Here is a 54,016-nt window from a genome sequence, read left to right on the forward strand (position 1 = left end):
CCCGGCGGTACTCGACCTGCTCAACCGGCTGGATACACCATCGCCTCCGGCCATATAAAAGTACTTCTCAAATGCTGACTACAGGAATACTCCGCGAAATATTCGCGTTTTAGGCCGGTTTTACCGCGCACGAAGAGGTGCACCCCAAGCGAGAAGTAAGGCGAGAAATCTGTGCCCGGTGCCCCGCCACCAAACGGTACGCTCGGTGCGCGACGGGGCGCATCGGCGGGTTCAGCAGGAGAACCCCGGCGGCACGCAGGCACTTGCCGCGCAGCGTCGCATCCGAGCACGTGCGCAGGGTCAGGGCGATCGCATCCGAACCGTAGATGATCTGCCCGGCATCGTTAATGAACGGCAAAGCGTGGGCGAAACGGCGCGCATCCACGCGGTACTGCACAAGATTTTCGGGCGTTCCAGGCAAAATACGCGCCCTCGGTTCGAGGCGACGCAGCAGATTCGCGCTCGCGGTGCAGAAACCGCAGTCGGGGTCGTACAGAAGAACGCTCATGACCCCATCCTAACCGAGACTACCCGCGCGCGGGCAGATAGCAATTCGTTATCTTTTCGTCGAAATACTATCTGCTCGCAGTAAGAAAAGGCACACCCGAACCCGAACTTCGGTAAACTTATCCTTATGCCCTTGTCAGAACTATCTGTGAGCACCCAGAACTACCTCAAAGCCATCTGGTCACTTGAAGAGTGGACGGAAGCTCCCGCGACCGCATCCGCCCTAGCCGAACGTATGGGGCTGCGGGTTTCCTCGGTCTCAGACGGGCTCAAACGACTTGCGGCGGCCGATCTGATCGATCATCAGCGCTACGGCGCCATCGAACTCACTCCGCTGGGGCGCACCTATGCGGTCGCCATGATCCGCCGCCACCGCCTGATCGAAACTTTCCTGGTGGAAACTCTGGGCTACACCTGGGACCGTGTGCATGACGAAGCCGAGGTGCTCGAACATGCGGTATCTGATTTCATGATTGAGCGTATCGATGCGATTCTGGACCACCCTACGCGTGATCCGCACGGCGACCCTATCCCGGATGCGTCCGGGCGTATCTCATTCCCACACACCGTTCCGCTTACCCAGTGCGAGCCCGGCGAGCGCGTAATTTTGGAGCGGATCACCGATTCCGACCCGAAGCTGCTGCGCTATCTGCAGGATCACGGTTTTGTTCCCGGCGCGCGTTTACTTCTTGAAGAGGGCGCCCCCTTTTCGGAGGCGGTTAATGTGCGGGTTCTCGCGCACGCCAATCATTCTGATGCTCCTGCCGCTCAAAACCCGAATTCGAGCGCTATACCCTTAGGAACCGCCGCAGCGGCTGGGCTTTTCGTCTCTCGCTCGTCATAGCTTTGCCTCGGTAATTTTGCCTTGGGGCTCGGGTGTCGGATGCCTTATAAGGGTCAGTGGGTGGCGGCTTGCGCCCGGGAGAGCCTTGACCGCCGGGTGAACTCATGATCCCGCGCGAATCTGCCGCAAACCTAGGCTTCTGCCTGTTCTGCCGGGCGGCGTGCCGCGCGCATCCGTCCCAGAATTCCGTAGCGCGGGGCGAATATATACACGGTCAAGAAAATAATGCCCTGGGTAACGACCACGGCACCGCCGGGGGAAATATCCAGGTGGTAGCTGCTATAAAGCCCCACGAGTGTGCCCAGCATCGACACTCCGACCGATACCGCGAGCATTGGCGTGAAACGGTCGGTGAGCAGACGCGCGGTCGATCCAGGAATCACAAGCATGGCGACTACGAGCACAACTCCCACGATCTGCAGCGCCACCACGCTCGTGAGCGCCAGCATCACCAGAAGCAGCGCGCCAAGAGCCCTGGGGCGCAGCCCGATAGCGTGCGCGAACCCGCGGTCGAAGGCGTACAGAATAAAATCGCGGCGTTTAATAAGCAGGACACCCGCCACGATGACGGCGAGAATAGCTACCTGCCAGACATCCGGCCAGGATACGCCCAGCACGTTCCCGAAAAGAATATGGTTCAGGTCGGTGCTTGAGGGTGTCACTGAAACCAGTACGAGCCCGAGCGCGAAAAGAGTTGTGAAGACAATGCCGATAGCGGCGTCCTCACGCACGCGCCCGCTGCGCTGGACCGCGCCGATCAGGGTGACGGCAACGAGAGCGGCAATCACCGCTCCCACAGCAAAGGGGATGCCCGCAATATAGGCGAGCACCACGCCGGGCAGTACCGCGTGCGAGATCGCATCGCCCATGAGCGACCAGCCGAGCATCACGAGCCAGCAGGAAAGCAGCGCACAGACCACGGCGGCGATCACGGTAACGACCATGGCGCGCGTCATGAAGGGAAGGGTGAACGGTTCTACCAGGTAATCCAGAATGCTCATGCTATTCTTCCTCCTCACGCCGGGTCTGCTCATCGGATGCGCCGCTATCGACGCCCGCCTGAACCTGCATACCGAACGCCTGCACCAAATTTTCGGGGGCTAACACCGCCTGCGGGGTGTCGTGCATCAAAATCGTTTGACGCAGCAGCAGAGCATCGTCGGCAAAGGCGCGTAAGGACGCCAAATCATGGGTTGAAACCAGCACGGTGGCACCCTCGCTGCGCAACTGCTTCAACACCTGAATGAGCATGGATTCTGACCTTTTATCCACTCCGGCGAAGGGTTCATCAAGCAATAGAAGCCGTGCACCCTGCGCTATCGCCCGCGCCACGAATGCCCGCTTGCGCTGTCCGCCCGAGAGTGCCCCGATTTGACGATGCGCAAGCTCGGTCAGCTCTACGCGCTCTAGGGCGTGCTCGACCGCCTGCTTATCGGTGGCACGCAGCCGACGGGTGATGCCCAGCCCGCGGTACCGCCCCATCGCCACGACCTCACGCACCGAGACGGGAAAGCTCCAGTCTATTTCTTCGCTCTGCGGCACATAGCTGACAATGCCGTTTTTACGAGCAAGGTATGGTTCTTTGCCCGCGATCTCCACGGTTCCGGTATGCGCGGGGATAACGCCCATGATGGCTTTGAAGAGGGTCGATTTTCCCGAACCGTTCATGCCGATCAGTCCGCATATACTCCCGGTACCAAGCTCAAAAGTAGTCTCGTACAGGGCGCGCACGGTTCCATAATGGACGCCCAAATTTTCGACTTTCAGCAGTGTTTCCATAGGTTTTGTATCCGACAAAATTTCGTTCGCGTACTTCTTCTAAGCCCCGCTCGTCATCCGTGACGGTGGGATGCGCCCCTCACCACGAACCGGCAGGGGGGGCGCAGTATGCGGCGGCCTACTCTCCCGCCGCCGACCGGCTAAGATTGCTTGCCCGTCAGCCCCGCGACAATGGTGCGCGCATCGTGACGAATCATATCAAGATAGGTAGGGACTGGACCATTCGCCTCAGAGAGGGAATCGACATAAAGCACGCCGCCGAATTTGGCGCCGGTTGCATCCACGACCTGACGCATGGGATCATCCGAGACGGTAGACTCACAGAACACGGCGGGCACCTGGTTCTCGCGCACAAAATCAATGGTCGAGCTCAGCTGCGAGGGGGTTGCCTGCTGCTCAGAGTTCACCGCCCAAATGTATTTTTCCTTGAGACCGGCATCCGCCGCCAAGTAAGAGAAAGCACCTTCGCAGGTTACGAGCGCCCGCTGATTCTCGGGCAGAACGCTAACATCGCGCACCAGCTCATCCTGAACCTGCTGCAGCTGTTTCTTATAGTTTTCCCCATTGGTGCGGTAATCATCGGCATGGGCGGGGTCAAGCTTACTGAATTCGCGCACCATATTATCCACGTAAATCTGCACGTTCTTGGGGCTCATCCACGAATGTGGATTGGGTTTGCCAGCATAAGCGTCCTCAGCAATATTGATCGGCTGTACCCCCTCGCTCACGGTGGCGTGCGGGGCGTTAGAATCCTGCACGAACTTGGTAAACCAGCTTTCCAGGTTCAGCCCGTTATCGAGCACCAAATCGGCACGATGCGCCTTCTTAATATCGCTGGGAGTGGGTTCGTACTCGTGAATTTCGGTACCGGGTTTGGTCAGCGATTCGACATTCAGGTGATCACCTGCAACGTTTTTAGCGATGTCCGCCAGCACGGTGAAGGTGGTGAGCACAGTCTTCTTTTCTTCTTGCTTCCCCGCCGAAGTGCAGGCGCTGAGCAGAAGCACAAGAATACTAGCCAGGGCTATCCCCAGCATGAGAAAGCGGCGCGGATGTGCGGTACTTACAGTGTTAGTGTTCGCACCGTGACGGTGCGCAGTGAATACGGTTGTCATGATTTCGCTTTCTTATGCTACGGATGCATTACCCTGCTGACCTGTAGGAATCGCCTCCGACTCATTGAGGCTTCGTACCTAAATGTCGATCATCCTCGATAAACCGGCGCGAAACAGGATAATTCAACAATAGTTCGTCATGCCGAACTTTTCAACTGAGGCTACACGTGTTTAACCACACGCCCCGGCGAACCTTATTCGAAGTATGGGGATTCAGGCTATGATTTAGCGAACCAAGATGCGAGTTTGCTGCCTGAACCTACGCGTATAAAAATACCCGCACGATGCGCCCTTGAGCGGGCAATCGTGCGGGTCTACGTGTTCGGGATTCCGCTAAATATGGAACTTCTGGTAGAACCAGCGGCGTATTGGGTTCATCGCCTGAATGCGTTCCAACTCGGCAATACGAGCCTTCATACCTGCAATGGCTTCTTTGGCTTCATTAATCTCACGTTGGTTACGCTGCAAAAAATCTTTGCGCTCCTCGGGAGTAAACGACTTAACGTCGCGGCGCTCACCACGATAAAAAACGGTCGTCAATTTTCTCCCTCAGTACTTTCAGTTTATGAAGAAGAGCGCAGACCTAAACGCCCTAGCAACCTATTCCAGAAACCCTTCTTAGGTTCAGCTTTAAGGCGTTCACGTTCCTTCACCTGACGTTCAATATCTCGATAATTTTGTGCGATATAACCACGAAGAATCTCGTCTTGGTTTTCGACAGGACGTATAACATTCCCGCCGTCAGCCGCTTTACGAATACTTATGGCTGTCATAAGTAACTCCTTACATCCACTGCCCAGTAATATGCTACCTAGCATAAGGGTGTTCTAGCTATTATACCCTTGTTCTGGATCACGCACTTCATCCGATATAGGTGTATTTGGTGAAGTATCGTTATATACACTCGCTGGAATTACAATGCTGTCTTCCGGAACCTCTAGGGTCTTCTGAACAGCTTCCTGCAGGTCAGTAGCTATGGTCCGATCGACTGAAGGAAGCCATTTGGGCGGCTGCTCTCCATACCGATTAATAAGCAGCATCGCAAAAAGTTGCTCATATGGTTTTTCTGCATTACCAACATGTTCTGCCGCCCACTGCATCTGGTCACGAAAATCTGCACTCGCTGCTTCACGCATTCGGGCACGGTTAGTCCAGATTAAAATGCCAGCAGTTACCAATGCGCCTATAAGCGTCAGAAAACCAGCGCTGTCCCGAATAGTTTCTCGAAAGTTTTTCCACCAAGGATCATCTGAAGCCAGCATAACCAACAAGATGATCACGAGAAAAATACTGAGCAGTACCCCAATTACCACAAGAATAGTTCTATACCTGAATACTTGGTTCCTATTGAGCTGATTAATGCGCCACTCCCTCACTAACAGTAACTTCACCATAGCAGGGAGTGGTCGATGCATGTCGACCTCTTCGTCACGGCCTCACAGGGGCATACGGTTCGCCCGTCGAACAGTTTCGGTGCAGAATCCGGGGGAGGGGGAAGAGAGACGGGTTACCCGGCCAGCTCTCCCCGCAGGGCATTTGCCACCAATCCGGGCTGATCTAGCTGGCTGAATGCGTAGCTTTCCGGCACGGGAACCACGTGCGCATCCGGCATGCGGGTGGCTAAACGACGTGCATTCTCGATCGGGAACAGCTTCGTGGTATCGGCCCACAAAAACAGGGTTGGATGCTCAAACCGTTCCAAATCCCGCGCGGACTGCACCGTATATTTCGTAGAAATACCCTTCAGCACTTTCGCCAAATCACGGCGGACTCCAGCATTTTTCAACGGCGCAATAATGCTGTTCCACTCGGCGGCGTCAAGCTCACGTTTCACTAGCCATCCGAAGGCAATCGGCAGGCGGCGCACCCACCCCAGATGCAGGGCTGCTCGGAGTGCCTGCATGGTTCCGGGAATGTACGCCACATACTGCAGATAGCGTAACGGCAGGGGCAAGAAGTTTTTCTCAGTATCGCATGAGAGCAGCACTAGGCGCTTGAGTCCTGCGGGTTCCTGCACCGCCGCCAGCTGAGAAACCACTCCGCCGGTATCGCTGCCAATGAGGGTAAACCCGTGTGGGCATAGCTGTTCTGCCGCTTCGTTCACGGCCTGCGCCAGCTCGGCAACGTTGAGGGCTGCATCTTCTCGGGCGGGAATAGTGTGACTCCCCAAGGGAATATCGAGGGTTATACACCGAAAATCTTGTGAGAGATTCTGTATCACTTCGCCCCAGACATCCGAATTTGTCAGCAGCCCGTGCACAAACAACAGGGTCCTCTCGCCTGCGGCTTCACGGGGACCACCGTATTCACGCCAGCGAAGCTGACCGATTCGGGTTTCTGCGCTGCCCGTCGCCACCAGTTCAGGGGTAAGATTCCGGCTCATACTATCTCCTCACATCACACGCTGAGCTGCTAGTCAGCCAGCTCAATCACCACGGGGGTATGATCGCTCGCGCCGTCCCCCTCGCGCTCTTCCCTATCGATCCAGGCGTTTTCCACGCGGGCGGCGAGCGCCGGGGAGCACAACTGAAAGTCGATGCGCATCCCCTCATTCTTCGAGAACCGCCCGGCCTGGTAGTCCCAGTAGGTGTACTCGCCCTGGGTGTAGGGGCGCACCGGATCGACGAGCCCTTCATCATTGAGCAGGGCATAGAACGCCTCGCGTTCGGGGGCGGAAACGTGGGTGAGGTCGTTCTCACGGAAAAAGTCGATATCCCACACGTCGGTGTCTTCGGGCGCCACATTCCAGTCGCCGACGAGCGCAAACTGTGCGGCGGGGTCGGCGTGCAGCCAGCCGTTGACGTTGGTGCGCAGCTGGCGCATCCACTCCATTTTGTACGCCATATGAGGGTCGGTGAGCCCGCGCCCGTTCGGCACGTATAGACTCCAGATACGCACGCCGTTGCAGGTGGCACCGATGGCTCGCGCCTCCACCTCGGCAGAGTCACCGGGTTTTCCGAAGGCAGGTTGGTTCGGGAAGGCGCGTTCGACGCTGTCGAGCCCCACGCGGGATGCGATTGCTACCCCATTCCACTGGTTCAGCCCGTAATGCGCCACCTCGTACCCCAGGAATTCAAAGAGCTCAAAGGGGAAGGTTTCGTCCTTGGTTTTGGTTTCCTGTAGGGCGAGCACATCGACTTCGGTTTTATCGAGCCAGTCCTCGATGCGGTCGGCGCGGGCGCGAATGGAGTTCACGTTCCAGGTAGCAATCTTCATGTACACCAGCTTACCGTGTGCGCCCTGCCAGGTAACGGTGAAAGTGTCGTCGGTAAATGACTCGGATCTGACGAGCCGCGCACCACCCTTCCGAAGCGGGAGCGGAGAGTACTCTTTACACAGCATATTGGAAGAAACGGCTGTTTCTTCCAATATGCCCCTGTGCAAAGGCCTGTAAATGGAAAAATCCGCTATTTTTTCCATTTACCTCAAATACGCATGACCTAAGGAACGCAGCTTCTTAAAGCATCGACTCTTTCCCCGAGCGAGTAACCGGGGGCAGTTTCTTATGGCTGTTCTACGCTCGCCCGACCGACCACATCCAAGGCGGCGTAGCGGGCGGAGAGCCACGTGCACATCATGAGCTGCACCTGGTGGAACACCATGAGCGGCAGCATCAGCAGCCCGAGCGAGCCCGACCCGAAAATAATGATCGCCATGGGAAGGCCCGCCGCCAGCGACTTTTTCGACCCGCAGAACTGAATCGTGATGCGGTCCGCCCTGTTGAACTTCAGCCGCGCCGCCAGCCAATCGGTCAGCCACAGCATCAGAGCCACCATCAGAATTGTCACCACGATCAGCAGTACGATCTGCCACCAGGCAACGCGAGTCCAAATCCCCTGCACCACGGATGCCGAAAACGCCGAGTACACAATCATCATGACCGAGAACTTATCGAGCCATTTTGTGGTGGGTTTCTTCGCAAACTCGCCCACCCAACGGCGCGTGAGCTGCCCCAGCACGAACGGCAAAAACAGCTGAATCGCAATGTCGAGAAAGACGCTGCCCGAAATTTCGATGTGGTCGCTGTGCATTAGGAACATCGCTAACAGCGGGGTAGCCACCACCCCCACAATGCTTGACAGCGATGCGCTCACAATAGCGCCCGCCACGTTGCCGCCCGCGATAGAGGTAAACGCAATGGACGCCTGCACGGTAGAGGGCACGAGCGTGAGGAAAAGAATCCCCAGGTACAGCCCGTCGCCGAGCACAAACCTTAGGGGGAAAAGCGCCATCCCAAAGAGCGGAAAAATCACGAAAGTACAGGTCAGGATGAGGGCGTGCAGCCGCCAGTGTTTAAGCCCCGCGATCGCTTCGGATGTGGAAAGGCGCGCACCGTAGAGGTAAAACAGAAGCGCAACCGCGAACTTGGTACCGGTGCTAAACCAATCGGCGAAGGTACCACGCGCCGGAATGAGGATCGCAAGAATGACCGCGCAGATAAGCATGACGATCAGCGCGTCGGGTCGTTTTTTCGTGATTTTGGAGAGCACGTTCTTAATTAAAACGCGAGAAGCGGATTTTTGCCGATAAGGTGAGAAAATCCAACCTTTTCGGTGAAAAATCCGCTTCTCGCAGGTGAGAGTCAGAGGCTAGTCAGAGGTGTTATTCCCCTGCTGATCCTGCTGTTTAGACCATTTTTGCTCGGGCTTCTGGTCATCAGCGGGCTTTATCGGATGATTCAGCGCCACGCCAGGCTTCGTGGCGTCCTCGGGAGGCCCGGAATGCGGCTGCTCAGGCTGCGGGGGTTGAGGTTGCCCCTGATTCGCTTGATCAGGTGCGGGCTGGTCAGCATCAAATTGCCCCGAACCGGACTGCCATGGCGCCTGCTGGTTCGGCATCGGCTGCCCGTATCCCGGCTGACCGGGCGCTGGCTGCATCGGATAACCGTACCCTGGCGCATATCCTGGCACACCCTGGCTGGCGGCATACTGTTCCCAACGGGCGGCGTAGGCGGCACGGGCCGCGCGAGCCTGCGCATCCTCCCAACCGGCAAAGAGCGTTCCCTGAATCTTGGGGGCATCCTGCGGGGCCGGATATGTCTTAACGGTGTTAAGGTTGTAGTCCTCCCACGCCGGCTTCTGCTCGTCCATGAACCCGGTTGCCTGAATCGGGTCAGGCCACTGGGCTGGCGGTTCTTGCGAAGGTATCAGGGAAGGAGGCGCACTCGGCGGGTTAAACCGCGGCCGCCAGAACAGACGCCCCGGCTCGTGTCGGTTGCGCAGCGCATGGGCGCGCCAGGTCAGTACCGGGTGGGTTGAGATAAGGTTGATAAGCCAAATCGCGAAGCCCTGGTCGTTCACGGCGCGGTCGGCAAATTCGTCGAAATTCACCTGCTGATTCAGGTATTTACCGGCTGTGAGCACCTTGATCGCGCCGGGTCCGCCTTCGGGGCAGTATCGGTACCCAAAGTTATCGGCGGTGTATTCCTGTGCGCGTGAAAGGGCCTGCCCCACCACGGGAATCCGCATGAAGGTTTGTGTGAAGAGAAGGCGGAAGTACCCCACGTGACCGGCAGCGATATGCCCGACCTCATGCCCAATAATAAAGCGAAGCGCCTGAGGGTCACGGCTCTGACCGCCGACCTCGAAGAGGTCAGAGTTGATGGCAATAAACCGGCGGAAACCATGCCCGGAGGCAAAGGCGTTCAGCACACCATTACCGCTCACCACATAGGCATCGGGAACACGGCGCAAACCCGCCGCATAGGCGGCCTCGGCAACCATGGCGTAAGCCTCAGGAAACTGCGTCGGCGAAATACGAATGCCGCGCACGCGCTGCTGTGCGTAGAAGAGGGCACGGGCGATCAGGATAACCAGGGGTGCCAGAATCAGTAGCGTAATCGCTTGTTCCGCATAGTCGTTAAAGACGCGCTCCGCGTAGCTCATCGTCGAGTATCGAGACGATGACGTCCATTCCAGGTCGTTATATCGGTCACGGCTTACGATCGTCTCAATAAAGAAGATGAGCAGCCCCAAGTACACGGCAAGGGTTACCGCATAGGCCGCCACCAGCCAGGGAATCTCGCCGGGGTGGCGCAGGGCGTTGAGCATCTTATGGGGTATTAACGATTGGTATCCCCAAAATTTCGGTTGGGGAAGCGGGCTCTGCAGGGTCTGCCGCTTATCCTCGGGCAGCCACCCCTGGCTCACGTCATTCGGCAGTGGAGGTTCAGCACCGGGCGTATGCTGACTCATGCGGTCTCCAAATCTCTCTAAGTACGTACTAGTTCAACTCTACCGCGTATGCCCTTTGATGCGGTGAATACACGCATACTAAATCCGGGAGTGGTAAGTTGCAGCGGGAGCGTGTTCCCCGCTCCCGCTGCAAGTTATCGCTCCCGGAATCCTCTGTGGTGTTTATCAAGGGGAATCCAAGCAACTATTTCGTGAGGGTTATTCATTTGGGTGGTTTTGTATCCAGAAAAACAGTGCCCGCACCACCGAGAACACTCTCCGGTACGAGGTGAGGGGTCAGCGGAAGATACTAGAGAGTACCCGCCAACACTTGAAGTGTGCGATCACGCGTTCGATGACGACCCGGTGGTGATTGATGTGCCGGTTCAGGTGTTTCTCGTCGTCGGTGAGTTCTCCGCCGGGTAGTGTCTTCACCGGGGTGATCAGGTCTAGTCCTTGGTAGCCCTTATCGGCCAGAGTATCGTGCGGGTCTAAGAATCTGTCCAATCCGTGCCACCGGTACGCAAACGTGTCGTGGTGTGCCCCGGGTACGGGGTCGGTTTTGGTATTTCACCATCATACGTGGACAAGAGGTTAGGCGGTTGGGGTGTTACACCCCTAATGAATAACCCTCCTTAATCCTCCTTTGACCTATTGGCGTTACGTATAGTCTCGTGCGCTCGTGAGCTATCGGAGTTTTTACTGAAGAGAGCCCAGATAAGCGAAATGAGGCCGATTACTGCGAATACGAGACCGACTTTCGCGGGGTCTACTACACCCCATGAAATATTCTGCATGGTTAGCCAGGCTCCTCCGCCTACGAGAATTGAGATGATGCTCCAGAAAATTTCTTTCGATTTTTCGGTTTTCATGATGCCTACCTTCCTTATGAAAAAGCTTTCATTCCTTAAATATAGGGGTAAGGAAAACATTTGTATATTGTCCGTTTGTAGGAACGTCTACATCCGAACGGAGGAGCTGACCATTCCTATCTCAGAGATAACCTCTTCAACTAGGGGCTGAATTGCGTTTTGCCACTCAACCACGTTTGCTGTAGTGGGCAGGTCTCCCCGTAGTGGATATGAACTAGCATGCCCAGCAACCCACCACTTTTTGAATCCGTTAGCTCGTTTGGTCTGGGGGTCGACTGGAATCTTTTGATCACTACCCTTAACACCGATTGGGCAGGTGAACGGAAGTCCTGGATTTCCGACGAAGGCTCCATGTATGTCTCTCCCCTAGAATTTACACCTCGTATTCCTTACACAAAATCCTGATAATGTTTTCGCTATAAATAATTTACACACCGCAGGCAAAGAAAATATAAATATTACTGCACCTAGCAAGTATTTACCAGTCCACTATTTTTATCATAAAGAAAAAAGGATGCCGCCATGAAAAATCATGACGGCATCCAAACTATACACATAAAACACCCTATACACATGTGTACAGTTCTAGCACGGATTTAGAAGGCACCAATCCCTATAAGATACCTTCGTGTGCAACGAGTCCCTTCAAGAACCTGAAGGCTTACAGAAAGCTCAAACCCCTGTTATTCCGCGGAATTATACTCATGAAACGTACAAGGTTTCATGGGAGGAACATACCGCGAGGGTTTTTCACACCGGAGGCCGCGAACATACATGCCCAAAGTCCTGCGACCCCAATTTTCTGCACCTCGTTGTATATGTCATCTAAGTGAGTGATAGATGTGATATACCTGTGCCAGCTTTGATACAAAGAATGCCAGCATTTCCCCACACAACCACGAATAGAGAATGCACACTATTCTTTGTATCTATTAGTTCATCCGCACAAAGCATTCTGAACTAAAACAACTATAGCAAATTTTATGATTTTAAGTAATTTAAATAATAAATAAAATAATGCGTCAAATATTATTTAGATATAAAGTTCAACATTTCCTCGCCTTACGCTTACTCTTGATGCCCTGCCCCTAGAGTTTTTGTCGCCCAAAGCCGCGTCTGTGCCTTCGTGCCAGCCTTGTGCCCGGCGCCCTCCCGCCCATGCTAAAAGGCTCTTGAGCGTGAATAAAGCACGGAAAATCTCGCTTATTCACAGTCAAGAGCCTTTAGCATCCCCGAAGGGAAGAAACGGAAACTACGGTGCTACGCGACGAGCTCCTCGGTAGCCTCGGCGATCGCCTTCTCCTCGTTGGTGGGGATGACGAACACGGCAATGCTCGAATCCTCGGTCGAGATCAAGCGCGGTTCGGGGGAACGCTTCATATTCTCTTCCTCGTTGTAGCGAATACCCAACGGCGCCAGGCGATCCAACACCAGCTTGCGGAAGTCGCCGGAGTTCTCGCCAATACCCGCAGTGAAAATAAGCGCCTGCGCGCCGCCAACCACCAGGTTGTAGCCGCCGATGTACTTCATCAGGCGGTATGCGGTCATATCCAGCGCCAACTGCGCACGCTCATCACCCGACTTCGCAGACTCCACCACCTTACGCATATCGTTGGAACCCGCCAGCGCCAGCAGACCGGACTCCTTGTTGAGGATGGTATCTAGGCGTTCCGCGTCGATCTCGGGGTCGCGGGTGAGAATCGTGGTCAGCGCAGAGGGGTCAATATCGCCCGAACGGGTACCCATTACCAGACCAGCCAGCGGAGTGTAGCCCATCGACGTATCCACGGACTTTCCGCCCTTCACGGCAGTCACGGATGCGCCATTACCCAAGTGCGCCACCACACCGTTAAATTCCTCGCGGGCAATACCAAGCATATCTGCGGCAACATGAGAGACGTATTCATGACTGGTGCCGTGGAAGCCGTAGCGGCGAATGCTGTACTTATCAGCCAGGTCATAAGGAATAGCGTAGCGCCAGGCATGCTCGGGCATGGTCGAGTGGAATGCGGTATCGAACACAGCAACCTGCGGCAAATCTGGCCACGTGTGGAAGGCAGCACGCATACCCTTCACGTGCGCGGGGTTGTGCAGAGGCGCAAGCGGTGAGAGCGCATCGATCTCGTCGATCACCTGCTCGTTGAGCAGCACGGGGTGGGTAAACTTCTCGGCACCCTGCACCACGCGGTGACCGATAGCCTGCAGCTGACGGCCGTGCAGAACGCCTTCGAGTTTCTCAGCCATCATGTGCAGAGCGACTTCGTGGTCGGGAACGTCAGTGCCGATATTTTCGATAAGCCCTGAGGTAATCATTTGCTCGGATTCAGGCGCAGAGGTGTCGCGCACCTGGTATTTGAGGGATGAGGAACCCGCGTTCACAACGAGGATAAGCATGAACTTCTCTTCTTTCTTGAAACAAACTTTCATATCATTTTCGCACTAAAAAGGTGTTTAAAGCGAGATAACCGGTGAAGACACCACATCAAAGAAGGTTAAGCCACATAAACACAGGCGCTCGGGCAGGTCGAGGTTCTAGGCTGTGAGTGCATCCGGGTGCACATTCACGCTGAGAGCGCTCGGCACGATGCGCGCCTGCAGCCTGATCGCCGAGGGCACTAAATCGCCGTCGACTTCAATAGGCTGTGCGCCCGAAAGCATGTCCAGTGAGACCCGATGCCCCACATAATGGCGCATGACCGGCAGAGAGATACGCGATGAACCGGGCAGGGCGCGGCGAACCACTTTTGCGGTCAGAAGACCCCATTCCAGGATGGTGCGCGGCGATACGATGATCACTTCGAGGTTGCCGTCATTAACCTCGGTAATATCGGTCAGCTGCAGTCCTCCCTGCAGCCGTCCGCAATTGGCGATGAGCACCGAACGCGCACGTGCTTCGAAAGGTTCATCATCGTCGAGCTGTATTCTGACCTTGTGAGAGTGCCCGAAGATATGGTTCAGCCCGCTGTGCACGTAGGCTAACCAGCCGATACGCGCTTTAAGGTCTTCGTTGGCGTCGTTCATGACGAGCGCATCAAACCCCGCACCGCTCATCACGTAGAACATGTGGTTGGTAACGTCGCCTTCCGCAGATTCGGCGCTCATATCGATAGCATCGACCAACTGGTGCGTTCCGTTGAGCGCAATGTTAATGCAGGCGGCTATATCGGTGATAGGCAGGCGCAGGTTACGTGCCAGCAGGTTGCCTGTCCCTAACGGAATAATACCGAGCGTGACATCTTTGCCCCGGCTCCTGGCTTCTTGAATGGCGGCGGCGACCGCGCGCACGGTTCCGTCCCCGCCGACCGCGAGCAGGGTGTCGACGCCCCGGTCGATCAGATCGCGAGCGGCTTGGGTGCCGGGTTCGTCGATGAGGGTGGTACTCGCGAGGGCCGGTTTCCAGCCGTTGGCGACCACGGTACGTTCCAGAATATTAACTACCGCGTGGGTGCTCGACTTGCTGGGGTTATACACAATACCGACGTGCCGCTCTTGAGCGACGGGCAGGGTACTCCAGATTCCGAGGGGCGTAACGATGCGCTGCGCATGCTTGCGAACACGCCGAGCAACCGCCGTGAGGGTCGCTGCCGCGGCGGATGCACCAACAAGGTTCCGAAAAAGGGACATATCTTTAGAGTACCGGGTGCAGCGATATTGGGTTCGCCAACACTGACGAAAAGCTCAGGTTTTAGAGAATCACCCAAATATTTATTGGGTAAAGGTAATACTGCCCTCTTCCCGGGGTACGCCGCAGTACATCCATTTCAGTAAATCCCTGCGGTCGACTCTTGGGGCAGAGGGGAGGTGAGTAGAGCCATGACGTTCTTCGAACTCATGGAAACAGCCCAAGCAATCCTGGTAAGTCTCATCCTTACCGATGGATCAGCTCAGGCTGTTTCATACACCGTTGATGCGCTTAAGGTTATCATCCGTAACCTGAAGTAACATCACCCCACAGAGGGAACCTAGTCGTGACTGCGTCTAGGTTCCCTCACTTTCGTGAGGATCCTCAACTGTGTTTACCATAATGCAGTTACTGATATGCTAGCACACCGGCGTTGCCACCGTGCTTCCGTCGTTAGTGAGCTCCCCGCACGATTGAGAAGGCAGAAGCTAGACCCTGTGCGTATCCTTACTCAAGCACCAGGCTGCACCCGCCACAAAAATCACCAGCCACGCCACCAGGTTCACCAAAGCCCAAGGATCCCATTCCACCCCCACAGGCAAACGAGCCAAAACACCTAACCCGTACGACGGCAGCCAATGCGCAATATCCTGAAGCGCCTGAGGAAAAAAGGACAGCGGAACAAACAACCCACCAAGCATAGAGAACACAGAGATAATAAGATTAATAAGCGTTTGCGCACTATCAGCGGACATAAAATAGCCCACAAAAATACCAAACGCAGCAAAAGCAGAACTGCCAGCAATAATAATGAGCGACGACTGCACCGCCTGCCACGCATCCAAAGGCATACCCGTCACAAACCCCAGAACCATCATCACCACAACAGCGATAGCACCCAGCAACATAGACGAGATCACCTTCGTAATAACGTACCCTAAAGGCCGGAACGGCGTCAGCGCAAGGGCACGAGACCACCCCTGGACACGCTCAATCGGAATAGCAGCACCGGCAGACGAGCTAGAGACAATAGCAGCATAGGCGCTGATCCCGATCATATAGTAGGTCCCAGTATTCACCGACCCTTCCAGGCTGTCGCGCTGCGGGTAGGCGATCATAAAGAAGAACATAACAGGAAGTAAAATGGACAGGAAAAAGACCCGCAAGTTACGGAACTTCCTGCGCAGCTCCAGCAGAACAACAGTGCTATTAATCCACACAGGACGCACTTGAGGAAGACTCGCCGCCTGGGCACTAGTGTTATTTGGCATTCTTGCGCTCTCCTTCAGAATCGGTCTCGGTCAGTAACACAAACGCATCATCTAAGGAAGACGATGTGATCTCCAGGTTCTTAGCGAACCCATCAGCAAGCAGATGCGAAGCAACAGCGTCCGCATCAGCAGCGGATATTTCCAGGCGAATACCGTGCAACGATACTGCACTCACACCATCAAGAGCACGAAGCTCCGCAAGACGCTCCTCAACCTGCTCAGACGTCCACGCATCATTGACCGTCGCACGCAAAGTAGAACCCCGCGCATAAGACCTGATCTCGGCAGGAGTCCCATCAGCTACCACATGCCCCTGATTAATGACCACCACACGATCAGCAAACTCATCAACCTCAGCCAAATAATGAGTCGCAAACAAAACAGCACGCTGATGATCCCCCGACTGAGTCACCGACGCCCAAAAATCACGGCGACCCTGCACATCCATACCAGCCGTGGGCTCATCAAGAATCAAAAATTCCGGATCAGTCAACAACGCAATAGCAAAACGAAGACGCTGCTTCTGCCCACCAGAACATTTCTGCACAAGCGTTTTAGCATTACCCTCAAGCCCGGCCTGAGCCAAAACAGCAGAAACATTCTTAAGCTTGCCGTACAAAGACGCCATATATTGCACGGTTTCTTTAACCGTCAAATCAGGAAGCAAACCACCATCCTGCTGCACAGCAGCCACATGCCCCGCCTTAACAGCACGCTGCGGAGTCGTCCCAAAAACCTCAACCGACCCAGCATACGGTTTAGTCAAACCCAAAATAATATCGACCGCAGTACTTTTCCCCGCACCATTCGGCCCTAAAAGAGCAACAATCTCACCAGGATTAACCGTCAGATCAAGACCATGCAAAACAGTAGTACTACCAAACTTCTGAACAACATCACGCATCACCACCGGAGGCGAAGAATACACCATCAACAGTTCCTTTCAAGAACGATAAAGGCTGAATACATCTGTGTTATCACATATGAATACGCACAAAGGTAGTTACACCCATAAAAGAATAGTTTTATTACTTTTACTGCTGAAGAGGTGAATGAACAGAAATAATGTGTAGAAGTCTCAGGTGCGTACTTAAACACATATCAACAATACACCCAATTCATTTCTATATGAACCCTGTTAAGTGAATGTGTAGACCGTATTTTCGAGCTTCTGCTTATATTTGTTAGGTAAAGGTAATACTGCCCTCTTCCCGGGGTACGCACGCGCCACGCATATCAAAGTGAAATCCCTGCGCGTTGATTCTTGGGGCAGAGAGGTGGTGTGGTTAGGATGTCTTTCTATGAATTCATAGAAACGACCCAGGCAATCCTCATGAGCTTCATCCTCACGGACGGATCATCCTGGGTCGTGTCAGCCATCTATGATTACGTCAAGAACCTACTGGAAATCTTGAAGTAGTCCCCACCTGGGGCTCGGAAGTTCCCGCTTCTGAGCCCCTTCTTCGTGTGCGAAAAGATGACTTTGCATATCAAAGTAATATCATCATGCTATCACACCGCCATAGCTGTTTTATCAGCCTCTAGCGACTCGGCGAAGTACCCGTTTTTACACCACAGGAATAACCTCAGCACCGCCCATATACGGACGCAGCGCCTCAGGAATACGCACCGAACCGCCCGGATGCTGAGGGGACGAAGGGCCGCACCTTCCGAGCGCGCGAGGGAATCAAGGGGCGCCCGGAGTGGAGACCCACTCCAGCACCCCTCAAACTATCTCAAACCTACAACGCGACCGGAATAACCTCAGCACCGCCCATATACGGACGCAGCGCCTCAGGAATACGCACCGAACCGTCGGGCTGCTGGTGTGTCTCCAGAATCGCCACAACCCAACGGGTAGTCGCCAAGGTGCCGTTGAGGGTTGCGACCGCGCGGGTACGACCTTTGCGCACATTGCCCGCATCGTCTACGGTGTCTGCGGTACGTTCGCGTATGTTCAGGCGGCGTGCCTGGTAGGTGGTGCAGTTCGAGGTCGAGGTCAGCTCGCGGTAGGTGCCCTGGGTGGGAACCCACGCCTCACAGTCGAATTTGCGTGCGGCAGAGGTGCCCAGATCCCCTGCGGCGGTATCAATCACGCGATACGCAAGGCCGCATTTTTGCAGCATTTCCTCTTCGAGGGCGCGCATCTGCTCGTGTATTTCTTCCGCCTGCTCCACCTGGCAGTAGACGAACATTTCGGCCTTGTTGAACTGGTGCACGCGAATGATACCGCGGGTGTCTTTACCTGCGGCACCGGCTTCGCGGCGATAGCAGGATGACCAGCCCAGGTATTTTTTGGGTCCGTCGCTAAGGTCGAGTATTTCGTCCATATGGTAGCCCGCAAGCGCCACCTCCGAGGTGCCGACCAGGTACAGGTCATCACGTTCGAGGCGGTATATTTCGTCGTCGTGCTTGACGTTGAACCCGGTTCCGTTCATGATCTCGGGGCGCACGAGGGTGGGGGTTGTCATCATGGTGAAGCCGTTGGCTGTTGCCAGATCGAGTGCCATCCACATGAGCGCCTGCTCCAGGCGGGCAACCTGCCCTTTGAGGAAGTAGAAGCGCGAACCGGAGACCTTGGCGCCGCGCGCCATATCGATGCCGCCGATGAGTTCGCCTATTTCCAGGTGGTCGCGCGGTTCAAAACCTTCTGCAGCGAAATCGCGGGGGGTGCCGACTTCTTTGAGCACCACGAAGTCGTCTTCGCCGCCGGTGGGTACGCCGTCGATAATCAGGTTTTCGATGGAGCTTAGCAGCTCTTCATATTCGGCGGTTTTCGCCTCAGATGCCGCTTTCGCATTTGCCACGTGGGCGGCGAGTTCTTTCGCCTGCGCTACGAGAGCGGGTTTCTCTTCCTTGGGTGCCTTCGCCACCTGTTTACCGAAGGCGTTCTGTTCGGCACGCAGGTTCTCGTAGGTGCCGATCGAAGCACGGCGTGCGGCATCCGCCTCAAGAATACGGTCTACGTGGGCTTCGTCTTTGCCGCGTGCTCGCTGGGAGGCGCGGAAAATCTCGGGGTTTTCGCGGAGGAGGTTAATATCAATCACATATCAATAGTACCCAGTCGCCCCCAGCCGTAAAAAGAGCCTTTATGCGAATAAAGCCGGATTCTCAACGCTTTATTCGCATAAAGGCTCTTTTTATACGGTCGCGGGGGGCGGTTTAGCGTTTCAGATGCGCCGGTCGCCCACCCGGGAAGAGCGATTCCACCCATGCGTGGGCAGCATCGAACGAATTCTCGGAGTGGATGCGCGGCGCAACGGTGGGCTGCCGGTCGGCGCGCGGGTACGATCCCAGGTATTTAATGCCGGGCGCTATGCGGTGCAAGCCGCGCAGGGCATCGCGCATTCGAGCCTCATAAATATGCCCGTCTGCGTCCACGCTGAACATATAGGATCCCATCTGCCTGCCGGTGGGGCGCGATTCGATGCGTGAGAGGTTCACGCCGCGCGAGGCGAACTGTTCGAGCAGTTCCAGGAGCGCACCCGAACGGTTTTCGGGAGTGCCCTCTCGATTTTCGGGCAGAGGGATCGTGAGCGTCGTCTTATCGGCACCGGTAGGCTCTGGAATATCCGCGGTGCTGCTGATGAGCACAAACCGGGTGACGGCGTTTTTGTTATCACCAATGTCTTCGGCGAGCACATGCAGGTCGGGGTGGGTTGCCAAAAGCGCTGGTGAACAGATCGCGGCATCATACGCACAGGAAGGGTCAAGCAGACCCACGGCTGCTGCCGCGGTGGAGAAACCGGGGAGGTACTCGGCGGTGGGGATGGCCGCATCCGCCCATTGCCGCACCTGGGCCCAGGCGTGCGAGTGGGTTGAAACGGTTTTAATATCTTCCAAAGTGAGCGGACGCGCCGCGACCAGCACGAACCTGATGGGCACCAGAACCTCGCGGATAATGCGCATTCCCTCGGAAGCCGCGATCGCATCAAGAGTAGCGCTCACCCCGCCTTCGACCGAGTTCTCAATGGGCACCATGGCGGCATCCACATCACCACTGCGAAGACGTTCGAGCGCATTAGGCACGCTGGTGGCGGGAATGCGTTCGGCACCGACCGCGCCGGGCACGGAAAGCAACGCGGATTCGGTAAAGGTGCCTGAGGGTCCAAGGTAGGTGTATCGCATGGGTTCAATCTTAGCGCGAGGTGGGTTCGGCACCGCCACAAGCTCGCAGGATGAGACGTTATTTAACACAAGGTTGAGCTCTATGACGCATATCGTCTTCGTGCGCTGAGTGGTGTTCATGTCGTGCCATACTTGAGGATATGTCACCCAACTTCACGCTTCTTGATCAGCTTTATACCCAGGAAAGGCTGCTTAATTCCGGGTATACCCGCACCACGATGCGGCGTAAACTACGCACAAAAGAGCTGGTCAGCGTGCTTCAAGGGGTGTATATTGCCGCATCGGCCTGGGATTCTTTTACGCCTTCTCTTCAGGTTTTGGCGCGCCACACCGCGCTGGCGCTGCGTGACTCTACATGCGTGTTTTGCCTGTCTTCGGCGGCGTTTTTATACGGTCTGCCGCTTCTGCATGTGCCGCAGAATTTGCATGTGCTTGCCGGATATTCGGTGCGAGGGGCGGCGTCGGACGGCATTCTGGAGCATACAAGCAATGAAGCCTCAGTACAGGTGACGGTTTTACGCCCGAATTTTCGGGTTACTGAGCTCTCGCAGACCCTCCTGGATTGTGCCCGCACACTTCCCGTTCTTGAAGGATGCGCCCTTGTCGATGCCGCGCTGCATCGCCAAATGCTTGCCCCGGAAGAGATTTTGCCGCGTTTGCAGGCGAGCCAAAATTCGGCGGCCACCCATATTGCCACGCATGCGGATGCGCGCAGCGGCTCGCTCTTAGAAAGCGTGGCGCGTCTGCAGCTGGTTGAGATGGGTCTTCCCGCGCCCGTGCATCGGCTGGATTTTGAGGCATATCTGTTGGGGACTTCGGATGCGCATGCCCCGAACCGAGCCTCGGACTATGCGGGTGTGTACCGCATGTTACGCACCCGGCAGGCGAGTTTCGTGTGGCTCGAACAGCGGGTGGGTCTTGCAATGGTGGCTTCCGACGCCGCGCTTCCTCACGCGGATGTACCCACCCCCGCAGGTTGGCATATGGTTCAGGTTCGGTGGGAAGATTTTTATCCTTCTTCGCGGGTGCTTCGCGAGAAACTGCATCCTTATTTTCCGCAGCTTGGGTAAGTGCTTTTTGGGTACATAAAATATATTCCGATATAGGAATATAAGGTATTTAACTAGTATAAATAAAAATTTTTGCCGATATATGCCATATTCCCGATCAGGCATATAGCGGGTTAGGGGTAGGTAAAAACGGTTTATGCACCCTTCCTGGCAAAGACCCGAACCTTCTCAGTATCCCAATACTGGGCAGGTACTCCCCCACCCATAAGAACGCGGGAAATAGATGCCGCCTCGGCACTTCCGAGCTGCGGAAGCGGAACATGCGAACCCGCCAGAATAATATTTCCACGCCGCCTTCCTTTGAGCATTGCGGAATCGGCCACAATGCTCACGTATTCAAACACCTCAAGCAAGGCGGCTGCTTCGGCACGGGCGGCATTAAGCGTGCGGTCATCACCGCAGTTGAGAATATACACCCCACCGGGCGCCAGAGAGTGATCAACCGTCCGCACGAAATCCACGCCCGTAAGTTCCGCCGGAGTTTTATCTACCGCGAATACATCGCGAATAACCACATCGCGCGATGCCGGTGCAAACGAGCGAGTGATGGTACCCGCATCACCCACCCGAATTTTTACGCGCGGCGACTTAGGAATATCAAACCAGTCACGCACATGTTCGGCCAGCTTGGCATCAAGCTCCACAACGGTATTGCGTGAATTTGGGTATACGTCCGCGCAATAGCGCGCTAGAGAACACGCCCCGCCACCCAGATGGGTGATACGCAGTTTTTCGGGATTAAGATGAGTCTGAATATGCGAGTCGAGAACCGCAACAATCCAGCGCATGTACTCAAAATCGAGCATGCGCGGCTGCCCCACTATTACATGCGAAGACTGCACACCGTTGATGAGCAGAAGCCAACCATCAGAGTGGTAACCATCGGGCACAAGCTCAGCCTCACCGGTCGAAATGGGGTACACACCGGCAACCGCACCTGTTTTGTTCGGATGCTCGGCGCGGCGCGAGGCAGCGTTGCGGTTTTTCTTTTTCGCCATGCACATAAGCCTACGCTAGGTTCGGGCAGCAGGCAGGAATTCGAGCCTTAAACCGCGAACCTGCCTGTCGCTGCCCGAGCTACCAGGTCAGCCGTATATGCCTAATCTGGAATACAGTTGAGTTTTCCTGCGGCACACGCATTTCAACGGCTAGAAGTACCTTCACAAGGACTGTAAGCACCACCCGTTACGCACGCATAGAGCATCGCCACGATAGCCGTTAATTCTATATGCCGCATACAACATATAGCCTTGTCAAGCCAGTATTCCGAGCTTATTTACCAGATTCCATCTGATCTATAGCCGCATTGAGACGCTGCACCTTACCCTCAATTTCGCCATGATCGTGACCGGGGCGAATATCGGCCTTGACCACCAGTGAGACGCGCGGGGCACGTTTCGTCACCGCCTCGGTAGCGCGTTTAATAACATCCATGCACTCGTCCCAGTCGCCCTCAATCGTGGTGAACATGGGCCCGGTTTGATGCGGCAGACCGGAAGAACGAACGATAGATACGGCCTCGGCAACCGCATCGTGAACAGAACCGTCGGCGGAACCCCCGCCCGTAGGAGCTACAGAAAATGCAAACAACATATTTCAATCGTAGGTTCTCACACGAAAAATCTACAGAGGGCCGATACACTCCCTGGGGACTTTCGCTGAAAGTACAAGAATTTTGCATGATCCTGCATGAAAGCGACGTTTGATAGGGCGAGATATTTGATTGTGTGTTTAGTGCATGAAAGCTTGCTTTTCGCCACAAAATATTTCTCAAACCCCACCTAAAACCATATTAATCGCGAAAATACGCACTAAAAACACACCATAGTGCAGTTTTCAATCCCCCTCACACCGCGACAAAAGGTTTGCCCGACTCTCAACCCCGATAAGATAGAAAGGACAAGACAAACTCGACGAGAGTCGCCGCATCCGGCGCATCCAACGTACGTACCGGATTGTTAGCGCGCCCCCGCCGAACGTTCAACGCCAAAGGAGCACTATGACCACCGGCATTTATCTCTCGGCGATGACTCAGGACTCAGGCAAATCCCTGATCGCCCTGGGCCTCGCAGATTCCCTTGTGAAGCGCGCCGATCGAGTAGGCTTTTTCCGACCCATTTTCAAGGGCGAAACTGCCAGCGATGACCCCATGATTCGCCTGATGAAAGAGCACTTTAACCTCTCTGATGAGCAGGTGGGTGGCGCAGTATCGCTCACCGAGGCACTAGAGTTCATTGCGGAGGGCAACACCGAAGAAATTTCGGCCCGCGCGGTTTCCGCCTATGAAGAAATTGCCGCCCACAGCGATGTTGTGATCGTGGACGGCATATACCTGACCGCCCAGAACGCACTCGCCGTCGAGTTCGATCTCAACGCCCAGGTGTCCCGCGATTTAGGTCTGCCCGTGATCGCTATCGTGGGTGCGAACGAGGCATCCCTCGAAGAGGCAACCAACGCCGTAGAGGTTGCACGTTCTGAGCTTAAGGCAGCCAAGGTTGATCTGTTCTCGATTATCGTCAACCGTGCCGACCCCGAGCTGCGTGAGAGCATTGAGAAGAACGTTAAGCTGGGCGAACATAAGTTCCCCGTCTACGTTCTGCCCGAAATCGCAGACCTGGGTAAGCCCACTATCGCGGAGGTCGTCGCCGCCCTCAAGCTCGACGGTTCGCACCTGTCGCAGGAAGATCTTGGCCGTGACATTAACGAGATCAAGATTGCCGCAATGACCGTCTCAAACTTCCTCAACCAGTTTGCCGACGGCGACTTTGTGATCGTTCCCGGCGACCGCGCCGATGTTGTGGCCGCGACCCTCGCATCCGCGCTTTCGCCCACGTTTCCGGCGCCTTCGGGTATGCTGCTCACCGGCGGGCTCAACAACCTGCCCGGCAATAACACCGCCGTGGGCAGCCTGCTTGAAAGCGCGCCTTTCCCAGTACTATCGACTGACCGTGACACCTTCAAGTCGGCGCGCGCTGTTTCCCGCGTGCACGGCAGCGTGATCAACGGTCAGGCCCGCAAGCTTGCGAGCGCATTCGGCGGCTGGGATGAATACGTGAACCAGGAAGAGCTGCTTTCACGTCTTGAGCTTGAGCGCCCGGCTTCGATGACTCCGCTGCGATTCCTGCACAACCTGATTGAGACCGCTCGTGCGAACCGCCGTTCCGTGGTTCTGCCTGAGGGCTATGATGTGCGTATTCTGCGTGCAGCCGAGATGATTGCGCGCCGCGATTTTTGTGACCTGATTCTGCTGGGCAACCCGGATAAGATCTCGGAAATCTGCCAGGCTGAGGGTATTAACCTGCCTGCCTCGATTCGTATTATCGACATTGCGAATAACGAATACAGTGAGGATTTTGCGGCGACTTATGCTGAGCTGCGCGCGCACAAGGGCATGACTATTGAGGGTGCGCGTGAACGCATGAGCGATCCCTCATATTTCGGTACGATGCTGGTTTACAAGGGTCTTGCGGATGGCATGGTCTCGGGCGCTATCAATACGACCGCGAACACGATTCGCCCCTCGCTGGAGTTCATTAAGACCCGCCCGGGCACCAAGATTGTGTCTTCGGTGTTCCTGATGCTCATGGAAGACCGCGTGCTGGTGTACGGCGACTGTGCCGTGAACCCGAACCCGAATGCCGAGCAGCTGGCGGATATTGCGAAGGCTTCCGCCGAGACTGCGCGCCAGTTCGGGGTTGACCCGAAGGTGGCTATGCTCTCGTACTCGACCGGTACCTCCGGCTCTGGTGCGGATGTGGATGTGGTGCGCGAGGCAACCGAGATTGTGCGCGCCTCTAACCCGGATTTCGCGGTGGAGGGTCCGATTCAGTACGATGCGGCCTCGAACATGTCGATTGCTTCAACCAAGATGCCCGACAGCCAGGTGGCGGGCCAGGCGACCGTGTTCATTTTCCCCGACCTGAACACCGGCAACAACACCTACAAGGCTGTGCAGCAGTCTTCGGGTGCACCCGCCGTTGGCCCCGTGCTGCAGGGTCTGCGCAAGCCCGTGAATGACCTTTCACGCGGTACCACCGTTGAGGACATCATCAACACGGTGGCGATCACCGCCATCCAGGCGCAGGGGATGTAAGCCGCGGTTAAACACCACGAACGCTTCAGCAAAAACCAGATAAAACCCCGGAGTGCAGCAGTGTTTCTGCGCCCCGGGGTTTTTCTGTTTCAGCCTACGACGGGTTACAGGTCGGGAAGAGATGATGCCTGCAAAGTCTCCAACTCTTGCATCACACCTGATAGGTGCTGTGAAGCTATGCGCCACACAATATTGAGGTCGATATCGCCGTAACCATGAGAGATAACATTACGCAATCCGATCAGGCGGTGCCAGCTCTCACTATGGTGAGCCTGGTAATAATCAGGAAACTGCTGACGAATTTTAGACAGATTCTCGCCCATTTCCTGCAGCCGCATACAAATAGCATCTTGTATAAGCTCTGATTCAAAAAATGCTTCTGCAGACTCTGGGGTGTAACGCTGCACGCGTCTGCCTGCATCAAGCGCCATGATGATGTAAGGGTCTGGAACTTTCACAACGGCAGCTCCATCAAGTCGGGTTCGATGTAAGGGCGAAAAACAGGCTTAATAGAGGTCAGTACGTCGACCGGGTACCCTGTAATCTGCTCAAGCTCCTCAGATAACCGCAACAATACGCCGTAATCTGGGGAGTCTTTCATCTCTATCAAAAAATCAAGATCACTGGCGGGGGTAAGCTCGCCGCGTGCCGCGCTGCCGAATAGGTGCGCTTTAACCACCCCATACTTCCGCAGGGTATTGAGCACCGTTTGCTCGTGCGGAAGCGTATAGACCGATTGAGGGTGTGGTGCACGCATAAAGCCAATATATCAAATCACTTTCACCACCTCTTGAGATATACCCCTCTAGGGTATACACTGGATCTATGACAAAGCGTGATTCCTCAGCACAGCCACACGGGTATACACCAAACAAGGAGGCGCATTTGAAGCGCCTGCGCCGCATCGAAGGGCAAGTGCGCGGTATCGCCCGCATGGTAGAGGAAGACAAGTACTGTATTGACGTGCTTACTCAGGTCGCGGCGGTTTCCAAAGCACTCCACGCGGTCTCTCTCAACCTACTCGAAGAACATATGGGGCATTGCGTCACCAACGCCGCGATTGAATCCGAACGCACAGGTGATGCGACGATCGTTGAGGAGAAAATCAAAGAGGCAACCGCCGCAATATCCCGCATGATGCGCAGCTAACACGCGGGCGGCACATCCACAAGTTTTGTAATTCCAAAAAATCGGAAGGAACATCATGGCAACCACCACCGTCAAAGCAACCGGCCTCACCTGCAACCACTGCGCCATGAGCGTGAGTGAAGAAGTCGGCGAAGTTCCGGGCGTCACCGGCGTGAACGTAGACGTGGTCAAAGACGGCGTTTCGACCGTCACCATCGAGCACGAAGGCACCCTCAACGCACAAGCCGTAGCGGATGCCATCGTTGAAGCTGGCTTCACTCCCGCTGTCTAATCATGGCGTATTCTCCGCAGTATCAGGCAATGGCGGTCGGGGCGGTGCGCGCACTGATGGGCACCGAGAACATTCACCTGACCGAGGCGATTTCCCGCGTGGCACGGCAGATGGGGCTCGACCCTGATCTGCTGGATGCGTGGGTACGCGACTCCACCCCCTATACGGCGCGCGAAGATCAGCGCGGGCTGAAACGGCGGGGCGCATCGCGTATACATTCCTCACAGGATCATGCGGCGAATACCCCCGCTGACGGCACCGGCGATAAGCCGCATCCCGGTGTGCACGGCACCGCATACGACGCCCTCGCTCAACGCCGCACATTCAGGCGTGCTGCCGTCACGCGGGTTCGCGGGGTGAACGATCGAGGCTCGAAACTAACTGGGCAGCGACCGCGCAGCAACCGTGCCGATGGACTGCCGGACGAAGGCGAAGTATAGATCAGGGCGGCCTGCGGCAGGCGCATCCGCAGCAGGCAAAACCCGAAGACAGCACAGCATCGTGAGCATTGAGAACAGAGGCGAAGAACATGGGTAACTCAACTCAAACAGCATCCACCACAGCTGAGAACGAGCGTTCTCTTTTCGATTCCTCGGCTAATGGCGGGCAGACGCGCATTATCCACCTGGATGTTCAGGGCATGACGTGCGCATCCTGCGTGGGCCGCGTGGAACGTAAACTCCGCAAAATTCCGGGGGTTGATCCCGCCGTGAACCTGCCGCTGGAGTCTGCGCGCGTGATCGTTCCCGCCGATATTACCGATGAACAGATCATTGAAACGGTCAATAACGCCGGGTATACGGCATCGCTCAAAACCGAGGTTCGCGATGCAGAGTCCGAAGAGACGACCAACGCGCGCAGTGGGGGCTTGGGGTGGCGCATCGTTGTGGCGTTATTGCTGGGTGTGCCGATTTTCTTGATTTCGATGTTCCCCACGTTCCAGTTCCCGCACTGGGGCTGGGTGCTTGCGCTTATCACGCTGCCGGTTGCGGTCTATAGCGCCGAGCCGTTTCACCGCGCCGCTCTCACGAACGCACGCCACTTCAGCAGCACGATGGACACGCTGGTTTCTCTCGGGGTGATTGTCGCCTACCTGTATTCACTCGCGCAGCTGTTCATGAACCCCGGGCTGACCGAGCATGTTCACCCCATGCAGGGGGGCATTCTCGGCATGTTCTTGAGCGGTAACCATGCGCCACTGTATTTTGATTCGGCGTCGATGGTGACTTTATTCCTGCTGATCGGGCGGGCAGTTGAGCACCGCACACGAACCCGCTCTTCTGAGGCTCTGCGCACCCTGCTGAGCTTGGGAGCACGCACCGCGACCCTGCTTCGTACCGACAAGCGGGGAACCACGCGCGAGGTGCAGATTCCGGTCGAGGATCTCCTTCCGGGAGACGAATTTCTGGTGCGCCCGGGTGAAAAAATCGCCACCGACGGCACGGTTATTGCAGGGTCTTCCGCCGTGGACGCCTCCCTGCTGACCGGCGAATCGGTGCCTGTCGAGGTTTCGGCGGGCGATGCGGTCACCGGCGCAACCCTGAACACCTCCGGGTCGCTGACGGTGCGCGCAACCCGCGTGGGCTCTGAGACGACGCTCGCGAAAATGGGCGAGCTGGTTGCCGCCGCTCAGGAAACGAAGGCACCCATCGCGCGCCTTGCCGACCGTGTTTCTGCGATTTTCGTGCCAATAATTCTGGTGATTTCGCTCCTGACCCTTATCGGGTGGCTGGTTGTATCGCACGATGTGCCGCGTGCGTTCAATGCGGCGGTTTCGGTGCTGGTGATCGCCTGTCCGTGCGCACTCGGTCTGGCGACCCCCACGGCGCTGCTGGCGGGCACCGGGCGCGGCTCGCAGCTGGGCATACTGATTCGCAACGCGCAGGTGCTGGAAACTACGCATACAGTGAACCGCATCGTGCTGGATAAAACCGGGACCGTCACCGAAGGCACAATGCGCGTGGCACGCTTTGGGACCTTCGACGATTTCACCGACATCACGGCCGAAAACGCCTCTTTAAAGAGCGAACGTTCTGTATCTATTCTGAGCGATGCCGCAGCCGTGGAGGCGCTGAGCGAGCATCCAATAGCCCGCGCTATTGCGCGTTTTGCAACAGAAAACTATGGGGCGTTTCTCGGTACCGTCGAGGGGTTTGAGGGCGTGCCTGGAGGTGTGCGCGGTGAGCTTGTGCCCGCCGGGACCGACGGGGAGTCCCGCCGCCTGGTGCTGGTGGGCACCCCCGAATACCTGCTGCAGACAGGCGTTGCACTCACCGAGAAGCAGCATCAGATGCTCGCGCAGGCGCGCTCGGAAGGGCTGACCACTGTGGCTGTGGCTCGCGCGATCGGCACGAAGGCCCCGCAACCTGTGGGGCTCATCGCACTGGCGGACTCCCCCAAGCCCGAGTCGGCGCAGGCTATTGCCGAGCTTCACGAACTGGGCTTAGAGCCCGTACTGCTGACCGGTGATGCCCCCGAGGTTGCCCAGGCTATCGCATCCAGCGTGGGGATTAAGCCGGAGAATGTCTTCGCGGGGGTCACACCCGAACGTAAATCTGAGGTTATCGCGCAGCTTCAGGATGAAGGCTACCGGGTGGCGATGGTTGGCGACGGCGTGAACGATGCGCCCGCCCTGGCTCGCGCGGACCTGGGCGTGGCGATGGGCTCGGGTACGGATGTTGCGGTGCAGGCGGCGGATATTGTGCTGATGCGTTCGGATATGCGCGCGATCCCCACGTCGCTGCGGCTTTCGCGGGCGACTTTGCACACCATCAAGTCGAACCTGTTCTGGGCGTTCGCATACAACACCATCGCGGTGCCGGTCGCGGCTGCGGGGCTGCTGAACCCGATGATTGCGGGCGCAGCCATGGCGTTCAGTTCGGTGTTTGTGGTGCTCAATTCGATGCGCCTCACCCAATTTGAGCGGTAGCCCAGTTTGCGGCGGCGAGCTTCGGCTTTTGTGCGTCTTCACGCAAATCCCTTGTACTCCCCTGCTGACGCTGGCATGATAAGAAGAATCATATGGCCGCACTGTATTTCAGGGGTACACCTCTGAATTTTGTGGTGCAGGTAATACGCGCCGAAGCATCCGGGAGATTCACATGCCCAAACTAACCCCGCAAATGTTCACATTCCTCAACGACCCACCGGTCGAAGACACACTCTATGACCTCTACGACGCCACGCTCAAGCAGGGCAAGCGCATGTTCATACATTTTCTGCCGAAAATCCACCAGATTTTAGGCAGGGGGATTGATTGGGAGACCGAGAACGAAGATTTTTATACCGATAAATACATCCCCATAACCCCGCAGCAGGGCGAGTTTCTGTATATGCAGGCGCTGGCGAGCGGCGCGCGGAATATCGTTGAGTTTGGTACATCCTACGGTATCTCGACGCTGTATCTTGCCGCCGCCGCAAAACGCAATGACGGCCGTGTGATCACCTGCGAATATGTGCCTCATAAGGCTGAGGCCGCGCGGAAAAATTTTGAGCGGGCGGGGCTTGCGGACTATATCGAGCTACGCGAAGGCGATGCGCTGAAGACCCTACAAGACCTGGATTTCAGCCCCGATTTTGTGCTTCTTGACGGGTGGCCTGACCTGGTGCTTCCCGTCTTTCAGCTGTTGGAACCGCATCTTGCCGACCGCGCCGTGATTGCCGTAGACGATGTTGAGGGATTTGGTCCGTCTATGGAGGATTACCTCGACTATGTGCGCACCCCCGCCAACGGATACGTCTCAGTGACCATGCACCCGAGCAAGGCCCTGGAATACACCGTAAAAGTGGCGTAAACACTGGCGTGCCCACGCCCCATCTCATCACAACCGAATAGATTATAGTTTCAAAAGGAAAGGTAGTCCCTGATGAAAACTTTACCTATTATCTGGCAGCACCTTGTCAATACCGAAAAACAAACCTGCTCACGGTGCGGTACAACGGGTGAGGAGCTGCGCAAGGCTTTACAGGTATTGGAAGCTGAGCTCTTGCCTCAGGGTATTCAGCCTCATCTGGAAATCCGTACAATGAGTGAAGAAGAATTCTTGACTCATCCTGAGGAATCCAATCGTATCTGGATTATGGGTGTACCCCTGGAAGATCTAGTGGGTGGGATACAGGGAAGCAGCACCTGCGACGATGTGTGCCACGGTGAACAGTGCCGAACCGTCGAGTCCCAGGGGAAAACATATGATGCAGTTCCAGCCTCTCTGATTGTGCAGGCCGCTCACCAGGCTCTTTCACCCGAAAAACTAGTTGAAAATCAGCGGCGGTTTGTCCAAACGATATGTTGTTAACCGTGAGAGCTCATCGAAAGCATTTGCTGGGCAACGCAGTCAATCACGCTGTGCGAAAAAACCGGCGGGAGGCGCATCCCTGCTCGATATACTAAATTCCGTCATAGAAACCCAGCACAGAAAAGGAAAACCATGATTCTCACTCGTGAACAAGCACTCGAAATTTTCAAGCGCCGCGTTTCTACCCGCTCCTACGACCCTGCCCGTACAATCAGCGATGAAGACTTCAACACAATCCTTGAGTTTGGGCGCCTCTCCCCCAGCTCGGTTGGTTCCGAGCCGTGGAAATTCCTGGTGATACAGAATAAAGAGCTGCGCGAGAAGCTCAAGCCTATCGCCTGGGGTATGGCAAACACGCTCGATGACGCCAGCCACGTGGTGATTATTGTGGCGAAGAAGAACGCCCGCTACGATTCCGATTTCCTGCTGCAGGCGCTCGCGAAGCGTAATCTTCCCGAAGACCAGATGCAGATGGCGCTGGACAGGTACAAAAAGTTCCAGGTACACGATATGAAGATCGCCGACGACGAGCGTGCCCTTTTCGAGTGGACCCGGAAGAATACCTATATTGCGCTGGCGAATATGCTTACGGGCGCAGCGATGCTCGGCATCGATTCCTGCCCCGTTGAAGGCATAGACTACGATGCGGTCACCCAGCTCCTTATCGAGGAAGGGCTTCTCGACCCTGAGGATTACGGCGTATCCGTTGCCGCGACCTTCGGCTACCGCTCGCGCGAGATCGACCCGAAGCCGCGCAAACCGCTCGATGAGCTCGTTGTGTGGGCCAAGTAGTCTGCTCTCTTTGAGTTCCCGCGCGGGGCTCTTATCTGGGGGCTGGGTATCAGGTACTTAGTAGCCTGCCCGGCCCCCTAATTTACCCGGTTTCTGCACTCACTGGGCGCACCTATGCGCTGGAGCTTCACCCGTGGAACGAATCGGTACTGCGTTCCGTGCCGCTGGTGCATGAACACGGAATTTCCCCGCTAACCCCGCTCCTGGGACAGGTTTTCGATGCGCACACGGTCAGCGAAAACTGGTTCGCCGGGTAGCTTCCCGCCCGGGTCTCTTCGTACCGGCCAGCTATTCTTCGCGGTGTTCCCGGTATTTATCGTATGCCGTGCGACCAAGTTTCTTACCGGTTTTTGTGGCGATTTTGCGTTCCGCCTTATGGGCGGCGCGCTGGGAGGTATCGCCCGAATCCCGCATAATACCCTTGAGAATAACGGCACCGATAGCCACGAACGCGATAACAACAACTGCAAGCACAACGGGGAGTATCCAGCCGGGCGCATCAGCCTGTTCGTTGAGGGTATCGTGGGCAAGAATGTTCAGAAGTATCACAGAGCCTCCTCGTTCTTATACTGCGCTTGCTTCTTTCCACTATAAAACCTGTGCTCACAAGGCGCTTTATACGGCATCGCGTTCGCTCAAATATCCAAAATTATGCGTGAATTTCGCGCCCGCGAACGATACCCTTCCCCACCTCCCTGTCCCACGGCACCAGGAGGCAAGAGGCGAACAGAAGGACTTAAGAGCTCCCTTCACGCTAAGGGTGATGTAAAACACTTATAGAACGCGTGAGGATTTGCGCGCTCATGGCGTCTTCATATCAGCGCCGTAGGCTTGAGAGACGACGGCAGGCGATAACAGCCCCGTCGAATCACGCAATATGTGACAGTAAAGGCAGCTGAAACCCCGGCTGCTTCTGAACTTTCAGGCGGAACCTCACCGATCTGCGCACTTAAGACCCCATATCATCATCCGTTCAGGCGCGCCCGCGCTATGACGGATACTCACAAAGGAAGAACCATTATGCTTGGACTCATCGGAATGATCATTGCCGGCGCTATCATCGGCGCTCTGGCCCGCCTCATCATGCGAGGTCACCAGAACATCTCGGCACTGTGGACCGTTATCTTGGGTGCTGTTGGCGCATTCGTTGGCGGAGGGATCGCGAGCTTCTTCGGCGTTGCAGATACCGCTGGTATCGACTGGATTCGCTGGATCCTCTCCATTATCGCCGCCATTGTCGCAATCTCCATATACCTAAGCGTAACCGGCAAAAAGAACTAATAGTCCATATTCTTGCGTCGCTTCAGCATCGCAGAAATAAAGCAAAAGCGGGTTATGCAGAAGCTATTCCCAGCTTCCGCATAGCCCGCTTTGGCGTATATGAGGACTACCCGCACGATAGGCAGCTGAGCCGAGCAAACATAGGCAACAATCGTGTTTGTACACGCTCATCAACACAAAGTGGTATATATCACCATTTTGATTCGTGAGGAATTCAGTGCCTCAAGCGTCTTTATAGTAGCGTCACCATCGACCGCAACAACGGATAAAGGGCGTGGGTAGCGCCCGAACTCCCCAACCGTCGATGCGTGCCGCAAATATCAAACATCATAATCCGCGTAGCGGAGAAAACACACGAAATGAGGCTCTCATGAGCGATAACTCCATTCCCCAAACCGGTCAGCAGCGCGAGCGCGAAAACAACAAGGAAACCCAGCAGGACAAGACTCCTCGTGGTCCCCTACAGACTTCGCACGGTGTAACCACCATTGAAGAGAACGTTGTTGCCAAAATCGCTGGCATGGCAACCCGCGAAGTTCCCGGTGTGTACGATATGGGCAATGCCGTACGCCGCGCCTTCAGCGCCGTGACCGACCGCATCCCCAACGCCCAGACCAATGTTGCTGGCGGTATTAGCGTCCAGAAGGGCGAGACCCAGGCGGCCGTAGATGTCACCGTCGTGGTCGAATATGGAGTCTCCATTGTGGAAGTAGCCAATGCTATCCGCCGCAACATTATCGAGCAGATTGAGGGGACCACGGGGCTAGAGGTAGTAGAGGTCAATATCGACGTCACCGACGTTCACCTGCCCGACGACGATTCCGACTCCGCTGACTCTGCCGATCTCAAGTAATCTACTCCGACGTCCCCGATCTGAGGATCTTTTATGAAGACAACACACCTGGCCCTTTTGGTGGGCCTATTCCTGGGAACAATTCTTGCTTTCGGTTCCTTCGCCGACTTCATCCTGGTGGCGCTATGCGGCCTGGTTGGAACGGTGGTGGGTCTTTACCTGGAGGGCCGGGTCGATGTCCAAAGCATCCTTAATCGATGGAGGAAGTAATGACGGAGACCAATACACAGCCCGCTGCTGTCAGTGCCGAGGGCTCTCTGTCTGAGGTCCCTCGGCAGGAGCAGCGCGGCGTCACCGTCATTCCCGCCCAGGTTGTTGCGCAGATCGCGGCTCAGGCTGCCTACGAGAGCGCAAATGTGGGCTCGAACGCCGGAGGGCTGCTCGGGATCGGGGCACGTCGAAATTTCCATTCACGCCCCGAGGCAAAGTGTGATCTCTACGGTCAGGTTGCTGTCCTTCACCTAGATCTCGGCCTTACCTTCCCTACAGCACTGGTTTCAACTCTGCAACAGGTGCGTGAGCATGTGAGCCAGCGCGTCGAGCACTTCACCGGGCTGAGGGTTGAGAAGATCAACATTGAGATCTCCTGGCTCAATCCGAACAACCAGGTAAGGAGGGCTCTGCGATGAAAACCCCCGTACAAAATCTCATCCGGCGCCCATCGCGGAGTTTGCCCGTCATTATCCTGGCGTTACTGCTCCTCATCGTAGGAGGGCTGGGAATCTGGGCGCTGGGAAACCGGCTTCTAAACGGGGCGTGGCCGAATGGAACATCCTCAGCAGTCAGCGGGCTCGGCTCCACGATTATAGGGTCGCCAGCGGTACTCGCGGCAGCCTGCTTTGTGATCGTATGCAGTCTGTTCATGTTTCTCCTGGCTCTGTGGCCGGGGGCTTTTGAACGCACTGAGGTTCTTGCAGATAACGTACCCGGTCAGACAGCCATTTCACGCCGTGACCTAGCAAGGCTGGTACAAGCCCATGTCGAGCGGGTCGATGGTGTTCACAGCGCTAGGGTTCGAGTCCGTCGAACGCGCGTGAATGTGACAGTGTTCAGCGTTCTGGATGACCTCGAACCTGTGCGTCAGGCCGCACAGAAGGCAGCTGAGCAGGCTATACAGACTTTGAAACCCGTCGGAGCCGCACACAGCCGAGTGCGTATCCAGCACACGAGCTGAAAGAGAGAAAACCATGCGTTCGGTATCTGGAATTCTCAATAGGATAGTCCTTGCGGTAAGCGGTTTGCTCATCGCGGCGATAGCCCTCTGGCTTATGGCTTCCGGCATGGGTGTGGGTCAGTCATGGCCCGCGCTTAGCTCGGTCCTCGCCAAAGCTGATACCCGGGTCGATACCTGGGTCGGACCTCAGGCACACTGGCTGTTGCCAGCCGCCGTCCTCGGGTCGATTCTTCTCGTCGCGTTTGGCTTGGTTCTGCTCATTAAGCAGGTACCCCGTAAGGCTGCCGCGTCCCCCTTGCGCCTGACGGGATCCGACGGCACACTTCTGGCCACACTCAGCCCCGATGTCATAGCCCAAGCGCTGTCTGAGCGAGCCGAAGACGTTCCTGGGGTTCAGCGGTGCTCAGTATGGGTCACCGGCTCACCCAGCAACCTGTGGGTACAGGCAACCGTCACCGTAGCAGAGAACAGCGAGGTTGCATGGACCGTGAGCGAGCTCAGGAACCGACTTGACCAAGACGTTAGTTCCTCTCTGGGAAAGCATGCTCGTCAGATCGACGTACTGCTGCGCCTAGAACAAGCCACCAAACCCCAGAGTGCAACCCACACTGTGACAGGAAAACACTCATTAGAGAGCGGCGGTTCTAATTAACCATGACCGATGAAAAGCGCAGTAATGCGGGGCAGTCCACCGGTCCGCCCACCGAGCATGTGCCTCATCCCAGCGCTGCGTCTCAGGGTAAAGACAGGTACTTGGTGCTGCGAGCCCAGGACGGTGACATCGACGCCTTCGGAAAGCTCGTCGAACGTTATCAGGGGCGTCTGTTTCGCACCGCCTACATGATCGTGCGTAACCGCCATGACAGTGAGGACATCGTCCAAGAAACCCTTGTTCAGGCGTGGCGGAGTCTTCATCTGCTTCGGGATCCTAATGCCTTCCGAGGCTGGCTCATGCGCATCTGCACTAATAAGGCCACCAGCACTATTCGTCAACTTCAGCGCCGAGCCACTGACCCTTACGATTCAGAGGGTCTTGAGAGCGCGAGCGCCTTACCTAACACAACGTCGACAGCGACCGAGGATCCGGCGCAGTCCAGTGAGGTAAACGCCCAGATAGAAGCATTAGCCAAGCTTTTGGCATCCGCTCCTGAAGAGCTGCGTATCGTCTGGGTGCTTCGAGAGGTTGATGACATGTCCTACGAGGAGATATCCCAAACCCTAAACCTAACCGAATCCACAGTCCGGGGGAGGCTGGCACGCGCCCGTTCCCTCGTCATGCGCCACATGAAGGAGTGGGAATGAGTTCCACCACCCGCATCCCACACGCAGAACCGCGGCACGCGCAGTCGGCTCAGTCTTATGAGCTTGACGAAGCCTCCACACGGGAGTACCTGCGTCTAATCGCTTCACTCCACAAAACCTGGGACACATTGGAAGCACAGTCGAGCGCATCGGTGATGCCTCAGCGCCATATAATGGATGCGGTAATCGCCGAAACGCGCCACGGTGCCCAGGTAGAGATGCCGCCGACCGACTTAGGGCCATATAGTATGTCCGAGTTCTCCCTACGCGCCCTAGTGCGACGCAGTGTAGACTCCGTACCCGGAGCTCGCGCACTCAAGTCTTCCTTCAAACATGCCCCACCCCCCGAAGGTCAGCGAGAGCTGGGGATACCGGACACGATCTTCTGCCGTATCTCTGCACACGTCACAACCAGTAGCCTCCCCCAACTTGCTCAACAGGTTCGTGATGCGGTGCGCCAGGCGTGTTATGAGAACCTAGAATTGTCCCCAACCGTCAATATTCATATTGAGGATCTGCACGATGACGATTAACCTCTCAGCAGCCGAATTGACTCATGTAGTCACGGCCGTTCCCGGAGTGCGCGGCATTGAACCGGGGATCGGCTCCACGCTGAAAGCCATCGGCAGCCGTATGAGCGGCGACCCTGCGGCCGCCCGATTCGGGGTTATCATCGAGTCGGGCGGGCAGAAGGTCATTATCGAGATTGGAATCGACGGCTCCCGTGCGGTCAAAGAAATTGTCCGCGATGTTCAAGAGGCGGTTCTGCGCTCACTGTCGCAAGCAAGTCGAGAGGGCGGCGCTTCGGAATCAGGCTCCAAGCCCCAGCCTCAGGTGAGGGTGCGAGTACAGTCCCTTCTCTGAACGCTGCGTATCGCATAACCGTCTCCGTTTCAGGGAGCACACATACCGCCAAGGGTATAGTCCGTTCGCACATAGATGCCATGGGGTCACCAGTCGATGCCTCAACGCGATGCGTAAGCTAGAAGACCGTGAAAAAACTCGTCTTCAACACCTAAATTCCGCGTACCCCCCCGGAAAAACTATGCTTTAATCCACACATCCGAGGCGGCGCGGCGGCCGAAGATGAATGCACGCACGCCCTGGTACCACAGGATGTACGCCGCCCACAGCCCCAGGTACCCCACCGTGGCACTCAGCAGACCGCCGGAAACCGCCCAGTAGATCCCGAAAATGACGGGCGCATAAACAACCAGCATCACAAATGAGCCAATCGCCAGATATTTCACGTCCTGAGCACCCATGAGGATACCATCAAGAACGAATACATATGCGGCTATTGGCTGCCCCACGCCAATCACGAGGGTAGCCCACGCGAAGAGGGTGGCGACGGGCGCATCCTGCGTGAAAATCCAGTTCCCAAAGAAACCGATCACGGGTGCAACAACGCCGGTAACAACCCCGTACACCAGGCTCATACGCACCAGGCGATTCTTGAGCTCACGCACTTTCGCACGCCCGGATTCAGCCGTCAGATCGCGTTCCCCAAGTTCCTTACCCAGCAGCGCCTGCGCCGCAATTGCAAGGGAATCCAGGGCGAAGAGCAGCAGGTTAAACACGCTCATGCCTAGCTGATATGCCGCCGTCTGTTCGTCGCCCAGGCGAGCCACCACAAATACGGTAGACAGCAGTGCCAGGCGCATCGAGAGGGTGCGCAGCATCAGCCAGGAACCGAGGGATAGCACGCCGCGCATCCCCGCAATATCGGGACGCCACGTCACGCCCTGCGGGCGCATCTTAAGATGAATAAATATACCGAGTGCAAGTGCCATGCCCCACTGCGTGAGCGATGTGCCCGTCGCCGAACCGGCCACGCCCCAGCCGACCGGGTATATCAGCACCCAGTTCAGCGCCACATTCACCACGGTGCCCACACCCGCGACTTTGAGCGGGGTCACGGTGTCTTGCAGCCCGCGCAGGGTACCCATGAGCGCCAAAATCATCATCATGGGCGGAATGCCCCACAGCGAATGGTGCAGGTAGTCGCGCGCATAGCCGATGGTTGCGTCGTTCGCGCCCATGCCGCGCAGCGCAGGGTCGGCAAAGATATAACCCACACCCATAATGAGCAGGCCGAGTCCAAGCGCAACCCACACGCCGTCCACGCCGATGCGGTAGGCGTGCGCCAGCCGATGCGCCCCGAACGCGCGCGCAACCGCCGGGGTCACCGAGTATGCGAGGAAGTTCATGAGCCCCACCACGGTTGTGATGAGGGTTGCCGCAATGCTCATGCCCGCCAGGGTTTCGGTGCCCAGCTGCCCCACGAGTGCGGAATCGGCGAGCACGAACAGCGGCTCGGCAATCAGCGCGCCGAAGGCGGGTACAGCGAGCGCCAGAATCCGCCTGTTGAGCGATTTTTCGGGTTGAGTTTTCCCAGAGTCCGCGCCGCCTTCCCCCAGGTGAAGGGGGATGCTGCCGGTGCGCGGGGTCGCATCCAGCAGGTTTTGGGGTTCGTGCGTGCTGGCGGTGCCGTCGGCTGTGTTCGCGGCGCCTGATGTGTTGGGTTCTGAGGCCTTGTTGCTCATAGGTACAGCCTACTCCCGCAAAGATGGCACGTCAGCGATGCGTTTATCTGTCTCACGCTATGACCGCTTCTTATTCCGCGAGCAGGTGGTTTTTGGTTCGAGCAGGTAGGAAAATCTTACCTGTTCGGCCAAATCCTACCTGCTCGCGGGTCTTAACGACGCTCGCCGGGTGAGAGAAAGCGGAACTGGGTTAGCCTTTTCGCCCCCGCAGTTCGTCTAGGGCACGGCGTTCTTTCTTGGTGGGTCGCCCGGTTCCGCGTTCACGTTTGGCGACCGGCGGCATCGACAGGTGCGCGGGGCGCGGCCCCGAGAGGTCTTCGTAACAGGTGACGGCGATCGGCGCGCCCACCCGTTTGGTGATGAGTTTTTCGACCTTAAACACGCGCTCCCAGCCGGGGTAGCGCACCCGCACGATGTCGCCCCGTTTGAGTTTTTGCGAGGGTTTTGCGGATGCATCGTTCACGCGCACGTGCCCGCCTTTGCATTCGTCGGCTGCGAGCGCGCGGGTTTTGAAGATGCGCACCGACCACAGCCAGACGTCGATGCGGGCGCTGGTGATCTCTTCGCTCATACTTCCCATTCTAGGAACCTCCCCCATGCGGCGCGAGCAGATAGTATTTTGAAAATACTATCTGCTCGCGGATCTACTTGGGGGCGAGGTCGCTATATATTTGCCGCTTTCCAGGGAATCTCCACGTTATCCGGCACATCCGCATTCTGCTCGGTCTTCGTCTCGGTTTTCGCACCGACGCTCGCGGTATCATCCTCTGCGCTCATGTGAGTTGCTCGGCGTTCCTTCCACGCCCAGCCGATCGCCCCAGCGAGAAGGCCGAACCCTGCCCAGCCCAACAGCACAGCCCATTGCAGGGAGTTTGAAGCATCCGGGAAATAGGCGATATTCCGCAGCAACGTGTTGGATGCACCCGGCACCATCAGCTGCCCGAGGGCGCCCCAGGGTGCGGGGATAAACTGCCACGGCATGCTTGCCCCGGAGAGCGGGTTACCCACGAACATGGAGAGCACGGCGCCAAGGCCGATACCGGCGGCATCAACAAATAGCACGGACATTCCGATCATGAAGGAGGCCGTCGCGAAAACGGTCACGCCGAAGGTCGCCCAAAGCGCCCCGAAATCGCCGGGAACAAACCCGAACCAGGTGCCCAGAATAAGGGTCATGAAGAGTCCGCCGATAACCCCGTAGAGTCCTGCAGTCGCGAAGCGTCGCACGGTTCCTTTGACAAGAGAGATACTGAGAACCCCGCCAAGCATACCGCCCATAACAAGCGGGAATGCGGCAACCGCCAGGCCCATACCGTTGGGATCGCCCTCGCCGAGCGGCACAACTGCGGTGGTTTTAACCTGCGCCTGCTGCAGTTTTTCCTGTTCGGTTTTCAGCTGTTCGAGCTGCTGGGCAGCGATGGCTCCTTGTTCACCGCCTGCCTGTACGGCTTTCTGCAGCGCCTGGGTTTTGGCTGCGGTGGCTTTCTGCTGTACCTGAGCGTTCATCTGCTGGGCTACGCCGGTGAGCATCTGGTTTGCGGATGCGTTTGCGGCGGGCGCGGTCATGACTTCGGGTGCTGCGCCTTCGGTGAAGACGATCGCGCCGTAGGTTTCGCGTTCTTTGATCTGCCGTTCGGCGTCTTCGCGCGAGGATGCCTGTTTGAACTCGAAGGTTTCGATTCCTCGATCTTTGAGTCCTTGTTCGAATTGGCTGACGGCTGCTTCCGGTCCCGCGATGGAGACGGGCAGGTTTTTCGCCTCCATGGCTTTAGTAGGCCAGGTGAAGGCAAGAATCACGATGCTGACAATGACGGATGTCAGCGTGGCGATGGCGATAACCTTGCGCCAGGATGAGGGCGTGATCGCCTCGGTTGTGCGTGCCATGAAACTCTCCAAACAAAATATATGTTTTGTTTATCAACACGTAAGACTCTACTCTGAATAAAGACCGGATGCAAACACAATAATCATTTTGTTTATAATGTCACAACAGAGAATATTCATTCTATTTTTATCTAGCGCAAACTCTTCGAAAAGGTATAGTCTTAAGGCATGCCACGTCTGACCGAAGCCACTAAACAGGCACGTCGACGCCAAATTATCGACGCCGCCTTCACGTGTTTTACCGCCAAGGGGTACACCCACACCTCTATGACGGACATCATCAGAGAATCCGGACTTTCTTCGGGTTCCATTTACTCGCACTTCAGCGGCAAAGGCGACATTCTTTACGCCACTGTTCAACAGCGTATCGATATGATCGCTGCAGCTTACGGTGAACTCAAAGACCCCTCCCCGCGCGATATTATGCGCATGATCTTCACCACCTCAACCGTCGAAGCGAACTTCACCTCGATGCTGCGCATCCGTCTGGAATCGTTTACCGTTCCCGAGGTGCAAGAATCCACCAACACGCTTTTTACCACCCTGCACGATATCGTCGCTCAATCACTCACCCCCTGGGGTCAGCGGTATCTTGAGGCAGAGAATAAACGCAAACCTTCTGCCGACGAACTTCAAGCCTTCGTCAACGACACAGCGGATGCGCTCATCCTCACTTTCCAGGGGTTCATGGTGCGCTCAACCCTGTCACCCTCGACCAACCGTGAGCACCTCTTCCAGATTGCACTGAGCCTGCTGCCCGAATAACCTCCCCGCGAGCACCAGTAGAAAAAGACAAAACATAGGGGCGCATCCCGTATAACATACAGGATGCGCCCCTCAACTCACGCGCGACTCCTCCGGCGGACCGCACGCACGGTTTTATAGCTTACGGAATCTCGTAGACCTCAACGTTATCGAGGCGCGGGCGGGTATCGTAGCTACCGTTCCAGGTCACCTTAATGCCGTAGCGTTCCAGCGTGGGGATCACGGTGTCAAGCATCAGTGCGAGTGATAGTTCCTCATGTTTGCGGGTGACGGCCGCGCGCTGTTCATCGCTGAGTTTCTTCCATGCCTCTTCATCGGAGGGGTACGCCTCAAACGAGCCGAAGCCAATGTAGGTGCTCCCGCTTTCCGCCAGATTCTCGGCATCCTGCTGGTGATAGTAGATATAGCCCTTCCATCGGTCAGAGCCCTCACGCTCATCCCAGATGTCGGCGCTGGCGCAGGTTCCGCAGCACGAAAATTTACCGCGCGCAAGCACGCCGTGCGCCTCCAAATCAGCGAAAGCCGCAGCCAAGTTGCCAGAATCACCCGTAACACCCAAACGCTCGGCGAGCGCACGGCGCTCCCTCACGACTTTCTGCGCGTATTGTTCAATATCGTGGTAGAAGTCGCCTTTGACCTGCGATTCGCCTAGAAATTCTTCTAGGCAGTCGTTGAGGTAATCCGCATATTCGCTGGCGTCCTCGCCGGTGAGGAGCAGGAGCATGATTGCATCTTCAAAGTCTTCTCGTGCTTCTTCGGGCAGTTCCCAGGACGTGGGAACGGGTGGAGTGAGTTGCCATTTAAACCATGCGTCCCGAGCTTCGGGGCTCACAGTCGTTACAGCTTTTTTATCGGTGAATGAAGTTGTCATGCCCCTAGAGTAGCACCTAGATCAGCATCGCCTTAACCCCGCCCGAATTGCTACGGTAACCTGTACCTGACGTCAAACAGTTTTTGTGCACTGCCCAACTTATTCTTGGCGAACCCGCGGCGGCTTATCCATCTAATTTTCCGGGTGAATAAGCCGCCCAGGCAGCCTGATTCAAAGGCTTATACCCAAGACTCACGGGCAAGTGCGCGGGTGAGCACGAGCGGACCGCCGGTTGCGTTGCCGTGGTAGCGGCCGAAATGCACGTAGGGGCCGCGGTAGGCGGCATCATGAATCTGCGCGGAATACTGGCCGTTAATCACAAAGTAGAAGTACTTGCCCTTCACCACAATTTTGCCTTCGATGCTCTCGTTGGGCTTGATAGGCTTTTTCAAGTTCATGGTGTGCAGAACCTTACCTTCGCGAGACGCACCCGGCCCGCCGTCAAGACGAATCAGCTGTGCAAGATCGCCCGTCCGGTATTTGCCGTGCTCGTCCCGAACCTTCGCGCCGGGGCGAAGAGCGAGCACATAGCAGCCGTCCTCGGATGCACCCCGGAACTTCCCGGCGATACCGAGCGGACCGTCGTGGCTGCGACCGAACGCCATGTACCCGTAATTCCAGGTGGTTGTGGGCAGTTTCTTATCCCAGTGCATAGCGAATTCGAGGGTGTACTGTTCCCTGTCAGTGGCAGCAGCGAGCGGCCCCAGCAGCAAGGATTCGTCGTAATTCTGCCGGTGCACGATTGCCCCGCGGGTGAAGTCGGGATAATCCTGGGCGTTGGTGATGCTAGAGGGCAGCATACCGTGCTCCCGACGGCCGTTCTCAACGTTGATCGTGGCCTGTTTTTTCCACCCGCACACCCATGACGGGTCGGGGCTCATAAACCCGCGCACGCCCAGGCTCTTGTAGTGTTCGTAGGTGCTTCGGCGGTGCACCTCCCAAACAATCACGGGCTTGCCGAAGCCGACAATGGCACGCACCTTATCATCCGCCATGGAACCGTACCCGGGACCGCGCACGGATTCAAAGTAGGGCACGCCGAGCGCATCCACGTTGTTGGATCCCGCCAGCTGACGGATTCCTTCAAGGCTGTCGTTGGCGTCGAAGTAGCACCAGGTCTGGCAGCCCGCGGCTTTCGCTTGGGCCAGATACTTTGAGTTGGGGTTGAAACCGCCGTGACCGTCGCGGTACATCTTGATCACTACACGATGCGCCAGCCCGCGTTCTTTGATAGCTTTCAACAGATGACCCTGTGCGCGCCAGTCTTTCGCTTCGATGAAGAGGGGAAGGCGCTTGCCGGTGGGGGCGTTGTTGATCGCATCCACGGCCTCTTCAAATGTGGGAATCTGCTCCAGCGGTGTACCTTCACCGAGAGTCTTGCGCATATTGACGTAAACGCCACGCAGTTTTTGCAGGGTAAGATCACGTACTTTGCGATTAAGTCCGGTAACGCGCATCAGCGATTCATCATGAATGCAAACGGGAATATTATCAGCCGTGGTTCGCAAAGAAATTTCGATAGCATCGGCATTTCTTGCAGTTTGAGTATATGCGTATGCGGTGTGTTCGGGATTAATATCGCCCGAACCACGATGTGCTACAAAGAATTCTTTTTGTCTAAGAAAGGTCCAGGCCGCATGTTCCGGGTCAAATTCAATATCTTCATCGAGGATAGGCTGCTGTTCATCATTGACAGGCTGTTCCTTCTCGCCGGGAAGACTTCCTTGAATTCTCGCCTCTGCTGCGGATGCGCCCACCACGGGCATCATAGCGGCGGCAGCGCCAAGCGTGGTGGCGCCAAGAACGGTACGTCGGTTGAGTTTCTGCGAAGAAAGGCTCATGGGTATGAACTCCCAAATACTATATGTTGCTGAGTGAATGAATAGGCGGATGCGTTAAAAAACATTTTCTTGACGCGTCACATAAATAGCATAACTATTTTTTACCTGTAAATCACTTTTGCTTGAGCGAGAAAATTTATCTTTGTCAAATATTTTCCCACGCCTATTTCTTCGAGACAATATCTTTTGCCCGTTAAAAAGTTTTTGTTAAAAAAATATGGTTCCACCGAAAATCGGTGAAACCATATGAGAAAACCTCTTTCGTGAGGTCTGCTCGTCGGCAGCTGCGGCACAAGACCTCACGTAAAGCGAGGCTGCGTAAAGCCGGAGCATCGTGCCAGACAGAGCGAGAAAACCGGCGCCTTCCGCCCTGTCGAAGCATCACAAGGCTCTACGCGTCTTCTACTTCTTGGTCGCTTCCGCCACGTGATCGCCCGCGTTGACGGTACGGCGCTCCTCGGAGTCCTTCACAATATTGAATTTGGGGGTGTTGGTAACCATCACCATCGTCTCCTTGGAGGGAATACGATCCTTAATGGCCTCCCAATCAACCTCAATAATGGGGGCGCCCGCCTCAACCTTATCGCCCACCTTAGCGTGCGAGGTAAAGCCTTCGCCATTGAGATCTACAGTATCGATACCGATATGCACCAGCACCTCGCCGCCGTTATCGGTACGCAGCATAAAGGCATGCATGGTGTCTTGAATCAAGGCGATCGTACCTGCCGCAGGGGCAACGATCATATTCGATGTAGGGTTAACGGCGTAGCCATCCCCCATGACACCCTGCGAAAATACGGGGTCAGAAACTTCAGACAGCGGAAGGTACTCTCCCGTCACCGGTGCCACATAAATATCAGCGGTTGCGGTCGATTCCGTCGGTGCCGCTGCTTTTTTCTTCCCGAAACCAAACATAAGATCTCCTTTGATGTAGTAAACACCCGAAAGATGTCGTTTGTGTAACGACACAGGCAAATACATGTATTTTCCCTTTAGAATACCGTACTCGTCAGGTTTTTGTTACTGTGTCCACCACAGGTCGAGGGATTTTGAAAAAATATTCCCAGCCTGCATAATATGCCGAATTTCCAGAGTATATTTCATGATGCAGCCGCTCAATCAGGCGGCAGACACAGCACTAGAGCTCCGGAGGATTTCGCCGATCGCTCAGTATTTTTGTAAGCCCTCCCTGCATCAGGTAAACACGAGTACACTTAGAGCATATTGAAGGCTTGAACCCTAACAACGAGAAAGTGTTCCCGCATGAGTGAGCAAACCGAAGAACTAGCCGGTACCATCCTTGAGGTTTTCATTCCAGGTCCGGGCGAGAACCCTGAGGACCCTAACGATATGGAACGAACCCTCTTTTTGGGCGCCGCACAGGAAGCACTCGATTCGGGGGTAGATATTGAGGTTTACTCAACCGATAGTTACCCGTCAGCATTCGAAGAATGCGAGCCCGTCGCCGAGCAAATTGCGATGAGCGGTGCCGACGTTCTGCCGATTATGCTCGTCAATGGCGAGGTCAAGGTCTCGTTTATGTACCCGACCGCCGAGCAGATTACGCGCTTCTCGAAAGCCCACAAGGTCAAAAAGCCGAAGGCGAATGCGGCTGCAGCGGCATGCGGCCCGAGCGGTTCCTCAGGCTTCACTCCCATTCCCGATTTGGCACCCGGTGCTCTGCGCGAACCCGCCGGTTTCGCGGCTACCCTCGCCGGTAAAAAGCCCCAGGTGGTAGGTGGTCCCGATATTGGTAACCGCGTGAACCTCATGGGCGGCGACACCGGAGATGGCATTCCCTCTGAGGGTTCAGTCGCCACCAAATCCGGCGGATGCGGATGTGGTGGCTGCGGGTGCGGCGGCTAAAGCGCGCATCCCCGCACGAGTAGTTCCCGCCCCGAGTGTTTATATGCGAGTGCCCCGGATTCCTTGAAGGCATCCGGGGCACTCATGTATTTCACAACTTGCAGAGTATCGGCTACATTAGAGGATCCGGCGGATTCTGAGGCTGTGCATACTGAGATTGTGCGGTTTGCGCTTGTGCTCCCTGAGTCCAAACCGTACTATTCGTCCGGCGGCGTGAATATTCTTGACTCACCATGACGATAAAGACGATGCAGAGAGCTATATCTATAAAATATAGGACCCAGTAGAGGTACGCCAAGCCATTGGCGTACTGGAAGAAGTCATCCATATGGGTGATCACGTCAATTAGCGTTGCTATTTCTAGAGCTTGAAGGATCAGACCAATAATATTGATGCTCAGAATAAATCCCAGCGCTTTAGACCTGAGATAGAAGATACCGGCGAATATCTGAAGGCCATAATATGCCAGAAATGCACATGTCAACGCTAAGTGCAGAAAATCTTCTGCATCCCAATACTCGAATCCATACTTAGCCATAAACTCCACATAGTTATATAGACCCCACACAGACGTCCCCAGGCTCACCAGCATGAACGCGATACGTACCCCGTACAGCCAACGGAACGGGAATTTAGGGTATGCCGTCGTCACGGCTATGGACGCCTCCGTTTGGTTCGCAGCTCCCGGGTGCGCATACTGCCCCGGTACCGTCGAAGCCTGATCGTCGGAAGGCTGCGACGCCGCCCAAGGTTTTACCGCATCCTGCGGGTTCTGTTCGGCAGAGTTTTTTCTCGATGATTGCTCACTCATAAATTCAAAACTATCACGCATATCGTTCACATCCCACTATTTTTCTGCCTCTTCGTCACTGAGACTGTTGTTTGAACTTTCCTTACTATCGAGGTTTGCGATATTTAGGGGCCGGGCAGCAGGTTTAGTTTTTGTCGTCCCTGAACCCATCATTTTCACGAAAACAATGCTCACCCCAAGGTCAAAAAGAACCATTAGACACCCAAAGGGGTTATCGTATGCGACGGTAATCATGGTCATCACGAAAGAGAATACAAGACCATAGTTATTCACCTTTTTAACCCAGGGATAGTCTTTGCGCCGTATAAATTTTGCGCAGGCGCGGGTCTGTACAGCCGTAATATATACTGCATAAGAAATCATCAGAAACCCAAGAATTGCTATATGGGATAATGGCCGTTCAACCGATAACAGATTTACAGAAGTTTCTTCGCGATATGAAGTTGAATACCGCGCCATAGAGTTTATCCACGAATAAGCTATAACTACTATCGGAATATACGCCAGAGCTATACGAAGAACATAGAATATCTTGAGATTCTCAAGCCCTAGGGGTTTTGCCGCAGAGACTTCCACTGAATCGTGCGCCTTCTCTGGCGATTTTGTGGGACTTCCTGAACTTGTGGGATTTTCCGGCTTTTCGGCATCATTTTCCGGCTCTCCACTAGGGCGGATCACGATTTCCTCATCTCCCAGCTGGCCGTAAAGTGCCGTATACGCAGGAAGTTCATAACCTGCCGAGGTGCTATCGACCATACCCGACCAAGGAACCTTGCGGCTGCTTTGAGCGGCAGGCGCATCGTGAGCAGAATTTTGGGGTGAAAAATCATGATCTGTACTCATATTTTTACCCTATGATTACACCCTGGATATTCTATGAAAACCCCCTGAACATTCTCAATGAATATATTCCTTACATATTTCCTCATACTAAAAGGCTCTTTATTCCAATAAAGTATTAGAAAATCTGCCCGACATAAGTAAGTGCGGCAGCTAAAGCGCGCATTTCCACACGGTAGATTCCGTTCCCCAATGTATATATGCGAGTGCCCCGGACTCCTTGAAGGAGTCCGGGGCACTCATGTATTTCACAACTTGAAGAATATCGAGACTACATTAAGGGCTGCTCCGGCGGATTCTGAGGCTGTGCTGTCGGTGCCTGTGCTGGCGCTTCAGGGTTGTGCGGCATGACGGTCGGCGGTACAGAAGTATGTGGAGCCGCCGCGTAAACAGGCTGAGTCTGAGCCGTCTTCATTCTCTGGCGGCGAGAATATTCGCGAATTGTAATGACAATAAAGAATATGCACAGGGCTACGTCAATAATGTACAGTCCCCAGTCTAAGTACGTTGAAGCTTTAGCATATTCAAAGAAAATATCCAAGCGCAGAAGATTCTCAATAAGTTTAGGTAGCGAGGGCAGCTGGACGATTAAACCGAGGATATTCACGCCCAGAATATAGCCAAGCCCTTTGGACCGCAGGTATAGTATTGCCGCGATAATCTGCATGATTTCATAGACCGGATATCCAATAACCTGCGGTGCTTCGATAATTTCTGTGAGGGCGAGCGACACATAACCATCAAGAATCGTGGTAACAAGATTGTAGAGAACCCGCACGCTGAGCCATAAACTCACCGCAGTGACCACGATACGCACCCCATACAGCCAACGGAACGGGAATTTAGGGTCTGCCGTCGTCACGGCTATGGACGCCTCCGTTTGGTTCGCAGCTCCCGGGTACGTATACTGTCTCGGTACCGTCGAAGCCTGATCGTCGGAAGGCTGCGACGCCGTCCCAGGTTTTACCGCATCCTGTGGATTCTGTTCGACAAAGTTTTCTCTCGATGATTGCTCACTCATAAATTTAAAACTACCATGTACACCGTTCACGACGGCGACTATTTTCGCCGGATTCGCCCGGCAGACCTCTCACACACATACTAAAAAGGCTCTTTATTCCAATAAAGCGGTGGAAAACCCGCTTTATTGGAATAAAGAGCCTTCTGATGCCGGGGCAAACCGGCTAAGCATTACCTACTTGTTCAGCGAGGTGCCTGCCGAGCCGAGCTGCTGGCAAGCCTCAACCACGCGAGCTGCCATGCCCTCTTCAGCCTTAGCGCCCCACACGCGGGGGTCGTATGCCTTCTTGTTGCCGACCTCGCCGTCAACCTTGAGCACGCCGTCATAGTTGGTGAACATGTGACCGGCGACCGGGCGAGTGAAAGCGTACTGGGTATCGGTATCAATGTTCATCTTGATCACGCCATAGGAAACCGCATCCGCAATCTCCTGAGCGGTCGAACCGGAACCACCGTGGAACACGAGCGAGAACGGCTTCTCCTTACCGTACTTAGCGCCGATCTCGTCCTGAATCTGCTTGAGCAGTTCGGGTCGCAGGTGCACGTTACCGGGTTTGTACACGCCGTGCACGTTACCGAAGGTCAGCGCCGCAATGTAGCGCCCCTTCTCGCCCAGACCCAGAGCCTCAACGGTCTTCACCGCGTCATCAACGGTGGTGTACAGGGTGTCATCAATAGCGCCTTCAACGCCGTCTTCCTCGCCACCGACGGCACCGATCTCAACCTCAAGCACGATCTTTGCCTTGTTGGTGCGCTCCAGAAGCTCAGCCGCGATCTTGAGGTTCTCGTCAAGATCGATAGCGGAACCATCCCACATATGGGAGTTAAAGATGGGGTCTTCGCCGCGCGCCACAGCCTTTTCAGACTCGGCGAGCAGGGGAAGAACAAAGCCATCCAGCTTGTCCTTGGGGCAGTGGTCAGTGTGCAGTGCGATGTTCACGTCGTACTGTTTGGCGATCTCACGAGCGTATGCCGCGAATGCCAGGGAACCAGCGACCATATCTTTCTTCGATGCTCCCGACCAGTACGCTGCGCCACCAGTGGATGCCTGAACAATACCGTCAGAACCAGCCTCAGCGAAACCGCGAAGAGCGGCGTTGAGGGTCTGCGAGGAGGTGACGTTTACTGCCGGGTAGGCGAAGCCTTTTGCTTTCGCGTTCTCCAGCATCTCTGCGTAGACTTCGGGGGTTGCAATAGCCATGCTGACTCCTTGACTAGGGTGCGGGAAAACGTAAATTCCCGTGGTTTTGTCGGCGTGTCTGAACGCCATCTACAGAGACTATTTTACCAAGGGGGTTAGGGTTTTCTGTAGACTGAAAGCGCCGGTTTTTCGGCTTATTTCGGGCTTTGATGAGGCATTTTAGCCCGTATTTGAGAGTCATTGTCATCATAATGAGGGGAACGCCGAATGGGTGAAAATAACCCTAAGAACGCACAGCTGGCACGCCTGCAAGAACGCCGCGCAGCGATTCAAGCCCGCATGGATGCGCACATCATTGGAGGCGGACCCGTCGCCAAATCCCTCGCCCTTATTGAGCGGATGCGCGCCGAAGGTGCCACCGACCTTGAGATCGATACCGCTCTCGCCAAGAAGAAGCTCCCCTCCGTCATCGAGGTGGGGCGCAAATCTGCACTTCACGTGCCCGGCTGGTGGCTGCTGACCCGCCGCAAGAAGCGCCTCGACCGAAAGATTCACGCACTGGGCGGCAGCTAAACCCACGAAAAGCGAGCGCCGTCTCCTCATATCCTGCACACCCTACCTGTATAAATACACACATATTTTTCTGTGAGCCAGGGATAATTTTATGTTCCCTGCTATAGCAAGGAATAAACTGTATTTATTAAATTTCAATAACAATTTTCGGAATATTCCCGGCATCACAGTAGTACGTGCATTATGCATTGACACGCATATTATCGGGGTGTGCTCCCCGTAACATTCTTATACTTGGTCTGCTATAGTCTTAAAAAACTCCATGCGGCTTCCGGAATTTACTATATATCCGCGTGGAACAACACCGTATTGTGGCGCTCTAAGAAGGTACACCATCGTTCCCACTGGGCGCTGCAGGTCATAAGGAAAAATATGAGTCTCGATTCACCTAAAAAACCTATGACGCGACCAGACCACGAAGATGCCTTCGCTCATGAGCAGGAAGGTCTGCACAAGGGGCTAGGCGCTCGACAACTTCAAATGATTGCGATCGGTTCCGCTATCGGTACCGGTCTATTCTTGGGGACAGGCGGGCGCCTCGAAAAGGCCGGCCCTATGCTTGCGATCATTTTCGCCGTCTGCGGGTTCTTCGGCTACCTGATCCTGCGCGCACTGGGCGAGCTGATCCTGCACCGCCCCTCCTCTGGCTCGTTCGTTTCGTATACTCGCGAATTCTACGGCGAAAAGGCGGCGTTCGTCTCCGGCTGGCTGTACTGGCTCAACTGGGCTATGACGGCGGTAGCGGATGCGACCGCAATTGCTATCTACATCTCCTGGTTTGGGCGATATAACCAATTCTTTGCCGACCTACCGCAATGGCTCACCGCCTTCATCGTGGTGATTGTGACCGTGTCCCTGAACCTGGTCTCGGTTAAGCTCTTCGGCGAGCTGGAGTTCTGGTTTGCGCTCATCAAGATTCTGGCGCTGCTGACCTTCATGGCGGTTGGTATTTGGTACCTCATCTTCGGACAGCCCATCAACGGCGTGCAACCCGGTATTCCGCTGATTATGTCACATGAGGGGCTCTTCCCGCAGGGTGTTCTTCCGGCATTAATCGTCGTGCAGGGCGTTGTGTTCGCATACGCCGGTATCGAACTGGTGGGCACCACCTCCGGCGAAACAAAGGACGTCAAGAAGATTATTCCGCGCGCTATCAACGCTGTGGTGTGGCGCATTGCTATCTTCTACGTGGGCGCCGTAGTGCTGCTGTGCCTGCTCATGCCGTACACCGTCTACAGCGATGACGAGTCGCCCTTCGTGACCTTCTTCGACAATATTGGCGTGACCGCGAGCGCCCCGATCATGCAGCTGGTCGTGATTACCGCCGCCGCATCGTCGCTGAACGCGGGGCTGTATTCGACCGGTCGTATTCTGCATTCGATGGGTGTTGCCGGGTCTGCGCCGAAGTTCGCGACCAAAGTTTCTAAGTCGGGCGTTCCGGTGGCGGGTATTCTGCTGACCGGCGTGGTGGGGCTTTTCGGTGTGGTTCTGAATTTCATTGTTCCCGAACAGGCGTTTGAGGTCGTACTCAATATTGCGGCCTTCGGTACGATGGCATCCTGGGTTGCTATTTCGCTCTCGCACCAGAAGTTCCTCAAGCTGGCCAAGGAAGGAAAGTACACACGCCCCGAATACCGTGCTCCCGGCGGGCGCTTTGCCGACTGGTCGGTTCTGACCTTCATGGCTATTGTTATTGTGCTGATGGCGCTCGACTACCCCGTGGGCACATGGACTCTTATCTCGCTTCTTTTCGTGATTCCGCTGCTCATTATTGGTTGGTTTGTGGTGCGCGATCGCGTGAATGAGGTTGCGCGTGTTCGTGAGGGCTTCACGGGTGCTGTTCCGGTGATTGCGGCTCCTCCGATGGCGCGTAAGCTCTCGAATGAGGGCGTGTACAAGAATTACTTCACGGAGCTTGCCGAACACGACGATGATTCGGATGAGGATCGGAAGTAGCTTTTTACACACATTATTTTCCGGATATTGCACACACTACGCTGACATAATGTCATGCATATTGTCAGCGTATTCCGGGGAATATTATATACATCACAGTAATAATCTATACATTTGACTGCTGATATACTGATTCAGTATTTCATGTCAGCCTCTCACGACTAAGGAGATTATCGTGACCGACCACAGGGTTGAATTTGTTGATGTTGCATCCATGGCACAGTGGATTCAGCGTGACGGCGTTGGGAATATTATTGCCGGTATGGTGAATTTCTTGGAAGAAGATTTCAAGAAATGGCAGAGCTTCGATAAGATTCCGCGCGTGGCATCCCACACCCCCTTCGGCGTGATTGAGTTAATGCCGACCTCAGATAACATCATCTATTCCTTCAAGTATGTGAACGGGCATCCCTCGAACCCTGCACGTGGATACCAGACCGTGACCGCGTTCGGTCTGCTGGCTGATGTGGATAACGGCTACCCCGTCTTCCTCGCGGAGATGACCCTGCTGACCGCCCTTCGTACTGCCGCTGTTTCTGCCATGGTGGCTAAGCATCTGGCACGCAAGGATTCGCGGAAGATAGCGATGATCGGCGCCGGTTCACAGTCTGAATTCCAGGCTCTTGGGATGCGCGCCGTCCTCGGCATCGAAGACCTTGTGGTGTACGATGTTGATCCCGCCGCTATCGAGAAGTTCCGCCGTAATCTGGAGCCGCTGGGGTTCAGGATTCATGCCGCATCCAGCGTGGACGAGGCCGTTGCAGATGCCGATATTATTACCACCTGCACCGCCGATAAGCAGCAGGCAAAGGTGCTTCTAAATTCGCAGGTGAAGCCCGGCGTGCATCTGAATGCTATTGGAGGCGACTGCCCCGGCAAAACCGAGCTGGAGAGCGAGATTTTGGATCGTTCGACCGTGTTCGTGGAGTTCCCGCCGCAGACCCGCATCGAGGGTGAAATTCAGCAGAAGGATCCGGACTTCCCCGTGGTGGAGTTCTGGAAGGTTCTGACCGGCGAGGAGCCCGGGCGTACCTCGGATGAGCAGATTACTCTCTTCGATTCGGTGGGCTTTGCAATCGCCGACTTCTCGGCGCTGCGCTATGCACGCGAGGCAACCCGGGGCACCGATCTGCAGCAGTTCATTGACCTGGTGGCAAATCCGGACGATCCGAAGGATCTTTTCTCGCTCGTGAACGTGAACGTTCCGGTGGGCTAGGGGTTCACTCCCCTACACAACACCGCGAGCAGGTGGTTTTTGGTCCGAGCAGGTAGGATTTTCCTACCTTTTCGGCAAAATCCTACCTGCTCGCG

Annotated in this window: 58 protein-coding genes and 1 pseudogene; 25 read left to right on the forward strand and 34 right to left on the reverse strand. The window is 55.7% G+C overall.

Annotated features, from left to right (window positions below):
• Window positions 1-109: 109 nt before the first annotated feature.
• Window positions 110-508, reverse strand: a complete 399-nt coding sequence (locus HMPREF2804_RS00675; protein ID WP_070450620.1) for a thiol-disulfide oxidoreductase DCC family protein — start codon at window positions 506-508, stop codon at window positions 110-112.
• A 126-nt stretch (window positions 509-634) separates the two neighbouring features.
• Between HMPREF2804_RS00675 and HMPREF2804_RS00680 the strand changes: the two genes are divergently transcribed.
• Window positions 635-1,351: a metal-dependent transcriptional regulator gene (locus tag HMPREF2804_RS00680; RefSeq protein ID WP_048753287.1), complete on the forward strand. Its 717-nt coding sequence runs from the start codon at window positions 635-637 to the stop codon at window positions 1,349-1,351.
• A 131-nt stretch (window positions 1,352-1,482) separates the two neighbouring features.
• On the opposite strand, the gene HMPREF2804_RS00685 is transcribed toward HMPREF2804_RS00680, so the two are convergent.
• The 14 genes and pseudogenes from HMPREF2804_RS00685 to HMPREF2804_RS00745 all read right to left on the reverse strand — a co-directional run bounded on the left by HMPREF2804_RS00685 (window position 1,483) and on the right by HMPREF2804_RS00745 (window position 14,914).
• Complete coding sequence (locus HMPREF2804_RS00685) at window positions 1,483-2,352, reverse strand: metal ABC transporter permease (RefSeq protein ID WP_070626909.1); 870 nt, start codon at window positions 2,350-2,352, stop codon at window positions 1,483-1,485.
• Between the two features lies 1 nt (window position 2,353).
• The gene (locus tag HMPREF2804_RS00690; protein ID WP_070626910.1) at window positions 2,354-3,130 is read right to left on the reverse strand and encodes a metal ABC transporter ATP-binding protein; all 777 of its coding nucleotides are present in this window, start codon (window positions 3,128-3,130) and stop codon (window positions 2,354-2,356) included.
• Window positions 3,131-3,270: 140 nt separating this feature from the next.
• Entirely contained in the window at window positions 3,271-4,167 is an 897-nt protein-coding gene (locus HMPREF2804_RS00695; RefSeq protein WP_070450707.1) for a metal ABC transporter substrate-binding protein, read from the reverse strand.
• Window positions 4,168-4,578: 411 nt separating this feature from the next.
• Window positions 4,579-4,785 (reverse strand): hypothetical protein, encoded by a 207-nt coding sequence (locus HMPREF2804_RS00700; protein ID WP_048755328.1) that lies wholly within the window; start codon window positions 4,783-4,785, stop codon window positions 4,579-4,581.
• Window positions 4,786-4,808: 23 nt separating this feature from the next.
• Window positions 4,809-5,018: a hypothetical protein gene (locus HMPREF2804_RS00705; protein WP_070626912.1), complete on the reverse strand. Its 210-nt coding sequence runs from the start codon at window positions 5,016-5,018 to the stop codon at window positions 4,809-4,811.
• Window positions 5,019-5,072: 54 nt separating this feature from the next.
• Window positions 5,073-5,558, reverse strand: coding sequence for a hypothetical protein (locus HMPREF2804_RS00710; RefSeq protein WP_070626914.1), 486 nt, complete (start codon window positions 5,556-5,558; stop codon window positions 5,073-5,075).
• Window positions 5,559-5,752: 194 nt separating this feature from the next.
• The gene (locus HMPREF2804_RS00715; protein WP_070626916.1) at window positions 5,753-6,628 is read right to left on the reverse strand and encodes an alpha/beta fold hydrolase; all 876 of its coding nucleotides are present in this window, start codon (window positions 6,626-6,628) and stop codon (window positions 5,753-5,755) included.
• 29 nt (window positions 6,629-6,657) lie between these two features.
• The gene (locus HMPREF2804_RS00720) at window positions 6,658-7,461 is read right to left on the reverse strand and encodes an exodeoxyribonuclease III (protein ID WP_070626986.1); all 804 of its coding nucleotides are present in this window, start codon (window positions 7,459-7,461) and stop codon (window positions 6,658-6,660) included.
• 287 nt (window positions 7,462-7,748) lie between these two features.
• Complete coding sequence (locus HMPREF2804_RS00725; protein WP_070626918.1) at window positions 7,749-8,735, reverse strand: bile acid:sodium symporter family protein; 987 nt, start codon at window positions 8,733-8,735, stop codon at window positions 7,749-7,751.
• Between the two features lie 99 nt (window positions 8,736-8,834).
• A complete protein-coding gene (locus tag HMPREF2804_RS00730; protein WP_141750921.1) occupies window positions 8,835-10,439 on the reverse strand; it encodes a M48 family metallopeptidase in 1,605 nt (534 codons plus the stop codon).
• 276 nt (window positions 10,440-10,715) lie between these two features.
• A pseudogene (locus HMPREF2804_RS10655) lies at window positions 10,716-10,961 on the reverse strand (transposase family protein); the annotation flags it as partial.
• A 92-nt stretch (window positions 10,962-11,053) separates the two neighbouring features.
• Window positions 11,054-11,290 carry a hypothetical protein gene (locus HMPREF2804_RS00735; protein WP_037236103.1) on the reverse strand — a complete coding sequence of 79 codons (237 nt, stop codon included), beginning with the start codon at window positions 11,288-11,290 and terminating at the stop codon, window positions 11,054-11,056.
• 1,260 nt (window positions 11,291-12,550) lie between these two features.
• A complete protein-coding gene (locus tag HMPREF2804_RS00740; RefSeq protein ID WP_070626987.1) occupies window positions 12,551-13,684 on the reverse strand; it encodes an acetate/propionate family kinase in 1,134 nt (377 codons plus the stop codon).
• 138 nt (window positions 13,685-13,822) lie between these two features.
• Window positions 13,823-14,914, reverse strand: a complete 1,092-nt coding sequence (locus tag HMPREF2804_RS00745; RefSeq protein ID WP_070626921.1) for a diacylglycerol/lipid kinase family protein — start codon at window positions 14,912-14,914, stop codon at window positions 13,823-13,825.
• A 189-nt stretch (window positions 14,915-15,103) separates the two neighbouring features.
• On the opposite strand from HMPREF2804_RS00745, the gene HMPREF2804_RS10660 reads away from it, so the two are divergent.
• Window positions 15,104-15,232 carry a cell division protein FtsL gene (locus HMPREF2804_RS10660; protein ID WP_083308320.1) on the forward strand — a complete coding sequence of 43 codons (129 nt, stop codon included), beginning with the start codon at window positions 15,104-15,106 and terminating at the stop codon, window positions 15,230-15,232.
• Window positions 15,233-15,400: 168 nt separating this feature from the next.
• Here the strand turns inward: HMPREF2804_RS10660 and HMPREF2804_RS00750 are convergent, their stop codons facing one another.
• From HMPREF2804_RS00750 to pheA, 4 genes are all read right to left on the reverse strand, one after another.
• Window positions 15,401-16,183, reverse strand: coding sequence for an ABC transporter permease (locus HMPREF2804_RS00750; protein ID WP_070618272.1), 783 nt, complete (start codon window positions 16,181-16,183; stop codon window positions 15,401-15,403).
• A complete protein-coding gene (locus tag HMPREF2804_RS00755; protein WP_070626923.1) occupies window positions 16,173-17,114 on the reverse strand; it encodes an ABC transporter ATP-binding protein in 942 nt (313 codons plus the stop codon). The genes HMPREF2804_RS00750 and HMPREF2804_RS00755 overlap by 11 nt, the downstream gene beginning before the upstream one ends.
• Before the next feature lie 811 nt (window positions 17,115-17,925).
• The gene (gene serS, locus HMPREF2804_RS00760; protein WP_070450636.1) at window positions 17,926-19,230 is read right to left on the reverse strand and encodes a serine--tRNA ligase; all 1,305 of its coding nucleotides are present in this window, start codon (window positions 19,228-19,230) and stop codon (window positions 17,926-17,928) included.
• Window positions 19,231-19,345: 115 nt separating this feature from the next.
• The gene (pheA, locus tag HMPREF2804_RS00765) at window positions 19,346-20,311 is read right to left on the reverse strand and encodes a prephenate dehydratase (protein WP_070626988.1); all 966 of its coding nucleotides are present in this window, start codon (window positions 20,309-20,311) and stop codon (window positions 19,346-19,348) included.
• A 140-nt stretch (window positions 20,312-20,451) separates the two neighbouring features.
• Here pheA and HMPREF2804_RS00770 point away from each other — a divergent pair, with 140 nt between their 5' ends.
• Window positions 20,452-21,381 (forward strand): hypothetical protein, encoded by a 930-nt coding sequence (locus tag HMPREF2804_RS00770; protein ID WP_070626924.1) that lies wholly within the window; start codon window positions 20,452-20,454, stop codon window positions 21,379-21,381.
• Window positions 21,382-21,515: 134 nt separating this feature from the next.
• On the opposite strand, the gene HMPREF2804_RS00775 is transcribed toward HMPREF2804_RS00770, so the two are convergent.
• Together HMPREF2804_RS00775 and HMPREF2804_RS00780 are read right to left on the reverse strand one after the other, a co-directional pair.
• The gene (locus HMPREF2804_RS00775) at window positions 21,516-22,379 is read right to left on the reverse strand and encodes a spermidine synthase (RefSeq protein WP_070626926.1); all 864 of its coding nucleotides are present in this window, start codon (window positions 22,377-22,379) and stop codon (window positions 21,516-21,518) included.
• A gap of 274 nt (window positions 22,380-22,653) precedes the next feature.
• Window positions 22,654-22,974 carry a thiamine-binding protein gene (locus HMPREF2804_RS00780; protein WP_013398021.1) on the reverse strand — a complete coding sequence of 107 codons (321 nt, stop codon included), beginning with the start codon at window positions 22,972-22,974 and terminating at the stop codon, window positions 22,654-22,656.
• Window positions 22,975-23,380: 406 nt separating this feature from the next.
• Between HMPREF2804_RS00780 and pta the strand changes: the two genes are divergently transcribed.
• Window positions 23,381-25,474, forward strand: coding sequence for a phosphate acetyltransferase (gene pta, locus HMPREF2804_RS00785; protein WP_048755339.1), 2,094 nt, complete (start codon window positions 23,381-23,383; stop codon window positions 25,472-25,474).
• A 104-nt stretch (window positions 25,475-25,578) separates the two neighbouring features.
• Here the strand turns inward: pta and HMPREF2804_RS00790 are convergent, their stop codons facing one another.
• Both HMPREF2804_RS00790 and HMPREF2804_RS00795 read right to left on the reverse strand, forming a co-directional pair.
• Window positions 25,579-25,932, reverse strand: coding sequence for a HepT-like ribonuclease domain-containing protein (locus HMPREF2804_RS00790; protein ID WP_013398022.1), 354 nt, complete (start codon window positions 25,930-25,932; stop codon window positions 25,579-25,581).
• Window positions 25,929-26,231 carry a nucleotidyltransferase family protein gene (locus HMPREF2804_RS00795; RefSeq protein ID WP_048755342.1) on the reverse strand — a complete coding sequence of 101 codons (303 nt, stop codon included), beginning with the start codon at window positions 26,229-26,231 and terminating at the stop codon, window positions 25,929-25,931. Before HMPREF2804_RS00795 ends, HMPREF2804_RS00790 begins: the two co-directional genes overlap by 4 nt.
• A 68-nt stretch (window positions 26,232-26,299) precedes the next feature.
• On the opposite strand from HMPREF2804_RS00795, the gene HMPREF2804_RS00800 reads away from it, so the two are divergent.
• From HMPREF2804_RS00800 to HMPREF2804_RS00830, 7 genes are all read left to right on the forward strand, one after another.
• Complete coding sequence (locus HMPREF2804_RS00800; protein WP_141750922.1) at window positions 26,300-26,623, forward strand: metal-sensitive transcriptional regulator; 324 nt, start codon at window positions 26,300-26,302, stop codon at window positions 26,621-26,623.
• A 55-nt stretch (window positions 26,624-26,678) separates the two neighbouring features.
• Window positions 26,679-26,894, forward strand: a complete 216-nt coding sequence (locus HMPREF2804_RS00805) for a heavy-metal-associated domain-containing protein (RefSeq protein ID WP_070626928.1) — start codon at window positions 26,679-26,681, stop codon at window positions 26,892-26,894.
• A gap of 2 nt (window positions 26,895-26,896) precedes the next feature.
• Window positions 26,897-27,334, forward strand: coding sequence for a hypothetical protein (locus HMPREF2804_RS00810; protein WP_070626929.1), 438 nt, complete (start codon window positions 26,897-26,899; stop codon window positions 27,332-27,334).
• Between the two features lie 89 nt (window positions 27,335-27,423).
• Complete coding sequence (locus HMPREF2804_RS00815) at window positions 27,424-29,823, forward strand: heavy metal translocating P-type ATPase (RefSeq protein WP_070626930.1); 2,400 nt, start codon at window positions 27,424-27,426, stop codon at window positions 29,821-29,823.
• Between the two features lie 172 nt (window positions 29,824-29,995).
• Window positions 29,996-30,688 carry an O-methyltransferase gene (locus HMPREF2804_RS00820; RefSeq protein WP_048753603.1) on the forward strand — a complete coding sequence of 231 codons (693 nt, stop codon included), beginning with the start codon at window positions 29,996-29,998 and terminating at the stop codon, window positions 30,686-30,688.
• Window positions 30,689-30,760: 72 nt separating this feature from the next.
• On the forward strand, window positions 30,761-31,189 hold the full coding sequence (locus HMPREF2804_RS00825; protein WP_070626931.1) for a DUF2703 domain-containing protein: 429 nt from the start codon (window positions 30,761-30,763) through the stop codon (window positions 31,187-31,189).
• Window positions 31,190-31,321: 132 nt separating this feature from the next.
• Complete coding sequence (locus tag HMPREF2804_RS00830; RefSeq protein ID WP_070626932.1) at window positions 31,322-31,981, forward strand: NAD(P)H-dependent oxidoreductase; 660 nt, start codon at window positions 31,322-31,324, stop codon at window positions 31,979-31,981.
• A gap of 288 nt (window positions 31,982-32,269) precedes the next feature.
• Here the strand turns inward: HMPREF2804_RS00830 and HMPREF2804_RS00835 are convergent, their stop codons facing one another.
• Window positions 32,270-32,530 carry a hypothetical protein gene (locus HMPREF2804_RS00835; RefSeq protein ID WP_070626933.1) on the reverse strand — a complete coding sequence of 87 codons (261 nt, stop codon included), beginning with the start codon at window positions 32,528-32,530 and terminating at the stop codon, window positions 32,270-32,272.
• 471 nt (window positions 32,531-33,001) lie between these two features.
• On the opposite strand from HMPREF2804_RS00835, the gene HMPREF2804_RS00840 reads away from it, so the two are divergent.
• The 9 genes from HMPREF2804_RS00840 to HMPREF2804_RS00875 all read left to right on the forward strand — a co-directional run bounded on the left by HMPREF2804_RS00840 (window position 33,002) and on the right by HMPREF2804_RS00875 (window position 37,455).
• The gene (locus tag HMPREF2804_RS00840; RefSeq protein WP_037231409.1) at window positions 33,002-33,262 is read left to right on the forward strand and encodes a GlsB/YeaQ/YmgE family stress response membrane protein; all 261 of its coding nucleotides are present in this window, start codon (window positions 33,002-33,004) and stop codon (window positions 33,260-33,262) included.
• Between the two features lie 370 nt (window positions 33,263-33,632).
• Window positions 33,633-34,115 (forward strand): Asp23/Gls24 family envelope stress response protein, encoded by a 483-nt coding sequence (locus tag HMPREF2804_RS00845; protein WP_070534802.1) that lies wholly within the window; start codon window positions 33,633-33,635, stop codon window positions 34,113-34,115.
• A 33-nt stretch (window positions 34,116-34,148) separates the two neighbouring features.
• On the forward strand, window positions 34,149-34,325 hold the full coding sequence (locus HMPREF2804_RS11035) for a hypothetical protein (RefSeq protein WP_004005823.1): 177 nt from the start codon (window positions 34,149-34,151) through the stop codon (window positions 34,323-34,325).
• Window positions 34,325-34,744, forward strand: a complete 420-nt coding sequence (locus HMPREF2804_RS00850) for an Asp23/Gls24 family envelope stress response protein (RefSeq protein WP_048755351.1) — start codon at window positions 34,325-34,327, stop codon at window positions 34,742-34,744. Before HMPREF2804_RS11035 ends, HMPREF2804_RS00850 begins: the two co-directional genes overlap by 1 nt.
• A complete protein-coding gene (locus tag HMPREF2804_RS00855; RefSeq protein WP_048755352.1) occupies window positions 34,741-35,289 on the forward strand; it encodes a DUF6286 domain-containing protein in 549 nt (182 codons plus the stop codon). The genes HMPREF2804_RS00850 and HMPREF2804_RS00855 overlap by 4 nt, the downstream gene beginning before the upstream one ends.
• Before the next feature lie 13 nt (window positions 35,290-35,302).
• Window positions 35,303-35,941 (forward strand): Asp23/Gls24 family envelope stress response protein, encoded by a 639-nt coding sequence (locus HMPREF2804_RS00860; RefSeq protein WP_070626934.1) that lies wholly within the window; start codon window positions 35,303-35,305, stop codon window positions 35,939-35,941.
• 2 nt (window positions 35,942-35,943) lie between these two features.
• Entirely contained in the window at window positions 35,944-36,591 is a 648-nt protein-coding gene (locus tag HMPREF2804_RS00865; RefSeq protein ID WP_070626935.1) for an RNA polymerase sigma factor, read from the forward strand.
• The gene (locus tag HMPREF2804_RS00870; protein WP_070626936.1) at window positions 36,588-37,124 is read left to right on the forward strand and encodes an Asp23/Gls24 family envelope stress response protein; all 537 of its coding nucleotides are present in this window, start codon (window positions 36,588-36,590) and stop codon (window positions 37,122-37,124) included. The genes HMPREF2804_RS00865 and HMPREF2804_RS00870 overlap by 4 nt, the downstream gene beginning before the upstream one ends.
• Window positions 37,114-37,455 carry a transcriptional regulator gene (locus tag HMPREF2804_RS00875; protein ID WP_070450653.1) on the forward strand — a complete coding sequence of 114 codons (342 nt, stop codon included), beginning with the start codon at window positions 37,114-37,116 and terminating at the stop codon, window positions 37,453-37,455. The genes HMPREF2804_RS00870 and HMPREF2804_RS00875 overlap by 11 nt, the downstream gene beginning before the upstream one ends.
• Window positions 37,456-37,634: 179 nt before the next feature.
• Here the strand turns inward: HMPREF2804_RS00875 and HMPREF2804_RS00880 are convergent, their stop codons facing one another.
• The 3 genes from HMPREF2804_RS00880 to HMPREF2804_RS00890 all read right to left on the reverse strand — a co-directional run bounded on the left by HMPREF2804_RS00880 (window position 37,635) and on the right by HMPREF2804_RS00890 (window position 41,021).
• Complete coding sequence (locus HMPREF2804_RS00880; protein ID WP_070450655.1) at window positions 37,635-39,137, reverse strand: MATE family efflux transporter; 1,503 nt, start codon at window positions 39,135-39,137, stop codon at window positions 37,635-37,637.
• A gap of 190 nt (window positions 39,138-39,327) precedes the next feature.
• Window positions 39,328-39,708: an RNA-binding S4 domain-containing protein gene (locus tag HMPREF2804_RS00885; RefSeq protein ID WP_004005831.1), complete on the reverse strand. Its 381-nt coding sequence runs from the start codon at window positions 39,706-39,708 to the stop codon at window positions 39,328-39,330.
• A gap of 92 nt (window positions 39,709-39,800) precedes the next feature.
• Complete coding sequence (locus HMPREF2804_RS00890; RefSeq protein WP_070626937.1) at window positions 39,801-41,021, reverse strand: ABC transporter permease; 1,221 nt, start codon at window positions 41,019-41,021, stop codon at window positions 39,801-39,803.
• A gap of 168 nt (window positions 41,022-41,189) precedes the next feature.
• Between HMPREF2804_RS00890 and HMPREF2804_RS00895 the strand changes: the two genes are divergently transcribed.
• Window positions 41,190-41,786 (forward strand): TetR/AcrR family transcriptional regulator, encoded by a 597-nt coding sequence (locus tag HMPREF2804_RS00895; RefSeq protein ID WP_070534678.1) that lies wholly within the window; start codon window positions 41,190-41,192, stop codon window positions 41,784-41,786.
• Between the two features lie 121 nt (window positions 41,787-41,907).
• Here the strand turns inward: HMPREF2804_RS00895 and HMPREF2804_RS00900 are convergent, their stop codons facing one another.
• The 3 genes from HMPREF2804_RS00900 to HMPREF2804_RS00910 all read right to left on the reverse strand — a co-directional run bounded on the left by HMPREF2804_RS00900 (window position 41,908) and on the right by HMPREF2804_RS00910 (window position 45,413).
• Entirely contained in the window at window positions 41,908-42,657 is a 750-nt protein-coding gene (locus HMPREF2804_RS00900; protein ID WP_070626938.1) for a DUF6891 domain-containing protein, read from the reverse strand.
• 179 nt (window positions 42,658-42,836) lie between these two features.
• A complete protein-coding gene (locus tag HMPREF2804_RS00905) occupies window positions 42,837-44,498 on the reverse strand; it encodes a glycerophosphodiester phosphodiesterase (protein ID WP_070626939.1) in 1,662 nt (553 codons plus the stop codon).
• 402 nt (window positions 44,499-44,900) lie between these two features.
• Entirely contained in the window at window positions 44,901-45,413 is a 513-nt protein-coding gene (locus HMPREF2804_RS00910) for a PTS sugar transporter subunit IIA (protein WP_041321625.1), read from the reverse strand.
• Window positions 45,414-45,761: 348 nt separating this feature from the next.
• Between HMPREF2804_RS00910 and HMPREF2804_RS00915 the strand changes: the two genes are divergently transcribed.
• Window positions 45,762-46,364, forward strand: coding sequence for an arsenic metallochaperone ArsD family protein (locus tag HMPREF2804_RS00915; RefSeq protein ID WP_048753563.1), 603 nt, complete (start codon window positions 45,762-45,764; stop codon window positions 46,362-46,364).
• A 112-nt stretch (window positions 46,365-46,476) separates the two neighbouring features.
• On the opposite strand, the gene HMPREF2804_RS00920 is transcribed toward HMPREF2804_RS00915, so the two are convergent.
• The 4 genes from HMPREF2804_RS00920 to fbaA all read right to left on the reverse strand — a co-directional run bounded on the left by HMPREF2804_RS00920 (window position 46,477) and on the right by fbaA (window position 50,236).
• Complete coding sequence (locus tag HMPREF2804_RS00920) at window positions 46,477-47,175, reverse strand: Asp23/Gls24 family envelope stress response protein (RefSeq protein WP_246824080.1); 699 nt, start codon at window positions 47,173-47,175, stop codon at window positions 46,477-46,479.
• Window positions 47,176-47,211: 36 nt separating this feature from the next.
• The gene (locus tag HMPREF2804_RS00925) at window positions 47,212-48,018 is read right to left on the reverse strand and encodes a hypothetical protein (RefSeq protein ID WP_246824081.1); all 807 of its coding nucleotides are present in this window, start codon (window positions 48,016-48,018) and stop codon (window positions 47,212-47,214) included.
• A gap of 268 nt (window positions 48,019-48,286) precedes the next feature.
• Window positions 48,287-49,036: a hypothetical protein gene (locus HMPREF2804_RS00930; protein WP_070626941.1), complete on the reverse strand. Its 750-nt coding sequence runs from the start codon at window positions 49,034-49,036 to the stop codon at window positions 48,287-48,289.
• 174 nt (window positions 49,037-49,210) lie between these two features.
• Window positions 49,211-50,236: a class II fructose-bisphosphate aldolase gene (fbaA, locus tag HMPREF2804_RS00935; protein WP_048755365.1), complete on the reverse strand. Its 1,026-nt coding sequence runs from the start codon at window positions 50,234-50,236 to the stop codon at window positions 49,211-49,213.
• Between the two features lie 207 nt (window positions 50,237-50,443).
• Here fbaA and HMPREF2804_RS00940 point away from each other — a divergent pair, with 207 nt between their 5' ends.
• From HMPREF2804_RS00940 to HMPREF2804_RS00950, 3 genes are all read left to right on the forward strand, one after another.
• Window positions 50,444-50,749: a hypothetical protein gene (locus HMPREF2804_RS00940; protein ID WP_048778037.1), complete on the forward strand. Its 306-nt coding sequence runs from the start codon at window positions 50,444-50,446 to the stop codon at window positions 50,747-50,749.
• Between the two features lie 399 nt (window positions 50,750-51,148).
• Window positions 51,149-52,705 carry an amino acid permease gene (locus HMPREF2804_RS00945; protein WP_115333598.1) on the forward strand — a complete coding sequence of 519 codons (1,557 nt, stop codon included), beginning with the start codon at window positions 51,149-51,151 and terminating at the stop codon, window positions 52,703-52,705.
• A 175-nt stretch (window positions 52,706-52,880) separates the two neighbouring features.
• Entirely contained in the window at window positions 52,881-53,921 is a 1,041-nt protein-coding gene (locus tag HMPREF2804_RS00950) for an ornithine cyclodeaminase (protein WP_070626942.1), read from the forward strand.
• The last annotated feature ends 95 nt before the right edge of the window (window positions 53,922-54,016 follow it).

The sequence above is a fragment of the Rothia sp. HMSC065G12 genome (assembly GCF_001811455.1).
GTDB classification, from domain to species: domain Bacteria; phylum Actinomycetota; class Actinomycetes; order Actinomycetales; family Micrococcaceae; genus Rothia; species Rothia dentocariosa.

Bases quoted from the DNA above. Each gene is read 5' to 3' on its own strand.
- HMPREF2804_RS00715 (WP_070626916.1), bottom strand. From the start codon at position 6,628: ATGAGCCGGAATCTTACCCCTGAACTGGTGGCGACGGGCAGCGCAGAA.
- pta (WP_048755339.1), top strand. From the start codon at position 23,381: ATGACCACCGGCATTTATCTCTCGGCGATGACTCAGGACTCAGGCAAA.
- HMPREF2804_RS00820 (WP_048753603.1), top strand. From the start codon at position 29,996: ATGCCCAAACTAACCCCGCAAATGTTCACATTCCTCAACGACCCACCG.
- HMPREF2804_RS00910 (WP_041321625.1), bottom strand. From the start codon at position 45,413: ATGTTTGGTTTCGGGAAGAAAAAAGCAGCGGCACCGACGGAATCGACC.
- HMPREF2804_RS00855 (WP_048755352.1), top strand. From the start codon at position 34,741: ATGAAAACCCCCGTACAAAATCTCATCCGGCGCCCATCGCGGAGTTTG.
- HMPREF2804_RS10660 (WP_083308320.1), top strand. From the start codon at position 15,104: ATGACGTTCTTCGAACTCATGGAAACAGCCCAAGCAATCCTGGTAAGT.
- HMPREF2804_RS00740 (WP_070626987.1), bottom strand. From the start codon at position 13,684: ATGCTTATCCTCGTTGTGAACGCGGGTTCCTCATCCCTCAAATACCAG.
- HMPREF2804_RS00930 (WP_070626941.1), bottom strand. From the start codon at position 49,036: ATGAGTGAGCAATCATCGAGAGAAAACTTTGTCGAACAGAATCCACAG.
- fbaA (WP_048755365.1), bottom strand. From the start codon at position 50,236: ATGGCTATTGCAACCCCCGAAGTCTACGCAGAGATGCTGGAGAACGCG.
- HMPREF2804_RS00770 (WP_070626924.1), top strand. From the start codon at position 20,452: ATGTCACCCAACTTCACGCTTCTTGATCAGCTTTATACCCAGGAAAGG.
- pheA (WP_070626988.1), bottom strand. From the start codon at position 20,311: ATGCGATACACCTACCTTGGACCCTCAGGCACCTTTACCGAATCCGCG.
- HMPREF2804_RS00805 (WP_070626928.1), top strand. From the start codon at position 26,679: ATGGCAACCACCACCGTCAAAGCAACCGGCCTCACCTGCAACCACTGC.
- HMPREF2804_RS00735 (WP_037236103.1), bottom strand. From the start codon at position 11,290: ATGAAAACCGAAAAATCGAAAGAAATTTTCTGGAGCATCATCTCAATT.
- HMPREF2804_RS00750 (WP_070618272.1), bottom strand. From the start codon at position 16,183: ATGCCAAATAACACTAGTGCCCAGGCGGCGAGTCTTCCTCAAGTGCGT.
- HMPREF2804_RS00945 (WP_115333598.1), top strand. From the start codon at position 51,149: ATGACGCGACCAGACCACGAAGATGCCTTCGCTCATGAGCAGGAAGGT.
- HMPREF2804_RS00870 (WP_070626936.1), top strand. From the start codon at position 36,588: ATGAGTTCCACCACCCGCATCCCACACGCAGAACCGCGGCACGCGCAG.
- HMPREF2804_RS00905 (WP_070626939.1), bottom strand. From the start codon at position 44,498: ATGAGCCTTTCTTCGCAGAAACTCAACCGACGTACCGTTCTTGGCGCC.
- HMPREF2804_RS00830 (WP_070626932.1), top strand. From the start codon at position 31,322: ATGATTCTCACTCGTGAACAAGCACTCGAAATTTTCAAGCGCCGCGTT.
- HMPREF2804_RS00885 (WP_004005831.1), bottom strand. From the start codon at position 39,708: ATGAGCGAAGAGATCACCAGCGCCCGCATCGACGTCTGGCTGTGGTCG.
- HMPREF2804_RS00825 (WP_070626931.1), top strand. From the start codon at position 30,761: ATGAAAACTTTACCTATTATCTGGCAGCACCTTGTCAATACCGAAAAA.
- HMPREF2804_RS00895 (WP_070534678.1), top strand. From the start codon at position 41,190: ATGCCACGTCTGACCGAAGCCACTAAACAGGCACGTCGACGCCAAATT.
- HMPREF2804_RS00680 (WP_048753287.1), top strand. From the start codon at position 635: ATGCCCTTGTCAGAACTATCTGTGAGCACCCAGAACTACCTCAAAGCC.
- HMPREF2804_RS00685 (WP_070626909.1), bottom strand. From the start codon at position 2,352: ATGAGCATTCTGGATTACCTGGTAGAACCGTTCACCCTTCCCTTCATG.
- HMPREF2804_RS00920 (WP_246824080.1), bottom strand. From the start codon at position 47,175: ATGAGTGAGCAATCATCGAGAAAAAACTCTGCCGAACAGAACCCGCAG.
- HMPREF2804_RS00800 (WP_141750922.1), top strand. From the start codon at position 26,300: ATGACAAAGCGTGATTCCTCAGCACAGCCACACGGGTATACACCAAAC.
- HMPREF2804_RS00730 (WP_141750921.1), bottom strand. From the start codon at position 10,439: ATGAGTCAGCATACGCCCGGTGCTGAACCTCCACTGCCGAATGACGTG.
- HMPREF2804_RS00755 (WP_070626923.1), bottom strand. From the start codon at position 17,114: ATGGTGTATTCTTCGCCTCCGGTGGTGATGCGTGATGTTGTTCAGAAG.
- HMPREF2804_RS00890 (WP_070626937.1), bottom strand. From the start codon at position 41,021: ATGGCACGCACAACCGAGGCGATCACGCCCTCATCCTGGCGCAAGGTT.
- HMPREF2804_RS11035 (WP_004005823.1), top strand. From the start codon at position 34,149: ATGAAGACAACACACCTGGCCCTTTTGGTGGGCCTATTCCTGGGAACA.
- HMPREF2804_RS00815 (WP_070626930.1), top strand. From the start codon at position 27,424: ATGGGTAACTCAACTCAAACAGCATCCACCACAGCTGAGAACGAGCGT.
- HMPREF2804_RS00880 (WP_070450655.1), bottom strand. From the start codon at position 39,137: ATGAGCAACAAGGCCTCAGAACCCAACACATCAGGCGCCGCGAACACA.
- HMPREF2804_RS00780 (WP_013398021.1), bottom strand. From the start codon at position 22,974: ATGTTGTTTGCATTTTCTGTAGCTCCTACGGGCGGGGGTTCCGCCGAC.
- HMPREF2804_RS00860 (WP_070626934.1), top strand. From the start codon at position 35,303: ATGCGTTCGGTATCTGGAATTCTCAATAGGATAGTCCTTGCGGTAAGC.
- HMPREF2804_RS00795 (WP_048755342.1), bottom strand. From the start codon at position 26,231: ATGCGTGCACCACACCCTCAATCGGTCTATACGCTTCCGCACGAGCAA.
- HMPREF2804_RS00900 (WP_070626938.1), bottom strand. From the start codon at position 42,657: ATGACAACTTCATTCACCGATAAAAAAGCTGTAACGACTGTGAGCCCC.
- HMPREF2804_RS00840 (WP_037231409.1), top strand. From the start codon at position 33,002: ATGCTTGGACTCATCGGAATGATCATTGCCGGCGCTATCATCGGCGCT.
- HMPREF2804_RS00925 (WP_246824081.1), bottom strand. From the start codon at position 48,018: ATGAGTACAGATCATGATTTTTCACCCCAAAATTCTGCTCACGATGCG.
- HMPREF2804_RS00745 (WP_070626921.1), bottom strand. From the start codon at position 14,914: ATGTCCCTTTTTCGGAACCTTGTTGGTGCATCCGCCGCGGCAGCGACC.
- HMPREF2804_RS00705 (WP_070626912.1), bottom strand. From the start codon at position 5,018: ATGACAGCCATAAGTATTCGTAAAGCGGCTGACGGCGGGAATGTTATA.
- HMPREF2804_RS00845 (WP_070534802.1), top strand. From the start codon at position 33,633: ATGAGCGATAACTCCATTCCCCAAACCGGTCAGCAGCGCGAGCGCGAA.
- HMPREF2804_RS00695 (WP_070450707.1), bottom strand. From the start codon at position 4,167: ATGCTGGGGATAGCCCTGGCTAGTATTCTTGTGCTTCTGCTCAGCGCC.
- HMPREF2804_RS00720 (WP_070626986.1), bottom strand. From the start codon at position 7,461: ATGAAGATTGCTACCTGGAACGTGAACTCCATTCGCGCCCGCGCCGAC.
- HMPREF2804_RS00675 (WP_070450620.1), bottom strand. From the start codon at position 508: ATGAGCGTTCTTCTGTACGACCCCGACTGCGGTTTCTGCACCGCGAGC.
- HMPREF2804_RS00850 (WP_048755351.1), top strand. From the start codon at position 34,325: ATGACGGAGACCAATACACAGCCCGCTGCTGTCAGTGCCGAGGGCTCT.
- HMPREF2804_RS00865 (WP_070626935.1), top strand. From the start codon at position 35,944: ATGACCGATGAAAAGCGCAGTAATGCGGGGCAGTCCACCGGTCCGCCC.
- HMPREF2804_RS00875 (WP_070450653.1), top strand. From the start codon at position 37,114: ATGACGATTAACCTCTCAGCAGCCGAATTGACTCATGTAGTCACGGCC.
- HMPREF2804_RS00810 (WP_070626929.1), top strand. From the start codon at position 26,897: ATGGCGTATTCTCCGCAGTATCAGGCAATGGCGGTCGGGGCGGTGCGC.
- HMPREF2804_RS00775 (WP_070626926.1), bottom strand. From the start codon at position 22,379: ATGGCGAAAAAGAAAAACCGCAACGCTGCCTCGCGCCGCGCCGAGCAT.
- HMPREF2804_RS00915 (WP_048753563.1), top strand. From the start codon at position 45,762: ATGAGTGAGCAAACCGAAGAACTAGCCGGTACCATCCTTGAGGTTTTC.
- HMPREF2804_RS00940 (WP_048778037.1), top strand. From the start codon at position 50,444: ATGGGTGAAAATAACCCTAAGAACGCACAGCTGGCACGCCTGCAAGAA.
- HMPREF2804_RS00690 (WP_070626910.1), bottom strand. From the start codon at position 3,130: ATGGAAACACTGCTGAAAGTCGAAAATTTGGGCGTCCATTATGGAACC.